This window comes from Mesorhizobium sangaii, assembly GCF_014207355.1.
In the GTDB taxonomy this organism is placed as follows: domain Bacteria; phylum Pseudomonadota; class Alphaproteobacteria; order Rhizobiales; family Rhizobiaceae; genus Mesorhizobium; species Mesorhizobium sangaii.
Genome location: NZ_JACHEF010000007.1, coordinates 229,627 through 283,852 on the forward strand (window position 1 = coordinate 229,627; position 54,226 = coordinate 283,852).

Below are 54,226 nucleotides of genomic sequence, written 5' to 3' on the forward strand. Positions count from 1 at the left end.
CGGCTCCCTATCCAGCCGCAAAACGGCTGCGGTTTGGCCGTTGATGTTCATTTCGGCTGTGGACAGCGCGGCCTGATTCTGCTATCAGCCGCCACAATTCGTGGTGTAGATCGCCGCGGAGGCTTGTGGCTATGGCTGCTTGCCTGTTGATAACAAACCCGAAAGACAGGATTGCCCGTGCAGGTACTCGTCCGCGACAATAACGTTGATCAGGCGCTTCGCGCGCTCAAGAAGAAGATGCAGCGCGAAGGCATTTTCCGCGAAATGAAGATGCGCGGCCATTACGAGAAGCCTTCCGAGAAGCGCGCCCGTGAAAAGGCCGAAGCCGTGCGCCGTGCCCGCAAGCTGGCCCGCAAGCGCGCACAGCGCGAAGGCCTGCTGCCGATGACGCCGCGTCCGGTTGCTGCTGGCGCCGCCGGCGGTGCAGGTGGTGCTCCGCGCCCGCCGCGGTTCTAACGCCAATTTTTCGTCCTTTTCGGAGGATACCAGAGGTGGCGCGATGCGGAATCGCCGCCACCTTTTTGTTTAGGGCGACAGGCGTCCACTTGGACGCGCAAAGGACGCTCTAACACTCTACGACAATTTTGACCCGGCCCGGAGGGGGGACCCGGACCCGAGTGACGCGACTGAAGTGAGGACAGGGCAGACATGAACGCAATCGGCGTGGAGCGCAGAACCTCATTGCGCGGCTTTGCCCTGACGGCAGCCCTGCTTTCCGGGCTGGCGCTGGCCGGCTGCCAGACGGCAGGCCCTACAGGCGAATTCAACAACATCGACAAGGCGCAAGGCTCGAGCGAGAACATCTCCTCGCTGTCGGCGGTGATCCAGCGCAATCCCCAGGATCCCGAAGGCTACAATGTGCGCGGCTCCGCTTATGGCCGTGGCGGCCAGTACCAGGCGGCGCTCCAGGATTTCAACACCGCCATCCAGCTCAACCCGAATTTCTTCCAGGCCTATTCGAACCGTGCGCTCATTCAGCGCTTCCTAGGCAATCAGAAGGCCGCGCTCGACGACTACAACCGTTCGATCCAGATCAATGGCAATTATGACGCCGCCTATATCGGCCGCGGCAATCTCTATCGCAAGGCGGGTCGCACCCAGGATGCCTTCAACGACTTCCAGAAGGCAATCCAGCTCGACACCACCGATGCGCGCGCTTACCACAATCGCGGCCTGATCTATCAGAGCCAGGGCCAGCACAAATTCGCCATCGAGGATTTCTCGACCGCCATCTCGCTGGCGCCGGACGCAGCCGAGCCCTACAACGGCCGTGGCCTTTCCTATCTGGCCACCAACGACGAAGACAACGCCTTTGCCGACTTCAACATGGCGATCAAGCTCGATGGCAAGAACGCCGAGGCCTGGGCCAATCAGGCGCTGATCTACGAGCGGCGCGGCGACAAGGTCAAAGCCGGGAAATCCTACCGCGAAGCCGTGCATCTTGATCCGACCTACCAGCCGGCCAAGGATGGCCTCGCCCGCGTCAGCGGTGCGACTTAGCGCCAATCAAAGCTCCCGTTGAGCACCCGAAAGAGCGCGCGGCTTTCGAAAACCTGTCAATCCGGCAACCGCGCATTAACCCCGGCGGCAAGGTGTTGGCGCGTGCCTTGTTCGCGCCAAGTTTTCAGGGGAACGGTCTGGCCACCCAAGCCGTTATTCCCAGCAATTTGCGAAAGGACACACCCATGATCAAGAAACTCGCCTGCGCCGCTGCCCTCGTCACGACGGTGTTCGCCGCCGCCCCTGCCAGCGCCGGCAAGCTGCAGCTCGGAACGCTCGACTGCACTATTGATGGCGGCACCTCTTACATCGTCGCTTCCAACAAGGGCGTGTCCTGTGTCTTCCGCCCCTACCATCACGGACCGTCGGAGATTTACACCGGCGTCATCTCCAAGATCGGCGTTGATGTCGGCCAGACGCATCAGGGCCAGCTCGTCTGGGCCGTGCTGGCGGCAACGCGCGAACGTGATGCTGGCGATCTCGCCGGCAGCTATTATGGTGTCAATGCCGAGGCCAGCGTGGTGACCGGCGGCGGCGCCAACCTGCTGGTCGGTGGCTTCAACAGCGCCTTCATGCTGGAGCCGCTCAGCGTGCAAGCACAGACCGGCGTCAACCTCGCCGTGGCCGTGACCTCGCTCGAGCTGATCCACTCGCTCAAATGATTGCATGGAGCCATGCGCTCCACGACCCCTCAATTTGCGGCGCGGAACCAGATAGGATGGTTCCGCGCCGTTTGATTCTGAGAGCAATAGCCGGAAAAGTGTGAAACGGCTTTCCCAGGAAAAGCGCGTAGCGCTTTCTCCAGAGAATTGCGTCAAGACAAAGAGATAGAGCGGTTCCGAACCGCTGGGGGACCGCATGCCAAAGACAACCATCGCTGCTGCCATATTCGCCACAGCGCTTGCCGGAGCGGCGCATGCACAGGACAAGGGCATCGAACTCGGCGTGCTGGATTGCGCCATCGGCGGCGGCACCGGGTTCATCTTCGGCTCGAGCAAGGATTTGAGCTGCACCTTCAACCCCGCCGACAAGACCTTTGCGCCGGAAGCCTATTTCGGCGCCGTCAACAAATACGGCCTCGACATCGGCACCACGAAGCAGACGGTGATGCAGTGGATCGTGCTGACACCGCTGAAGAACATCTACGCGCCGGGCGCGCTGGCCGGCGACTATATCGGCGCCAGCGCCGAGGTGACCGCCGCAGTCGGCGCCGGTGCCAATCTGCTGGTCGGCGGCTCCTCGCAGGCCTTCACCTTGCAGCCACTCAGCCTGCAGACGCAGACCGGCATCAACCTCGCCATCGGCGTCAGCCAGTTCCAGTTGCGCAGCACCGAGAATTGATCGCTCGGTCGCCTGCCGATAAACCCTCGAAAATATCACTTGAGCTCAACCCCGGTTGAGGTTTTACAAGCCTGCCCCGACTGGAGCGGCGCCCTCGACGCGGCGCGCGCTCCTGCCTGCGCATGGTCCTGCTGGAAACCCAGACTGGCTTCTGGCGCCATGCGTTGGCATCGAGATATGGAAGGCAGGGGTGGACATGACCGGAATCAGCACCAACAGGGTCGACTGGCGCGCTTTGTGGGCAAGCGGCGACCTGGCGCGTTTCTGCTTCATCAGCCTCGGCATCCTGCTGCACGCCACCAACGAGACGATGGTGGCGACGGTGATGCCGGCCATGGTCGGCGAACTGGCCGGCGTCCAGCTCGTTGGCTGGTCTTTGGCCATCTATGAACTCGGCGCCATCGTCGCTGGCGCGGCGGCCGGACGGATGGTGAGCTATGTGGCGCTGCGCACCAACATGGTGGTTGCCGCCCTCCTCTATGGCGCCGGGGCGCTGATCTGCGCCACCTCGCCTTCCATGCAATTGTTCCTTGCCGGCCGCCTGATCGAGGGGCTTGGCGGCGGCGCGTTGGTGTCGCTGGCCTTCGTCTCGGTCGAGCGGCTGTTCTCGCGCGCCATCTGGCCGCAGCTCTTCGGCATCATGTCGGCGATCTGGGGCGTTGCCGCCTTCAGCGGCCCGCTCCTCGGCGCGATCATGACCGAGCTTTTGTCCTGGCGCTGGGCCTTTGGTATCTTCACCTGCGGCGGCACTGCGATGGCGCTGGCGAGCCTGATCGTCCTCAACACGCCCGAGGCCACCAGGCCGCAGGCGACCGCGGGCAAGGCGCCGCCCTTCCCGTTCGCAGCACTTGGCTGCCTTGCCGTCGCCGTGGTGCTAATCGCCTCGGCAGGCGTCGACATCGCCTTGCTGCGCTCGTCGCTGCTGATGGCCCTCGGCCTGGTCGGCCTGATGCTGTTCTTCTATGTCGACGCGCTGAAGCCGCGCTCCCGGCTTTTTCCGGCGCGGCTGTTCTCGTGGCGCACGCCGGTCGGCGCTGGCATGACCATGGTTGCCGCCTTTTCGGTGGCGACCTGTTCCTTCGGCGTCTACGGGCCGCTGATCCTGACAAGCCTGCACAACATTCCGCTGCTCACCACCGGCTACATCATCGCCGCCGAATCGATCGCCTGGTCGATCCTGTCGATCCTCGTGGCCAATGCGCCACCGCACCGCGAGCGGCTGATCATCGTTGGCGGCGCGCTGATGATCGCGGCGGGCATCGCCGGCTTTGCCTATACGATACCGCTGGGCTCCATTCCGCTGATCCTGCTTTGCGCCCTGCTGCAGGGCGGCGGCTTCGGCATCGCCTGGCCGTTCCTGACGCGCGTTATCGTCGCCTCCGCCCCGGAGGACGAGCAGACCATCGCCTCGGCGGCCGTGCCGACCATGCAGCGCATCGGCTATGCCGTGGGAGCAGCACTTGCCGGCATCGTTGCCAATGCCAGTGGCTTTTCAGAAGGACTGAACCATGACGCGGCGGCGAACGTCGCCTCCTGGCTGTTTCTTGCCTTCGTGCCGCTCGGCATAGTCGGCTGCCTCGCCGCCTTGCGGACATCGTCGACGGCGAACCGCCTGCAGGAGGCTGTTGGTTAGGACAATTCCAGGAAAAGTGTGAAACGGTTTTCCCGGGAAAAGCGCGTTGGCGCTTTGCCTTATGGAATTGCGTTAAACAGCGAGATAGAGCGTCACGTCGAATGGCCTCTACTCGACCTCGCGCAGGCGATAGCCGACTCCGGTCTCGGTGGTGATGTAGCGCGGCTGGTCGGGGGTCTTCTCGATCTTCTGCCTGAGCTGCCGGACATAGACCCTGAGATACTGCACGTCAGTCGAATCGCCCCAGACCTGCTTCAAAAGGAAATGATGGGTCAGCACCTTGCCGGCGTGCTGCACCAGGATACGCAGGATATCATATTCCTTCGGCGAGAGCTTAACGTCCTTGCCTTCGACCTTGACGATGCGTTTGACCAGATCGACGGACAGGTCGCCGGTCTGGAACACCGGCTTTTCACCCTGCTGCTGAAACTTGTGGCGCAGTGCCACGCGGATACGCGCAACCAGCTCGTTCATCCCGAACGGCTTGGTGACGTAGTCGTCGGCACCAAGTTCCAGAGCCTGGACGATGCCGGCCTCGTCGGTGCGGCTGGACAGGATGACCACCGGAATGTCGAGGCCGTCGTCGCGCCATTTGCGCAACAGCTCGTGGCCGCCCATGCCGGGCAGGCCGAGATCGAGCAGGACGAGATCCGGCTTCTCCGCATCCATCAGTTCGATCGCTGCCTTGGCGTTCGGCGCCTCGCTGATTGCGTAGCCCTGGCTGCCGAGCCCGACACGAAGCAGCTTGCGGATCGGCGGCTCGTCATCGACAACCAATATCCTGACGTTCGAGTTTGTCATGCCAAGTCACCCACTTCGCTGTCGTCCGTATTGGCGGCATCGAGATCGGGCTGGTTCGCCGGCTTCGGCATCTTGATGGTGAAGACCGCGCCCGAACGGTCGGTTCGGTTTGCCGCCGTGATCGTGCCCCCCATCGCCTCGATGAAGCCGCGGCAGATCGACAGGCCGAGCCCGGTGCCGGCGCGGACCTGGTCGCGCTTGCGCACCCGGTAGAACGTATCGAAAATCCGTTCCAGGTCGCCGGGAGGAATGCCCGGCCCTTCATCCATGATCTGCAGGATGACGGAACCATTGTCGGACCAGCCCTGTATCCGGATCGTCGAGCCGGGCGGCGCGTATTTCGCCGCATTGTCGAGGAGATTGAACAGCGCCTGCTCGAACAGCACGGGGTCGACTTTCAACATCGGCAAATCGCTGGGGATGTCGATCTCGGTCTTGTGCTCAGAGATGATTTTCCTGGCCCTCTGCAGGGCGGAACCGACGATGTCGCCGACATAGTGGAAGGCGTAGTTCGGCTCCATCGCACCGGACTCGATCTTGGTCATGTCGAGCAGATTGGCGATAAAGCGGTTCAACCGCTCGGATTCGTCGAGCACGGTCGTCAGCAGCTCCGACCGGTCCTGTTCGGGAAGTGCCGGTGCGAATTCCCTCAGCGTGCCGGCCGCGCCCATGATGGCGGCGAGCGGCGTCTTCAAATCATGCGAGATGGAAGTGAGCAGCGCCGAGCGCAGCCTGTCCGCCTCGGCCGCGAGCTTGGCGCGGTCGACGTCGGCGACGAGTTGGATGCGCTCGATGGCGACCGCCGCCTGGTCGGCCAGCGCATCGAGCAGGCGCTGTTGCTCGGGCGTCAGCAACGGGCCCTGCTTGTCGTTGTCGAGGCCGATGACGCCGATTGCCGTGCGCCCAGTGCGCAAGGGAAGATAGAGGCGCTTGGCGCCCGGAAGCGTATCGGCGCCGCGTCCCGCGGCACGGTTGTGTTCCCAGGCCCAGCGGGCGGCTGCGATGTCGGCCTCGGCCAGCGTGTCATCGGGCGGATAGCCGGCTTTGACGGTGATCGTTCCGTCTTCCGGCAAAAGCAGCACCACCCGCAGCTTCAGCATCGAGGCGATCTGGAAGGCGGTGGCCCAGAGAACGTCGTCGAGCGTGCCGGCACCGGCGAGCTTCTTTGAAAAGAGGTAGATGTCCTCGGTGGCCCGCGCCCGCGAGCGGGCGGCGATCGCCTGGCGCTGCACGCGCACCGTCAGATTGCTGGCAATGACGGCGACAACCAGGAACACGCCGAGCGCAACAATGCTCTCCGGATCCCGGATCGTCAGCGTGTAGCGCGGCTCCAGGAAAAAATAATTGAACGCAAGCGCGCTGGCGAGACAGGCATACAGAGCCGGCCACAGTCCGCCGGTCACCGCCGATGCCAGCACCCCAACGAGAAAGATGATGGCGAGATTGCGAACGTCGAGAAACTGGTCGAGAAGGACGGCGAACGCGAGCGAGCCGGCGACATAGGCCGTGGCCTTGAGATAGGGCCATATCTGGAACTGCCACTGCTCGTCCGCCGCCCTGACGTTCCTAGACGTCGCCTCGGTGCTGCGTTCGTTTCCCGAAATGACATGGACGCTGATGTCACCGGCATTGCGGATGAGATCGTAGGTGAGCGAGCCTTCGATCAATTCGCGCCAGCGCGACCGGGTCGGCCTGCCGACCACGATATGGGTGAAATTGTTCGCCGTCGCATAACGCACGATGTCCTGCGCCAAATTCTGACCCGGAATGGTCGTCACCTCGGCACCAAGCTGTTGGGCGAGGCGCAGGTTCGTGGCGAGCCGGTCCTTATCCTCCTCGGGCATGCTGGCCGAGCGAGGGCTGTCAACATGCAGCGCCGTCCACGGCGCGCGGAGCCGGTCGGCCAGCCTGCGTGCATAGCGGACGCGTGCCGATCCTCCCTGGCGCGCGTCGAGACAGACGAGGACCCTTTCGCCGGCTGCCCACGGTCCGGGAATGGCGTGCGCCTGCATATGGATCAGCAGCTGGTCGTCGACGCGCTGGGCGGTGCGGCGTAGCGCCAGTTCCCTTAGCGCTGTCAGATTGCCGGGCGAGAAATAACTCTCGATGGCGCGCTGGGCAGTGTTGGGGAAATAGACCTTGCCTTCCTCAAGCCGCTTGATCAGGTCGTCGGGGGTGAGATCGATGATCTCGACATCATCGGCCTGGTCGATGATGGAATCGGGCACCGTCTCGCGGACCCTGACCTTGGTGATCTGGGCGACGACGTCGTTCAGACTTTCGACGTGCTGGATGTTGAGCGTCGTGTAGACGTCGATGCCTCGCGTCAGGATTTCCTGGACGTCGAGGTAGCGCTTGGGGTGGCGGCTGCCAGGCGCGTTGGTGTGGGCGAGTTCGTCGACGAGAACCAGCGCCGGACGCCGGGCGAGGATGGCGTCGATATCCATCTCGTCGAGGATGCGCCCCTTGTAGTCCACCTTGCGGCGGGGAATGACCTCATAGCCCTCGACCAGGGCCAGTGTTTCCTTGCGGCCATGCGTCTCGACGACGCCGATTACCACGTCGACGCCGTCGGCCAGCCTGGCGCGGCCCGACATCAGCATCTCGTAGGTCTTGCCGACGCCGGGTGCTGCACCAAGGAATATTCTCAGGCGGCCGCGTTCCTCCCGCTCGGCACGATCAAGCAGCGCGTCGGGAGAAGGTCTGGTTTCGTTGCGGCTGTCGTCCGGCATCAGCATCGATCATGGATGGCACCGGGGGTACTGTCGATCCCCGGCACCCACCATTCACTATTTCGCGGCGTCCAGCGCAAGGTTGAGACCGAGCACGTTGACCACCGGTTCTCCCATGAAGCCGAGTTCCCTGCCCTCGACCTGGCTGTCGACAAGCGCCTTGACCTTGGCTTCATCGACGCCCCTGGCCTTGGCCACCCGGGCGACCTGGAAGTAGGCAGCTTCCGGGCTGATATGCGGATCGAGGCCGCTGCCAGACGTCGTCACCAGATCCATCGGCACGGGCTGATTCGGATTCTCCGCTTTAAGCTTTTCCGCGTCGCCCTTGATGCGGTCGATCAGCTTGGGGTTGGTCGGGCCGAGGTTGCTGCCGCTGGAGGCGGCGGCGTTGTAGCCGTCGCCGGCTGCCGAGGGCCGGCCATGGAAGTACTTGTCGCTGGCAAAGGCCTGGCCGATCAGTTCGGAGCCGACAACCTTGCCGTCCCTTTCGATCAGGCTGCCATTGGCCTGGCGCGGGAACAGAGCCTGGGCGAGGCCGGTCATGCCGATCGGATAGATCAGGCCGGTCAGCACCGTAAAGAAGACGATCATGATGATCGCGGGTCTTATCTGGGTGAGCATGGACGTATTCCTCAGAGCAATTCCAGGAAAAGTGTGACACGGTTTTCCGTCTGGAATTGCGTTAAAACAAAGAGTTAAGCGAGGCCGAGGCCGGTGACGATCATGTCGATCGCCTTGATGCCGACGAAGGGGACGATGATGCCGCCGAGACCGTAGACGAGCAGGTTGCGGCTGAGCAGCGCGCCGGCGCCGATGGCACGATATTTGACGCCTTTCAGCGACAGCGGGATCAGCGCGATGATGATCAGCGCGTTGAAGATGATGGCCGACAGGATAGCGCTTTGCGGCGTCGCCAGATGCATGACGTTGAGCGCCTGCAGCGGGCCGGTCGTCTGTCCCGGCGCAACGTAGAAGGCTGCGAACATCGCCGGAATGATGGCGAAATACTTGGCGACGTCGTTGGCGATCGAGAAGGTCGTCAGCGAGCCGCGCGTCATCAGCAGCGCCTTGCCGATCTCGACGATCTCGATCAGCTTGGTCGGATCGCTGTCGAGGTCGACCATGTTGCCGGCCTCGCGCGCGGCGACCGTGCCGGTGTTCATGGCGACGCCCACATCGGCCTGGGCAAGGGCCGGCGCGTCGTTGGTGCCGTCGCCGCACATGGCGACAAGCTTGCCCTTGGCCTGCTCGTCGCGGATCAGCTTCAGCTTGTCCTCGGGCGTCGCCTGGGCGAGGAAGTCGTCGACGCCGGCTTCCGCGGCGATGGCCGCCGCCGTCATCGGGTTGTCGCCGGTGATCATCACCGTGCGGATGCCCATCTTGCGCAGTTCGGCGAAGCGCTCCCGGATGCCGCCCTTGACGATATCCTTGAGATGGACGACGCCCAGCAGGCGCCCGTCACGCTCGACCGCCAGCGGCGTGCCGCCCGACTTGGCGATCTCGTCCGCGATCGCCTGGAGGTCCCTGACTGTATCGCTGCCGGGCCGTGTGGCGTGGGCTGCGACCGTCGACTGGCTGACATGGGCGAGCACGGAATCGACCGCGCCCTTGCGCACCGAGGAGCCGTCGATATCGACGCCGCTCATCCGGGTCTGCGCGGTGAAGGGCACGAAGGTGGCGTGCAGCGTTGCCATGTCGCGGGCGCGGATGGCGTATTTCTCCTTGGCCAGCACGACGATTGAGCGGCCTTCCGGCGTTTCGTCGGCAAGCGACGCGAGCTGGGCGGCGTCGGCCAGTTCCTGCTCGGTGACGCCCTTGACCGGGCGAAACTCGGTCGCCTGGCGGTTGCCCAGCGTGATGGTGCCGGTCTTGTCGAGCAGAAGCGTGTCGACATCGCCCGCCGCCTCGACGGCGCGGCCGGACATCGCCAGCACGTTGAAACGCACCAGGCGGTCCATGCCGGCGATGCCGATGGCCGACAGCAGTGCGCCGATCGTCGTCGGGATCAGGGTCACGAACAGCGCGACTAGAACGGTCACCGAGATGTAGCCCCCGGAATAGGAGGCAAAACTCGGGATCGTCGCCGTCGCCAGCACGAAGATCAGCGTCATGCCGACGAGCAGGATGTTGAGCGCGATCTCGTTCGGCGTCTTCTGGCGCTCCGCGCCTTCGACCAGCGAGATCATGCGGTCGAGGAAGGTATGGCCCGATGCCGCGGTGATGCGCACGCGGATCCAGTCGGACAGCACCTGTGTGCCGCCGGTGACCGCCGAACGGTCGCCGCCGGATTCGCGGATGACTGGCGCGGATTCGCCTGTTATCGCCGCTTCGTTGACGGAAGCGACGCCTTCGATCACTTCGCCGTCCGACGGGATGATGTCACCGGCCTCGACCAGCACCGCATCGCCGACCTTGAGGCTGGTGCCGGGCACGAGTTTGTATTTCGTGCGGTCTTCGCCGGTCAAAAGCTTGGCCTGGGTTTCGGTGCGCGCCTTGCGCAGCGAATCCGCCTGGGCCTTGCCGCGGCCTTCGGCGACCGCTTCGGCGAAATTGGCGAACAGCACGGTGAACCACAGCCAGATGATGATCTGCAGCGTGAAGGCGAGATTGCCGCCGCCGGTGACCAGATCCTTGACGAACAGCACCGTGGTGAGCGCCGAGACGACGGCGACGACGAACATCACCGGGTTCCTGGCCAGCGTACGCGGGTCAAGCTTGCGGAAGGCACCGCCGATGGCGGGCAAGAGGATGCGGGCATCCATGATGCTCGCTGATTTTGAGTGGCTCATTTTGAAGCTCCGGCTTCGGTGTTGTTGGATGGCACCGGATGTTCGGATGCCGAAAAGAAGTGAGGCGGCCCGTAGGCCAGCAACCAGAGGACGAGCATGACTGCCGCAAGACCGAGAAACGTCGACATGGTCGGGAAAGGAGGAGGCCTCTCCTCCTTGCCGTGATCGCCACTGTGGCTGACCTTGCGACGCATGTTGCTCAACCAGGACATGACGGTTTCAGAATGTCTGCCCGTGGATCATCGCCAGGTGCTCGATGATCGGCCCGACGGCGAGCGCCGGGAAAAAGGTGAGACCACCAACGATGAGGATGACGCCGACCAGCAGCCCGACGAACAGCGGGCCATCGGTCGGGAAGGTGCCTGCGGAGGCCGGGACCGTCTTCTTCGCCACCAGTGAGCCGGCAATGGCCAGCGCCGGGACGATCACCAGGAAGCGGCCCATCAACATGCCGATGCCGATCGTGATGTTGTACCAGGGTGTGTTGCCGCTGAGGCCGCCAAAGGCCGAACCGTTGTTCGCCGCAGCGGAGGTATAGGCATAGAGAACCTCCGAGAAACCATGCGGACCGGCATTGCCCATCGACGCCACGCCGGTCGGCAGAACCACGGCAATGGCCGTGAAGACCAGCATCGCCAGCGGCAGGCACAGGATGGCCAGCATCGCCATCTTGACCTCCTTGGCCTCGATCTTCTTGCCGAGATATTCGGGCGTGCGGCCGACCATCAGGCCGGCGACGAAGACGGCGACGACGATGTACATCAGGATGCCGTAGAGGCCGGCGCCAACACCGCCGACGATGACCTCGCCAAGCTGCATGTTGATGATCGGGATCATGCCCCCGAGCGCGGTGAAGGAACCGTGCATGGCATTGACGGCGCCGCAGGAGGCGGCAGTTGTGATGACGGCGAACAAGGCCGACAAGGCAATGCCGAAGCGCGTCTCCTTGCCTTCCATGTTGCCGCCGTCGATGCCCAGCGCATGCACCAGCGGATTGCCGGCGGCTTCCGCCCAGTAGCAGACGATGACGCCGGCGATGAACATGACGCCCATGGCCGCCAGGATCGCCCAGCCCTGGCGCTGGTTGCCGATCATGCGGCCGAAGACGTTGGTCAAGGCAGCACCAATGGCGAAGATCGACAGCATCTGGATCAGGTTGGAGATAGCGTCGGGGTTCTCAAAGGGATGCGCGGCATTGGCGTTGAAGAAGCCGCCGCCATTGGTGCCGAGCATCTTGATGGCCACCTGCGAAGCGACCGGGCCGACGGCAATGGTCTGCTGCGCGCCTTCGAGCGTCGTGGCATTGACATAGGCGCCAAGCGTCTGCGGCATGCCGAGCCAGACATAAACCAGCGTCAGCACGATACAGAGCGGCAACAGCAGATAGAGCGTCGAGCGGGTCATATCGACCCAGAAATTGCCGATCGACTTGCCGGATGCCCGGGCAAAGCCGCGGATCAGCGCAATGGCTATGGCGATGCCGGTGGCCGCCGAAACGAAGTTCTGTACCGTCAGCCCGGCCATCTGCACGAGATAGGACATCGTGCTCTCGCCGCCGTAGTTCTGCCAGTTGGTGTTGCTCATGAAGCTGGCGGCGGTGTTGAAGGCGAGGCCTGGTTCAACCGCGGTCATGCCGGCCGGATTGTAGGGCAGGCTGCCTTGCAGGCGCTGCAGGACATAAAGCACCAGGAACCCGGCAAGATTGAAGAGCAGCAGCGCCACCGCATAGGTGGTCCAGTGCTGTTCCTCGCGCTCGCTGGTTCCGCAAATGCGGTAAAGCCCGCGCTCGAGCGGGCCGAAGACTGGCGAAAGCAGCGTGCGGTCGCCATTGAAGACGCGGTGCATGTAGCCGCCAAGCGGCTTCACCAGCAAAATGATGATCCCGCAATAGACCAGGATCTGTATCCAACCGTTCAGTGTCATGGCTGTGGCTTTCCGTGCCTTCAGAAGCGTTCTGGACGAACGAGCGCGTAGGTCAGGTAGGCGAGCAGGAACAAGGTCACGCCACCACCGAGGATGTAATCGACAAGCATGGTCCGATCCTTCAGCTCAAATTCTGTCGCAGGCTTTGACGTAGACGAAGAACAGGCCGAAAAACAAAATCCCGATCCCGAGAACGACGATGTCCATTGTGCTTGTTCCTTGCTTCGGACCTTCTACTTTCCACCGTAGCGCCTGCCACAGGCAGGTCGGCGATTGCGTAAACAGGTCGGCGATTGCGTAAAAAGCGGCCCGCCATACTTCAGGTGTGACGCGCCAACTTTTGCTCAAGGCGGAATATGGACCCGATCGCCATAAAGGTTCGAGACGGGGCGGGAATGAAAGAAATAGGAATTTTATAAAGATTTGCGCCGGCTCGCCGCCGGACGCCGGGCCAATCATTCTGACGAGAGTCTGCCTTGCCAGTCCGTGATCGCCTGGCGGCGCTCATTGCCGGAAAGAACGGAACAAATCCTTCGACACGAGATTGTCGACCTGAGGGCCCACCAAAGGAGATGACAAATGGCAAAGCCAAAAATGCTCGACGATCTGTTTCACGACACGCTGAAGGACATCTATTTCGCCGAAAAGAAGATCCTGGCGACGTTGCCGAAAATGGCCAAGGCCGCGCAAAGCGCCGACCTGAAAGCGGCCTTCGAAAAGCATCGCACCGAGACCGAGGGCCATGTCGCAAGGCTGGAGAAGGTCTTCGGCGTCATCGACAAGAAGCCGGTCGGCAAGACGTGTGCGGCCATCATGGGCATCACCGAGGAAGGCGCCGAGATCATGGAGGAATACAAGGGATCTCCCGCGCTCGACGCCGGCTTGCTGGCCGCCGCGCAGGCGGTCGAACACTACGAGATTTCGCGCTATGGCACGCTGAGGACCTGGGCCGGCGAACTCGGCCTGAACGAAGCCGTGACACTTCTCGAAGCGACGCTGAAGGAAGAGAAGGCTACGGACGAAGCGCTGACGCAGATCGCGGAGTCGGCCGTCAACCTGGCGGCAGAAGCAGCATAGCAACCGAAAGCAATGATCGGCGACCGCGTCAGGAACAACCTAACGCGGTTCCCGCATCATGCTGAGACTAACGCGGTTCCCGCATCATGCTGAGATAGGTCGGGTCGAACTCGGCAATTTCCTGCAGCCGGTGCCAGTCGAGAATGGTCACCGTGTGGTTTGCCCAGTTGACGACGCCGACCTTGCGCAGGGCGCCGATGACGCGGTTCATATGCACAACCGAGAGGCCGAGCACGTCGGCCAGTTCGGCCTGCGAGAGCGGCAGATGGAAGCTCATGCCGTTGGTGCGTTGAACCACCTGCAAGCGTACGAAGAGTTCACAGACGAGATGGGCCAGATGCGAAGTCTTGGAACGGCGCCCCATCGCCACGATCCATTCGCGGTGGATGGCGCCGTCGACCAGCGTGTCCAGCCACAACAGCCGGGTCAGGTGCGACGCCTCCTCGGTGATGGCACGCAACCGGCTGTGATCAGCAAAGATGACGTGACAAGGCGACAGGGCGACGATGCCGTGATCCATGGTCTTCAGCAGGAAAGCGTGGAGATCGACGAAGTCGCCAGCCACCTGCAATGAGGTGAACTGTCGGCCGCCATTCTCCAGCACCTTGTAGCGTGCCGCCAAGCCGTCGAGGATCAGCGTCGAGTAAGTCGGCCGCGATCCGGAGGCGACAATGTCCTGCCCAGTGGCAAAATGCCTCTCGAAGGTCATGGCACCGGCCAGCAACGCTTTCTCGGCGTCGGAGAGCGCGTCGTGCTGGCCAAGGTTCAGATAAAGGGATTCAAGCACCGCTATCTCCAGCGAAGGGGCTCAGAGCCGATCGCCAATCCGTTTTGGCGCAAGCATGGGGGCGGCTGCGGAAGCACTAGGTCTTTGGACGGGGCCAGGCATTAACATTTGTTAGAGTGCACTTATTCTCCGGCAATCGCCACCTCAGGTGGAACAACAGTTCGGTCCGCGAATTGTCGGTTGAATCTCTCGCGAACATCGTCACCTGGAGGTCCAACCCATCATGCCCAGATATTACCTTGACCTCTACAATGGTGATGGTCTGACGGTCGACGATGATGGTCAGGTGTTCGAAACGCGCGAACGCCTGCGGCGAGAGGCGATTCGCATATTGCCCGACATTGTTCGCGACGAGATGATCGAGAACGACCGCACGGTCATCACCGTCAAAGTGCGGGACGAGAGCGGGCGCCATGTCTTCGAAGCGTCGCTGGTCGTCTCTTCGGGGTGGTGTGACTGAGCGCCTCGGCCCAAGGCTCGGGCGAAAGATTCCTCTGGCCATCATTTGTAATCGTCACCGTCGCCGCACCACTCCACCATGCGGAGATTGATCGAGGTGACGACGGTTTCCGAACCGACGTCCCGGCAGCAGGGAGTCCCGGCAGATGAATCGCGCGAAAGTCGATACGGAGCGCGACGAACGCGCCAAGCGTGAATCGCAGATCGTGATCGCCGCCGAGCGGGCGGCGCGGGAGGAAAAGACGGCCAGGCTTAGAACTCTGCGCCTTGCCGCGCAGTCGGCGGATGAGCCGGCATCGGCCGGCCCCAAGCCGCCACGGAGACGCGCACGTTTGACGCGATGATTGTCGCGCAAGGCACACAGCCCGCATCTGTGATTTCCTGCGGCTACTGAAAAAGCGAAAGCCCGGCTGGGTCGAGCCGGGCTTGGTGCGATGGCTGGTGTAGATTAGCCACCACATGGGAGGTGGCGTCAGGCGTCAAGCGGCGTAGCCGCCATAACCACGCGCAACCGCGTGTACGCCGACGGCTGGCTCGAGGTCAGGCCACAGGATGCCGGAAGCCTGGGCAAATTCGACCAGCGCACGGCGCGCCTGCTCGATGGTCACATAACCGGGAACCGCGAGATCACATGCCTTTATCGCGTTGCGATAAAGCGGGCCACGGCGGGAAGTCGTCCAATTGGTCAGGAAATCGTGCATTTCGGCCAGCGAGGCAATCTCGCGCTTGAAGCCAAGGCCGACGGTCAGTGCGACCGGTGAATGAAACAGCTTGTCGTGCATGAAACGGGCTCCTGATTTTCGCAGCGCCGGGAGAGATATCCGGGCTGGTCCACGGACGGGACGCCGTGAAACGCGCCGCGAGGCACGAGGTTCCAAGCCGAGCGCTTTTATATGAATGCGGCGGTCATTCCTTTGATCGCGATGCCCGCACCAGCGCTATCAGCGGTCGGCAGATTGTCGTGTGAGGCTGGTCGGCATCCGCCAGGACCTTGCGTCACTCGCGATTGGAACCTCGCGTGTCTCACGCTGGTTCGACAGGCGAAGAATTGCCGCAAGCCTGTTTCCCAGCGAGACGCCGGGCTTTTCAACAACAAGGTGCGCGACCAGCGCCATGAGGAGCAGCAGTACCATCGCCATCACGATCACAAGCCAATATTGGGTGGCGTTGTCCATGGCAAAGGTCCGCACGGGCGGGATGGAAAATATCGAGACGAAGGCAAGCCCCTGCAAGAGATAGATGCCATAGCTGATCTCGCCCAGTCGCACCGAACGGGTGGCGGTCAGAAGGCCAAAGAAATCGGCGCCTGAGACAATCAGGACGAAGGCACCGATGCATAGCAGCATCGGCCCCGGCGCGTAGGCAACCCTGTAGGTGGCAAAAACATACACCAGCAGCGCCAGGGCGATGGCGGACAGGGCGTGCCGGTGCACCCTCACCAGCAGGGCGTTTGCTTCAAGCGTCGCGCACAGCATGCCGCCAGCGAAAAGTCCCAGGTAGCTGTAGGCGCCGCTGCCTCCACTCATTGACATGAGGATGGAAAAGGCCAGCAGAACGGCCGGCAATCCTATGCGGGTAACCGGGTGTCGGCTGAATATGGCTGCGATAGGCAGGCTGAAATAGAACAGCCATTCATAGGGCAAGGTCCAGGTTACGCAGGCCAATACGCAGACGCGGGCATTCGAAAGCGGGACATAGCCAAAGACGCCGAACAGCAGATTGAAAAATGCCCGCTCGTAGGTGGCGAAGGTCGAATAATCGATCCGCCCGTCGACGATCTCCAACGCCATCGCCACGCCGACGGCCAAAATGTAGAGCGGCCCGATCCTGAAAGCCCGCTTGAGCAACAGGGTCGGAAAATCCAGGGAAGCCCTTGCCGACAGCAGTTTCCCCCAGAACAGATAGGCGGAGATGATGAAGAAAAAGGACACCCCCACCTGTCCCAGCAGGCCATAGAAAGCGGACGGCGGATACTTCCATGCGCCGGTCGTCAGGAATTCATGGTAGATGACGGCGTGGTGAAGCGCGACGGCAAGCGCCAGATAGCCTCGCATTCCGTCTATCGCCCGGACCCTGGCGGCGGTCGCTTCGAAACCGACCCGCTGAAACAGCGGCAAGCCCGCAAGCGGCCAAAGCAGAGCGACGACCACGAAGGCGGGCCAGAGATCATAAAGTCCAATCACGATTGCTCCGAGCCGACGCGCACAGCCTGCTGAGTCCCTGTTGGACTATGCAACCTTGCCCAGCGCCGGCACAAGCGCTCGCCACGATCCGCCTGATGCTTTCCGCGGGCGGCTAGCCGAACAGTCGCTGGCCCGCCTGGCCAAAGCCATCAAGCATTTGCACGAAACGGGAACTGGAGGGTTGGCCGATCGCGCTGTCGCCGACGTTCGGCCCTACTGCCGCACGAGCGCGTTTGCTTCAGCCAATGTGGCCAGCATTTGCTCGACGTTCTGCGCCGAGGCGTCCGTACGCTCGATGTGCCGCATCACCTGCTGCGTCAGCATCGCAAGCCTTGCGGCGCGATATACGTCGCCGTTTCTCGCGGCATCAAGGTTGAAGGTCGCGATCGTCATGGCAACAATCCCAAAGAGTATGGAGCACTACAATTAGAGTGCCGAGGGATCGATCTTCGTCAGGCGCTCTCTGGCCTCGATCACACGCCGCTGAGCGGCCCGTATTCTGCCGCAGAGCGCGAGATTGATCCCGACTCCGCAGTCTTCGTCCAGCATTTCCTTGGCGCGTCTGAGGGCGGACTCCGCCCGCTTGACGCGCTGTCTGGCCTTGGCCAGTTCCAAGATCACGAGATCGGCCATCGCGCCACGTTCGTTTTGCTCTGGGGTGTACATCATGAAGTGCCAACTCATGACGGAGCGGTTCGTTCCCATTGAGGCTTGGCACCGAGATCACGAATAGAGTCTTCGTTGCGACGAACCCCTGCAACGGAGATCTCTTCCCAATGACAGTGAGACCCCGATGGCGGGCTCTTCTATTGCCCTGCGGTCAGGACGAACGTGCGCACTCTTGCGTCAGTTCGCTTCAGGCAATGCTCTGGAATATCTGGCCACGTCGCCTCAGCGCATTCTTTCCCTGTGCCTGCAACAGTTTCGCGAGGCTGCACGTTCGCGGCTTGGGTAGCGGTGGTTGAGGTGAAGAGCACAGTCTGCGTGATGAGCGCAGCGACGGCGGCGACCTGGATCAGGACGGTAGCTAGGGCGATCTTTTTGAGCACGCGAGGAAACGCTCCACCCCGCTCCTGGTTCCTCCGGTTTCTGATTTTGGTTCAGATTGGCCCACTCCCTTACGGTGCGGACTTTTCTGCTTGAGCAGGCCAGCCAAGCGGAGAAAGAAGCAGGGAGACCTAGGCTCTTCAGAAATCACCAGCGATTTCAAAGCGTTGTCGAATTATGGTGGCGGAGAGAGCGGGATTCGAACCCGCGTTACGGTCTCCCGTAAACACACTTTCCAGGCGTGCGCCTTCAACCACTCGGCCACCTCTCCGTCCATGCATGTCGCGCCGGCCGGTTTCGCCGCGCGGGTTGGGGAGATGCACCTCCCTTGGGGCGGTGGCGTGGAATTCCGCGCCGGCGTCGCCAACCAGCGAACGCCCTTCCCCTGCACCTGAGCCGTCGAAGCAACAGGCGCGGGGCTCATCTAGTCGATCCGGCGCCGAATGCCAAGCCATAACGGCAGTCTATTCGCTTTGCCGGCCACACAGCGTTTCGCGAGACTGCCGGCGCCTCCATTTTGAGGCGCCGCCACCCGAATGATGTGCACAGGCAAGGCCGCAAAGCCGGCGGCGCTTGACTTCGCCCGGGGTCGCCTGTCTCGTGGTGGAAAGACTTTGCGGGGGCATCGTCCGGACATGACATCGAGCAATGGACAGACGCCAGCGAGGCGACCGGACAGCGGCCTGTCCTTCGTGCCTCCGGGATGGCTCATCTTCGTCATGGCATGGTCGGTCTACGGCCTGATCTCCGCCTGGCGACTGGTCGGCGACTACGGCCTGCCGGACAGGGTCTTCTATCTCGTCTATAGCGGCCTCGCCGTCGACATCATCACCATCCTGTGGGGGCTTTATCTGCTCGGCCTCGCCTTCGGCCGCTCGGCCCGCTTCCCGCGCCATTTCACCATCTGGCAGATCGCAACGATCATCTGGCTGCTGGCGAGGCAGGCCTATGTGCTGACGATTTCCGATTTCGTCTTCTCGGGCCAGGCGCTTGTCGTCACCGCTGCCGAGATCGCCATCGGGGTTCTCTGCATCTATCTGCTGCGCCGCGGTTCAGAAGCCGGGACCGTCTATGCCAATCCTGCAACCGAAAGCCCGCCTGTCTTCGTCTCGGTCGCCGCCGCCCTGCTCGGCATCATCCTCGGCGCGGTCATCGGCGCCGTCGGTGGATTCCTCGTCGGTGAGGGGATTACGGATGCCACCGATATGAGCTGCTTCGAGGGCGCCTGCGGCTATTTTGCCGTGTTCATCGGTCTGGCCGGGTTGGTCGTCGGCGCCATCGCTGGTGGCCTTTTCGCCGTCTGGCGCGTCCACCGGCGCAAACGCAAGCCTGCGGCATAGGCCGGGCTTCAAATTCGCGTATGGCGATTGCGAACCAGGCATGCGCATTCTATCTCTCATTTGAAACCGGAAGGCCTCGGAAGTGCTTGAGGACCGGGCCGGGAGGAAAAGGTCCCTGAATGTTTCGCTTGCTCTTTCGTCTTGCCGCGATGGTCGCGCTGTCGATTTCCGTCATCATGGCGGTGCTCGACGCGACGCGCACCGTGGCGGCCTCGGCGCTGGTACTGACCCCGCTCAACGCCAGTTGGCTGGCGGTCTCGCCGGACACGCGGGCTGCCTTCGAAACCTTGGTGCGAACCAAGGCCGGTCCTCTGCTGTGGGACGTTGCCATCGCCTGGGTGCTCAACCAGCCCGGCTTCGCCGTGTTCGCGGTGCTGGCCCTCCTGCTCTATGCGATCGGCTACAGGCGGCAACGACGCCCAGGACAGTTCGCCGCCACCTGATCCAGTCCCTGCATCCCACCCAGAGAGGGAAGACCGCGCATGTTCTTTCTCAGCGACATGCTGAACAAGAAGCTCAATCTGCCGAAGCCGTCCGAGGCGTTGCCGGGCCGCGCCCGGGCGATCCCGACGACATCCAGGCATCATGTCCTGAAAAAGCCGCTCAAGGGCCCCTATCCCGAAGGCTTTGAAACGGCGCTGTTCGGGCTCGGCTGTTTCTGGGGCGCGGAGCGCATGTTCTGGCAGCTCGAAGGCGTCTGGGTCACCGCGGTCGGCTATGCCGGCGGCATCACGCCCAATCCGACCCATCAGGAAACCTGCACCGGGCTTACCGGCCATGCCGAAGCGGTGCTGGTCGTCTACGACCCCAAAATCGTCTCCTATGCCACGCTTCTTAAGCTGTTCTGGGAAAGCCACGACCCGACGCAAGGCATGCGCCAGGGCAATGATGTCGGCACCACCTACCGCTCCGCGATCTACACATTCGGGGATGCGCAATTGCGGGCTGCGAGCGCCTCGCGCGATGCCTACGAAACCGCCTTGCGCCGCGCCGGCCATGGCAGGATCACAACTGAGATCGCTGCGGCGCCTGAATTCTACTTCGCGGAAGGCGACCACCAGCAATATCTCGCGAAGAACCCTTACGGCACTTGCAACCTCAAGGGCACCGGCATCCCTTGCACTCCGGCTGCCATCTCCGCCTGAAGCCTTCGGCGCAAGGATCGAGCCGCGGTGCGGCTGCCCGCGCCATGCTTTTCCAAAAGGTCAAAATTCCGCGTGAATTTTGTTTCGGGCCGTGCCAGATTGCCGCCGAGCGGGAGGGGAATACACTCCTGGCTGATGTCGTATGCCTGCCGGAGAACCGGGCCGGCATGCGGCGCGTAACGGAAAAAATAACCGACAGGGTGTGGATCACATGAAACGTATCGTTCTCGGCCTCCTGGCCGCAACCGCAATGGTTCTTCCGGCTTTCGCCGCGGATGTCCAGCCGGCCATCCTCTATGATCTCGGCGGCAAGTTCGACAAATCCTTCAACGAGGCTGCCTTTCATGGCGCCGAGAAATTCAAGACCGAAACCGGCGTCGCCTATGTTGAGTTCGAGGTGTCCAACGCCTCGCAGCGCGAGCAGGCGCTGCGCCGCTTCGCCGAGGACGGCCGCAACCCCATCGTCATGGCCGGCTTTGCCTGGGAGGATGCGCTGAAGAAGGTCGCGACCGAATATCCTGACCTCAACTTTGCCATCATCGACGATGCCGTCGATCTGCCCAATGTCCGCTCGCTGGTATTCAAGGAGAATGAAGGCTCCTATCTCGTAGGCATCATGGCGGCGATGGCTTCGAAGTCGAAGAAGGTCTCCTTCGTCGGCGGCATGGACATTCCGCTGATCCGCAAGTTCGAATGCGGTTATGTCGGCGGCGCCAAGTCGGCGGGCGCGACGGACGTCATCCAGAACATGACCGGCGACACGCCGGCTGCCTGGAACGACCCGGCCAAGGGCGGCGAGATCGCCAAGACGCAGATCGACCAGGGCTCCGACGTGGTCTATGCCGCGGCCGGCGGCACCGGCGTCGGCGTGCTGCAGGCGGCGGCGGATGCCGGCAAACTCGGCATCGGCGTCGATTCCAACCAGAACGGCCTGCAGCCCGGCAAGGTGCTGACCTCGATGCTGAAGCGCGTCGACGTGGCCGTCTACACCGCTTTCACGGACGGCAAGAACGGCACCTTCAAGGGCGGCCTGCAAAATCTCGGCCTCAAGGAAGGCGGCGTCGACTACGCCATGGACGACAACAACAAGGCGCTGGTGACCGACGAGATGAAGGCGGCAGTCGAAAAGGCCAAGGCCGACATCATCGCCGGCAAGCTCGAAGTGCACGACTACACCGCAGACAACGCCTGCCCGTATTGATCGGCACGGACGTACAGCCATGATCTGCAAACCGCCGGGCGCAAGCCCGGCGGTTTTGCGTTGGCTATAGCTTGCCCGCCAGGTAACCCAGCGCGAAGGCCACGATCAGCCCGACCGCAACGGCGAATCCGCGCCGGCCTCCGAGCGCGTGCAGGCCGATGCCGTGCGGCCGCTGCGACAGGCTTCGGATCACCGTCGGTGATTTGGCACGGTTGCCGCCCAGACCAAAGGTGCGCATCTGCGGCAGGTCGGCAATGCGCTGCGTGATCTCCGTCCAACGCTCCTCGCCATCAGCCGGTTTGGCCCCGTCGAAGAGGTGCATGCGTTCGGCAAGTTGCACGACCGCGTCGCGGAAGGCAGCGTCGACCTCCAGGTCGCGCTCGGCCCGTTCGCGCTCCGCATCGTTCATCAGGCCAAGTACATAGTCGCCGGCCCGGGCGACGCGATCGCTTTCACTGGCCATGACTTTCCCCTCCCCTTCTTCCTCACCAGTGCGGCGGCTTGGTTATGGGCACGTCCGGCGCCGCCTGCTCCTCCAGCGCCAGGAATCGGTCGGTCAGCGCATCGAGCTTGCGCTGCATGCGCTCGATCACCTTCCACTGCTCGGCGATCTGGCCGGACAGTTCCTCGATGGTCTTCTCCTGTTCGGCGGCGCGGATCTCCAGCGTCGTCAGCCGGTCGGCGGGCATGATCATTCAAAGTCCCCAGTCTGGCAGCATAATGCCTCGCAACGCAGTGCCTTGCATCACGATGCGTTGTGCCGCGATGCGAATTTCACCTTTGCCATAGTAGCGAATGTGAAGGCCCGGGCCACGTTGGAAATTGACAAGCACACCGGGATTTGTCGAGAGTGACCAATGCTCCGCCAATTGGCACGGGCGGAGTGTCATGCTAGGCGTTTTGACCAAGCGATAAAAAATAAGAGTGGGACAGGCTGCATGGCGCAAGCCGCAATCGAGTTGATTGGCATCAACAAGAGTTTTGGCGCCGTGCGCGCCAACCGCGACATCAATCTGGAGATCGCGCGCGGCACCATCCATGGCATTGTCGGCGAGAACGGCGCCGGCAAGTCGACGCTGATGTCGATCCTCTATGGATTCTACCAGGCCGACAGCGGCGAGATCCGCGTCGGCGGCCAGCCAGCTTCGATCAAGACACCCAATGACGCCATCGCGCTCGGCATCGGCATGGTGCATCAGCATTTCATGCTGGTCGACAATTTCTCCGTGCTGGAAAACATCATTCTGGGCGCCGAGAGCGACGCGCTGCTGAAGCGGAGCATCGCCAAGGCGCGCTCCGAACTCGAGCGTCTCGAACGCGAATACGGGCTGGAAGTCGATCCCGATGCGATCATCGAGGAACTGCCTGTCGGCCTGCAGCAGCGTGTGGAGATCCTGAAAGCGCTCTATCGCGGCGCCGAGATCCTGATCCTCGACGAGCCGACGGGCGTGCTGACACCGGCCGAGGCTGACCACCTGTTCCGCATCCTCAGGCAGCTGAAGGAACAGGGCAAGACGGTGGTGCTGATCACCCACAAATTGCGCGAGATCATGGCCATCACCGACACGGTGTCGGTGATGCGCCAGGGCACGATGGTGGCGACGCGCGAGACCAAGAAGACCACCGTCGAGGAACTGGCCGAGCTGATGGTCGGGCGGCGCGTGCTGCTCAGGGTCGAAAAGGGCGAGGCGGATGCCGGCGCCGTCAAGCTCGCGGTCAAGAACCTGACGGTGAAGGATACGCGCGGCGTCACCATGGTCGACGACATCTCCTTCGAAATTCGCGCCGGCGAGATCGTCGGCATCGCCGGCGTCGCCGGCAACGGGCAATCCGAACTGCTCGAGGCGATTTCCGGCATCCGGCACGCCGTTTCCGGCTCGGTCATGCTCGACGGCAAGCCGATCGACCTGACGGGTGCCGCCGATCCGGGCGAACTGCGCGACCGCGGCCTCGCCCATGTGCCGGAGGACCGCCATCACGTCGGGCTGGTGCTGGCCTTCGAGGAGAACGAGAATTCCATCCTCGGCTATCACGACGACCCCCGCTATTTGAAAGGGCCGTTCCTCAACATCGATGCCATCCGCAACGATGCCAAGGACAAGATCGCCAAATACGATGTCCGCCCGGCCGACTGCCGGCTGAAGACCGCCAACTTTTCCGGCGGCAACCAGCAGAAGATCGTGCTGGCGCGGGAAATGGAACAGGACCCGGGTGTTCTCATCGTCGGCCAGCCGACGCGCGGCGTCGATGTCGGCGCCATCGAATTCATCCACAAGCGCCTGATCGCCATGCGCGACCAGGGCAAGGCGGTGCTGGTGGTCTCGGTAGAGCTGGACGAGATCCGTTCGCTCTCCGACCGCATCCTGGTGATGTTTGCCGGCCGCATCGTCGGCGAGCGCGGCCCGGAAGCGACGGAAGGCGAGCTCGGCCTGCTGATGGCCGGTGTCGAGCATCAGGAGGCCGCCCAATGAGCACGCCTTACGCCAAACTGCCGGCCTGGGCCGACTACGGTCTGATCCCGCTCATCAACCTGTTCGTTGCCTTCGTCGTCGCCGGCTTCGTCGTGCTTCTGGTCGGCGAGAACCCGTTGCGTGCCGCCGTCATCCTGGTCGAGGGCGCCTTCGGCAAGGGCACAGGCATTGCCTTCACCCTGTTCTATGCCACCACCTTCATATTTACCGGGCTTTCGGTGGCCGTGGCAGCGCATTGCGGCCTGTTCAACATCGGCACCGAGGGGCAGGCCTACATCGCCGGCCTCGGTATCGCCGTCGTCTGTCTTTCCTTCGACAGCGTGCTGCCATGGTGGCTGACATTTCCGCTGGCCATCGTTGCTTCAGCGGTCGTGGGTGCGTTGTGGGCGCTTATCCCCGCCTACCTGCAGGCCAAGCGCGGCTCGCACATCGTCATCACCACCATCATGTTCAACTTCATCGCCGCTTCGATCATGGTTTACCTGCTGGTCGGCCCCTTGAAGCCGGCAGGGTCGCAAGCGCCGCAGACGCGCAACTTCCTCGCCGGCGCGGAATTGCCGAAGCTCAACTGGATCATCGAGCTGTTCGGCGCCAAGATCCGCTCGGCGCCGCTCAATGTTTGCTTCCTGCTGGCGCTGATCATGGCATTCCTGGTCTGGCTGCTGATCTGGCGCACCAAGCTCGGCTACGAGATGCGCACCTACGGTCACAGCCCGAAGGCGGCACGCTATGCCGGTATTTCGGAAACCCGCATCATCATCACCGCCATGATGATCTCCGGCGCACTGGCCGGCTTGATGGCGCTCAACCCTGTGATGGGCGACCAGCACAATGTCGCGATCGACTTTGTCAGTGGCGCTGGTTTCGTCGGCATCGCCGTGGCGCTGATGGGCCGCCTGCACCCGGTCGGCATCGTGCTGGCGGCGATCCTGTTCGGCATGCTCTACCAGGGCGGCGCCGAGCTTGCCTTCGAAATGCCGGCGATCAGCCGCGACATGATCGTCATCATCCAGGGTCTGGTCATCCTGTTCGCCGGTGCCCTCGAGCACATGTTCAGGCCTTACATCCAGGCGCTGTTCGCCTCGTTCAGCCCGCGATCGGTCGGCATGGAAGCGGTCAAAGGGAAGGGTGCCTGAGATGGATGTGTTCAACGCAATCGTCCAGACATTGGACTCGACCATCCGCCTCTCGGTGCCGCTGCTGCTCGCTTGCCTTGCCGGCCTTTATTCGGAACGCGCCGGCATCTTCGACATCGGCCTCGAAGGCAAGATGCTGGTCGGCGCCTTCGCCGGTGCCGCGGCCGCTTCCGTGTTCCATTCGGCCTTTCTCGGCCTCGGCATGGCCATCCTGATCTCCGTCGCCTTTGCCATGGTCCACGGTTTTGCCTCGATCACCCACCGCGGCAACCAGATCGTCTCCGGCGTGGCGATCAATTTCGTCGCCGCCGGGTCGACCATCATCCTTGGCCAGGCGTGGTTCCAGCAAGGCGGGCGCACGCCGGCGCTGCAGCCGGGCGAGCGCTTCGAGGCCATCACCTTGCCGGGCGCCGACGCGATCCACGACGTGCCGATCATCGGACCGATCTATGCCGAGCTTCTGTCGGGCCACTCGATCCTGGTCTATCTCGCTTTCCTGATGGTGCCGTTTACCTGGTGGGTGCTGTTTCGCACCCGCTTCGGCCTCAGGCTGCGTGCCGTCGGCGAGAACCCGGCCGCCGTCGACACCGCCGGCATCTCGGTCGCCTGGCTACGCTACCGGGCGCTGATCTGCACCGGCGTGCTGACCGGCATCGCCGGCGCCTATCTGTCGATGGTGCAGAATGGCGGCTTCGTGAAGGACATGACCGCCGGCAAGGGCTACATCGCGCTTGCCGCGCTCATCTTCGCCAAGTGGAAGCCGGTCAACGCCATGTTCGCCTGCCTGTTGTTCGGCTTCCTCGATGCGGCGGCGATCCGCCTGCAAGGCTCGCCGCTGCCCATCATCGGCAAGGTGCCGGTGCAGTTCATGCAGGCGCTGCCCTATATCCTCACCGTCATCCTGCTCGCCGGCTTCATCGGCAAGGCGATTCCGCCGCGCGCCGGCGGCGTGCCCTACGTCAAGGAACGCTGAGGTCGTAGCGCTGCCCGGCGTAGGCGCCGGGTTTTGGACACGATCGTCGGAGAGAACGAACCAAATGTCGCATGATCTGTTCGAAGCGGCCAAAGCTGCCATGGCCAAGGCCTATGCGCCCTATTCGAAGTTTCCGGTGGGCGCCGCCTTGCGCACCGAGGACGGGCGCGTCTTTGCCGGCGCCAACATCGAAATTGCCTCCTATCCGGAAGGCTGGTGCGCCGAGACCACCGCGCTTGGCCACTACATTATGGGTGGCGGCGGCAAGATCGTCGAAATCGCCGTCCTTGCCGAGCGCATGGCCAAATGCTCGCCTTGCGGCGGCTGCCGCCAGCGGCTGGCCGAATTCTGCCGGCCGGAAACAAAACTCTATCTCTGCGACAATGCTGGCGTGGCCGAGACCGTGACCATGGGCGACATGCTCCCCTACGGTTTCCGCGGCGACATTTTGAAATGAAGACCCTGGTTGAAATGAAGACCCTGGTTGAAATGAAGACCTGGTTGAAATGAAAGTCTGGCTGAAATGAAGAGTTGGCTGCGATGAAGGAAAAAGCGCTCGACCATCTCGTCGAAAGGCTGGACGGCCTGGCGCCGTCGACCGCACTGGTGCTGGGTTCGGGCCTGGGCGGGCTGGTCGACCAGATCGAAGATCCGATCCGCATTTCCTACGCCGACCTGCCGGGCTTTCCCAGAAGTGGCGTCACCGGCCATGCTGGCCAAGTGGTGGCGGGGCTGTTTGCCGGCGTGCCGGTGCTGATGCTGTCCGGCCGCGCACACTACTATGAGCACGGCAACGCGGCGGCGATGCGGCCGGCGCTGGAAGTGCTTGCCGGTATCGGTATCACCAAGCTGATCCTCACCAATGCCGCCGGTTCGGTCGATCCGGACATGCCGCCGGGCTCGGTGATGCTGATATCGGACCACATCAATTTCTCGGGCACCAACCCGCTGATCGGCGAGCCCAGCGACAGCCGCTTTGTCGGGCTAACCGAAGCCTATGATGCCGGCATCCGCAAGGCGATCGAACGGGCGGCGAAGGCGACCGGCACAGCACTTCACAAGGGCGTCTACATGTGGTTCTCGGGCCCATGCTTCGAAACGCCCGCCGAAATCCGCATGGCGCGCATCATGGGCGCCAATGCGGTCGGCATGTCGACCGTGCCGGAGGTCATTCTTGCCCGCTTCCTCGGACTTCGGGTCGCCGCCTGCTCGGTCATCACCAATTTGGCGGCCGGCATGACCGGGGCCGAGCTTTCGCACCAGGAGACCAAGGACATGGCGCCGGTCGGCGGCGCGCGCCTGGCAACGATCCTGCAGCGCGTGTTCCGCGACGGACTGCTGGAGAGCTGATGCTTCCCCAGGAAATCATCCGACGCAAGCGCGATGGCCTGAAACTGTCGGCGCAGGAGATCGCCGGCTTCGTCGAGGGCATCACCGAAGGCGCCGTTTCGGACGGCCAGGTCGGCGCCTTCGCCATGGCGGTGTTCTTCCACGGCATGAGCCGCGACGAGGCGGTGGCGCTGACGCTGGCGATGCGCGATTCCGGTGACGTGCTCGACTGGTCGGACCTGCCCGGCCCGGTCACCGACAAGCATTCGACAGGTGGCGTCGGCGACAATGTCTCGCTGATGCTGGCGCCGATCGTCGCCGCCTGCGGCGCTTATGTGCCGATGATTTCCGGCCGTGGCCTTGGCCATACCGGCGGCACGCTGGACAAGATGGATTCGATCCCCGGCTATGCCAGCCAGCCCGATATAGCGCTGTTTCGCAAGGCGGTGCTTGAAACCGGCTGCGCCATCATCGGCCAGACCGGGGACCTCGCGCCGGCCGATCGACGGCTCTACGCCATCCGCGATGTCACCGGCACGGTCGAATCGGTGCCGCTGATCACCGCTTCGATCCTGTCGAAGAAGCTGGCGGCCGGGCTGCAGTCGCTGGTGCTCGACGTCAAGGTCGGCAACGGCGCCTTCATGGAAAAGTCGCGGGACGCTACGGCACTCGCCAACAGCCTTGTCGAGATCGCCAATGGCGCCGGCCTGAAGGCCTCGGCGTTGATCACCGGCATGAATGAACCGCTGGCGTCGGCCGCCGGCAACGCCGTCGAGGTGCGCAACGCCGTCGACTTCCTCACCGGCCGTCTTCGTGATCGTCGGCTTGAGGACGTGACGTTGGCGCTCGCCGCCGAGATGCTGCAATCGTCGGGACTGGTGTCGTCGAACCAGGATGGCATGCGGCGCGCCACCGAGACTCTTGCCAGCGGCCGCGCCGCCGCGACTTTCGCACGCATGGTCGCCGCGCTCGGCGGTCCCGCCGACTTCATCGAGAAACCGGAAAAATACTTGTCCGTGGCGGCGACCGAGTTTGCCGTCAAGGCGACCGAAGACGGCTTCATCACCGGCATAGCGACCCGCGACATCGGGCTCGCCGTCGTTGGCCTGGGAGGCGGACGCACGCGGCCGGACGACAAGGTCGACCCCGCGGTCGGCATTACCAGGCTGCTGCCGGTCGGCGCGGAAGTTCGGGCTGGCGAGCCGCTGGCGCTGGTCCACGCCCGCTCTTTGGCCGATGCCGAGGCGGCCGCCACCGCCGTGATTTCGGCCTATACGATTGGCGCCTCAAAGCCGGCCGCCGACAAGTCGGTCATCCGGCGGATTCTTCCGCGCGGCTGATTATTGAACGAGCAGCAGCGTGCCATTCTCGGCCTGGAATTTGCCAAGCCGATTGAGGAAGCTCATGCCGATCAGATTGGTCTGCAGTGCCTTGTCGTCGAGCACGATGGTCTGGACGTCATTGACCGTGATGCTGCCGATCTGTAGCCGGTCGATCATTGCCACGGCAGCCTTGATCGAGCCATTGGCGGTGCTGACCTCGTGACTGAAGTCGGAAGGGTTCAGCGACAGGCCGATCCTGCGTGCCGTCGAGGTGTTGATGGCAACCAGCGTGGCGCCGGTGTCGATCATGCCGTCGACCTGACGTCCGTTGAGCTTGAAGGCCGACGAGAAATGCCCACGCTCGTCTGCCGCAACAACGACCTTGCGGCCAAGCAGCAGCGGCGCGGTCGACTTGCTGGGCACCGCAGCCAGTTTGACGTCCTGCTGGGCTTCGACCGCGGCCTTGCCCGTCATCGGCGATCTCAGCAGGTTTTCGATGATTTGCGGATTCGACTGATACACGATCGGTATCGATGCCGATGTGCCGGCGAAAACGCCAAGGATGAGAAGTTTGCGCAGCATTGATCGGCCTTCGTGACGGCCGATCCTTAAGCCCGGATGGTGTTTTCCGCTTTAACGCACGCCAAAACCACGCCTTTGCGTAAACATTTGGTAAATTATTTGGTCCCGTACATGCGGTCGCCGGCATCGCCGAGGCCGGGCATGATGTAGCCCTTCTCGTTGAGCTGGCGGTCGATCGAAGCGGTGAAGACGGGAACGTCCGGATGCGCCTTGGTGAAGCGCTCGATGCCTTCGGGCGCCGCCAGCAGGCAGAGGAAGCGGATGTTGGTGGCGCCGCGCCCTTTCAGCTTGTCGATCGCCGCGATCGCGGAATTGGCGGTGGCCAGCATCGGATCGACGACGATCACCAGCCGGTCGGCGAGGTCGCTCGGCGCCTTGAAGAAATACTCGACCGCTTCCAGCGTCTCATGGTCGCGGTAAAGGCCGATATGGGCGACGCGGGCCGCCGGCACCAGGTCGAGCAGGCCTTCGAGCAAGCCGTTGCCGGCGCGCAGCACCGAAGCGAAGACCAGCTTCTTGCCCTCCAGCGTCGGCGCCTCCATGGTCTCGATCGGCGTTTCGATCGTCGTCGTCGTCAGTTCGAGGTTGCGGGTGACCTCATAGCCGAGCAGCAGCGATATCTCGCGCAACAGCCGCCGGAAGCCGGCCGTCGAGGTCTCCTTCTTGCGCATGATGGTCAACTTGTGCTGGACAAGCGGATGGTCGACGACGGTGACGCCCTGCATGGTGTTCTCCTGATGCCTGCGCCCGAAAGTGCACGCATGGTCCCTTTCGGACGGCGCCGCGCTTCAAGCTGCTTGAGTAAACCCTAGCGGCAATGCGCCGGCCAAGGAACCGCTTGGCCTGCACCGACCACAGCTTTGTCTGAAGAAATCAGCGGGCGGCGCCGTTGAGACGGGCAAGAAGCGCGGTCTTGGTCTTTCTGTCGACGAAAGCGGCCTCGATGGCCGTTCTTGTGACGGCGGTCAGCGCCTTTTCGCTCATCGAGAAATGCTCGGCGGCGATATCGTATTCGCGCTTCAGCGAGGTCCAGAAATAGGGTGGATCGTCGGAATTGAGTGTCACCTTGCAGCCGGCCGCTTGCAGGGCCGGAAAGGGATGGTCGGCAAAACTGTCGAACACTTTGAGCGCGATGTTGGAGCCGGGGCAGCACTCCAGCACGATGCCCTCATCGGCAATGCGCCGGACAAGGTCCGGGTTTTCGATGGCCCGCACGCCATGGCCGATGCGGGAGGGACGGATGTGATCAAGCGCCGCCTTGACGCTCTCCCAGCCGGTCAGTTCGCCGGCATGGATGGTGATGCCGAGCCCGGCCTCGCGCGCGATCTCGAAGGCCCTGACATAGTCCTCCATGTCGCCGATGCGCTCGTCGCCGGCGACGCCGAAGCCGGTGACCAGCGGATGCCCGCAGCGCGCTGCGAAGCGTGCCGCCTGCTCGATCGACTCGACGCCGACATGGCGTACGCCGGTGACGATCATGCGGCCCTCGATGCCGGTCTTGGCCTTGGCCCGGGCCATGCCTTCGCCAAGCGCGTCGGCATAGGCCTTGGGCGACAGCCCGGCCCTCTTGGCATGGTCGGGCGAAGTGAACACCTCGGAATAGATGGCGCCGTCGCGAGCGAGGCTGGTCAGATAATGGTCGGCCAGCCGCGCATAATCCTCCTCCGTCCGGAACAGATCGGAGGAAAAATCATAGGCCGCCAGGAAGGATGTGAAATCATGCCAGACGAATGAGCCATTCTGGATATAGGGTGAGGTATCCCTGCCGTATTTCTGCGCCTGGCGGATGACGAGTTCGGGCGCCGCTGCCCCTTCAATGTGGCAGTGCAATTCGGCTTTCAAAGGCATTCAATCATCCCGTCGGTCAGTCCAGCTGTCGAAAAACCAACACCTGGAAGCGCGGCTGAACACCGCGCCTTAAACAATAGCGCCCGCACCATCGATCGGCTATGGTCCCGCCGGTTTTATGACGGATCAAAAAAATGTCAGTTGAGAGAACCACGGCCGCAGGCGGCATGGAAACCTCCTATGGTTTCAAGCGTGTAGGGGCTGGCGACAAGCAGTCCCTGGTCAACGATGTTTTCCACAAGGTCGCCAACCGCTACGACCTGATGAACGATCTGATGTCGGCCGGCCTGCACCGGCTGTGGAAGGATGCCATGGTCACCTGGCTCAATCCTCCCAAAAGAATGGGCTGGCGCGTGCTCGACGTTGCCGGTGGCACCGGCGACATCGCCTTCCGCATCGTCGATGCCAGTCACGGCAACGCCCATGCCACCGTGCTCGACATCAATGGCTCGATGCTTGCCGTCGGCCGCGACAGAGCCGAGAAGAAAGGCCTGTCCGGCAACACCGACTTCGTCGAGGCCAATGCCGAGGAACTGCCCTTCCCCGACGCGACATTCGACGCCTACACCATCGCTTTCGGCATTCGAAACGTGCCGCGCATCGATGTCGCGCTCAGTGAAGCGTTCCGCGTGCTGAAGCCGGGCGGCCGGTTCCTCTGCCTCGAATTTTCCGAAGTCGAGATGCCGCTGCTCGACAAGGCCTACGAAGCCTGGTCGTTCAACGCCATTCCGAAGATCGGCAAGATGGTCACCGGCGACGGCGAGCCCTATTCCTATCTGGTCGAATCGATCGCCAGGTTTCCCAACCAGCAGAATTTCGCGACGATGATTTCCCGCGCCGGCTTCGATCGCGTCTCCTTCCGCAACTATTCCGGTGGCATCGCGGCACTTCATTCGGGCTGGAAGCTTTGAGGCTGGACCGCATTTCTCCCAGTCGATGTGCGCCATGCCGGTTCGAAGAACCGGTAGGACGGGCACGCCCATGAGCACCGTCAGCGCGGGATTTCGGCTCGTACGGGCCGGCTGGGTGCTGGTGCGCGAAGGCGTCGTTGCCGCCTTGCCGGGCGAGGAACTGTCCGGCCTGCCGAAGTTCGGCTGGCGGCTGGCGCGGCTGTTCACCCGCCGCCGCGCGCTGACCTATGAGCGCAGCGACCGGCTGGCCAAGGCGGTCGTCCGGCTCGGACCGTCCTATGTCAAGCTCGGCCAGTTCCTGGCGACACGCCCCGACGTCGTCGGCAACGACATGGCGCTCGATCTTGCCATGTTGCAGGACAAGATGCACACCTTTCCGAGAGCCGAGGCGATCATGGCTATCGAGGCTTCGCTCGGGCGCAAGGTCGGCGATCTCTACGCGCAATTCGGTGACCCTGTCGCCGCCGCTTCCATCGCCCAGGTCCACGCTGCCGAAACCATCCATGACGGCGCTGCAACCAAGGTCGCTGTAAAGGTCATCCGGCCGGGCGTGCGCCGCCGCTTCTTTCAGGACCTCGAAAGCTATTTCCTCGCCGCCCACCTGCAGGAGAAATACATCCCGTCGTCGCGCCGGCTGCGGCCGGTCGAGGTCACCCAGACGCTGGCGCAGACCACCAAGATCGAGATGGATCTCCGCCTCGAGGCGGCCGCGCTTTCGGAACTCGGCGAAAACACCAAGGACGATCCCGGCTTTCGCGTGCCATCCGTCGACTGGGAGCGTACCGGCCGCGACGTGCTGACCATGGAGTGGGTCGACGGCGTCAAGATGAACGACATTGCTGGCCTTGCCGCTGCCGGTCATGACCTGAAAACCATCTCCGCCAATCTCATCCAGTCGTTCCTGCGCCACACGCTGCGCGACGGCTTCTTCCACGCCGACATGCATCCGGGCAACCTGTTCGTCGAAGCAAACGGCACCATCGTCGCCGTCGATCTCGGCATTGCCGGCAGGCTCGGCAAGAAGGAACGCCGCTTCCTTGCCGAAATCCTCTACGGCTTCATCACCCGCGACTATCTGCGTGTCGCCGAAGTGCATTTCGAAGCCGGCTACGTGCCGCGCCAGCACAATGTCGCGGCCTTTGCGCAAGCGATCCGGGCGATCGGCGAGCCGATCCACGGCCAGCCGGCCGAGACCATTTCGATGGCGAAGCTTTTGACGCTGCTGTTCGAAGTGACAGAACTCTTCGACATGGCGACGCGGCCGGAACTGATCCTGCTGCAGAAGACCATGGTGGTGGTCGAGGGCGTGGCGCGTACGCTCGACCCGGCCTTCAACATGTGGAAGACGGCCGAGCCGGTGGTCAGTGGCTGGATTGCCGGCAATCTTGGCCCGCGTGGCATGATGGTCGATGCGCGCGACGGCGCCAAGGCGCTGCTGACGCTGGCCCGCCAGGCGCCCGAGCTTGCGGCGCGCACCGATCGGCTGTCGCGCGAGATCGACCTGATGGCCGAGCACGGCCTGCGCTTCGACGAGACCACCGCCCGCGCCATCGGCAAGGCCGAGGCGCGCTACAGCCGCTCCGGCCGCCTGGCGCTGTGGGTGATCGCGCTGACGCTGGTCTATATCGCCTGGAAGATCATATAGCGCCCAGCTACATTCGGGTTTAGCTCCGCAACTTGTAGCGATCTGATTGCATTGCTATCATTGCATTCAGAACTGCGGCGGAGTGCAATCATATGGCCAGCATTACGATCCGAAACCTGGACGATGAGGTCAAGGAACTGCTGCGCCGATTGGCGGCGGAGAACGACCGCTCCATGGAGGAGCAGGCGCGGGTCATGATCCGGGCCGCCGTTGACGGGCAGATCGGACCCGTGGGCCGTATCGACCAGATCGAGAAAACCCTCCGCGAACTGACCAGTGCGCACGGCGTAGCGACTCCCGCTGCCGCGCCGGCAGGCAAAGCCTTGCCGCGCGGCCTCTCCGGCAAGCGGATCCTGGTCATCATCGGCGGCGGCATCGCCGCCTACAAGGCGCTGGATCTCATCCGCCGGCTGCGCGAGCGAGGTGCCGCGGTGCGGGTGGTCATGACGTCGGCCGCTCAGGAATTCGTCACCACGCTGTCGGTGGGGGCGCTCTCCGCCGACCATGTCTTCACCGAACTGTTTGACCGCAATGACGAGCATGATGTCGGCCATATCAGGCTGTCACGTGAGGCCGACCTGTTGGTGGTGGCGCCCGCCACCGCGGACCTGATGGCCAAGCTTGCCAATGGCCATGCCAACGATCTTGCCTCGACCGTGCTAATCGCTACCGACAAGCCGGTTCTGATGGCGCCAGCCATGAACCCAAAAATGTGGGCGCATCCGGCGACCCGCCGCAACCGTGCGACGTTGCAGAAGGATGGCGTCGCTTTTGTCGGTCCGGCCAAGGGCGAGATGGCCGAAAGCAACGAGGCGGGCGAAGGCCGCATGGCCGAACCGCTGGAGATCGTCGCCGCCATCGAGGCGCGGCTCGATGTCAGCCCCAAGCCGCTGTCGGGACGCAGGATCATCGTCACCTCCGGCCCGACGCATGAGCCGATCGACCCGGTGCGCTATATCGCCAACCGTTCGTCCGGCAAGCAGGGCCACGCCATTGCGGCGGCCCTGGCCAAGCTCGGCGCCGATGTCCGCCTCGTCTCGGGTCCGGTCACCATCGCCGATCCCGCCGGGGTGAAGACCATCCATGTCGAACGGGCGCAAGAAATGCGCGATGCTGTGGAGCAGCTTCTGCCTGCGGACGCGGCGGTGTTCGTCGCCGCCGTTGCCGACTGGCGCAGCGAGAACTCGGCCGGTGAGAAGATCAAGAAGGTCGCCGGCGAAGGGCCGCCGGTTCTGCGCATGGTCGAGAATCCCGACATTCTCGCCGGGGTTGGCCATCACAGCCAGCGACCCGGCCTTGTGGTCGGCTTCGCCGCCGAGACACAGGATCTCTTGCGCAACGCCGAGGCCAAGCTTCGCAAGAAGGGCGCCGATTTCATCGTGGCCAACGACGTGTCGCACGAAAGCGGCATCGGTCCTTCGGGTGTCATGGGCGGTGATCGCAATCGGGTGCGGATCGTGTCCAGGGCCGGCGTCGAGGAATGGCCCGAGATGAGCAAGGACGAGGTGGCGGCGCGGCTCGCCGCCCTGATCGCCGAACGGTTGAAGACGACCGTCGTTTGATCTGCGGCGCTGGAACGACGGCGCGCTTCAGGTCATTTGGCTCTGCATGACCCTGCGGTCAATTGGACAAAAGCTCGGCGGTTCGGGCAAGGGCACCGGCAAAACCGTTGAGCGGAATGGAAAAGGTCACCGCTTGTCCGGTGTCGGCCGCGAAGGCATCGATCTTGAGGGTGGTGCCTGACTTCAGCAGCGGCGTAAGGGTCCCATCGAACGCCACCGGCACCAGGCAGCCGACAACCTGGCAGGTGTTGAATGGCAGGCTGCCATCCAGTTTCTGGTCGTCGATGCTCAGGCTGACGCCCTTGGCCAGCGCCAGGCCGAACGGCAGGGCGAGCGTACCGGCGGCATCCTCGCCGGTCTTGCTCGACAGCTCGATCGCCAGCAGACGCTGGTTGTTTTGCTTGTTGAATTGCTGATGCGACAGGCTGCAGGTCTTGGTCGCGCCTGATATCTGGCAATTGACCGTCCAGTCGCCATGGGTCTCGGACAGCGCCGACGCGCCACCGGGCAGTTGCGGCGCATCGACGGTCGGCGCCGCCGCGGTCTTGGTTTGCGCGGCCATGGCCGGCACACCGACGACGCAGGCTACACCCAGCATTGCCACGAAATACGCGTACTTTCTCATCAACACTCCTCCCGCCCGGCTCCGCCTGGGCCAGTTGGATGCTGACCTCGAGACGCGCCGATCGCGTTCTGTTCAAACCGTTTCGCCGGAGGCGCCGTCATAGCTGACGGCCGGCGCCATTGACGCCACTCAGCTCACGACGGGCGCCGACCGATAGAGCGGCGAATCGGCGACTTCCGTCAAGTGCAATGCGGGGTTGTCAGGCAGATTCTCCGCCGCCGCGAGGCGGCCCTCGCCGGTCGACAACAAGACACTGCTTGGACCAGCGCCAAGATATGGCACAGCCACACGGACGCCCTATATTAAGGCCATGACTTCTATTGAGGCATGACTTCTTCACGCGGGAATGAGCGGATGTCGGCGTTTCGACCATCGATGGGTTTCACATCGGCAATCCTGGCGACGGCAGTGCTGGTCGGCGGTTGCCTGCCGGCTTCCGCGCAATCCCTCAATTCCCTCACCGGCAACAACGCGCTGATCCGGCAGAATGACCTGCAGATCCTGCAGAACCGGGTGCAGCGGCAGCAATACCAGCAGCAACAGCAGCAATATCGTGCCCAGGACCGCCAGATCGTCCAGCAGCCGCAGCCGGTGGTGCCACAATACAGGCCAAGCTGTACCACGCAGATAATCGGCGTCACCGCCTTGAGCAATTGCCGCTGACAAGCCGGCGTTTTTCATTTATTAGCCGACTTATGTATTCGGAGTGTCTTTCGGCACGCGCGAAAGTTTTGGTTTTGCAACGATGCCTTGTCGCGCTATGCGGCATTTACATCGACTGGATCCACGAATGGCAGCCACCAAGAAAAAGGCCGTACGCAAGGCAAAGAACGGCCAGAGGATCCGCCAGGTGGCGGCGATTCCGTTTCGGCTGAACGCGCGTGGCGATGTCGAGGTGATGCTGGTCACATCGCGAACGACAAGACGCTTCATCGTCCCCAAGGGCTGGCCGATGAAGGGCAAGAGCGGACGCAAGGCGGCTACCATCGAAGCGCGAGAGGAAGCCGGCGTGCTCGGCAAGACGCTGAAAGAGCCGGCGGGCACCTACTCCTACTGGAAACGGCTGGCCAACCGCTTCGTCCGCGTCGACGTCATCGTCTATCTGCTGGAGGTCACCGAGGAACTGGCCGACTGGCAGGAAGCCAAACGGCGGCAGCGGGCCTGGCTGCCGGCCGCAGATGCGGCCACGCTCATCGATGAGCCGGACCTTTCGACCCTGGTGGCGAACTTGATGATTGCCAAGCCCGAGCCACTCGACCTCGCCTGAGGCTTGACTTCACTCGGTCTTGTCGCCCGCTTCGGGAAAGGGGCGCACCGGCGCGCCAGTATAGGCCCACAACCATTCGCGCGGCAGCGGCCCTTTGTTTCGCTCGGCTTGCTGCGACTGTTCCCAGGCATGCGCCAGGATGCCGACCGAGCGCGACAGCACGAAAAGCCCGCGCGTCAGCGGCGGCGGAAAGCCAAGTTCCCCATAGATGACGGCGGTCGCGCCATCGATGTTGAGCGGTATCTTTTTCCCCTTGCGACGCGCGACTTCCGCCTCGATCGCCTCGGCGATGTCGGCGAAGCGTCCATTGACGACACCACGCGCGGCAAACGCGCGGGTCAGCTCCAGCAGGCGCGGCGCGCGCGGGTCGACCGGATGGAAGCGATGGCCGAGCCCCGGCACATAGCCATTCACCTCAGCGAAGAACCGGTCGAGCCGCGTCGAGACGGCTTCATTCAGCGTCATGCCGCCGTCGAGCGCGACAGCGATGTCGCCGTAGAAGGACAGCGCCTGTTCGCCGGCGCCGCCATGGACGTCGCCGAGAACGTTGATGGCCGAGGCCATGGCGCTGTTGATGCCGACGCCGCAGGTTGCCGCCATGCGCGCAATCGCGACCGACGGCGCTTGCGGCCCATGGTCGACGGCGGCGCCCAGCGCAATGCCGAGCAGCGCCGCCTGGTCCTCGCTGGCCAACTCGCCACGCAGCATCAGCCAGATCATCGCCGGGAAGCTGACGCGGCCGATCAGGTCCTGGATCTCATAGCCGCGAAGCCGGATGACACCGGGCCGCATCTCGATGATATCGGTCTGCCACCATTCCTCGCCGCGCTCACGGCCGGTCTTCTTCTCGGTGCTCATGCCCGTGCCTTTGCCTTGGCGCGCGGCGGCAGATCGGCGAAAACCTCGTCCATATGCTCGCCCAGCGAGGGGGGCGGCTTCGTCGGCAGGGGTGCCGCGCCATCGACCATGAAGCCACCGCGCAGAACCGTCAGCGGCCCGTCCATACCCGGCACGCCCTCGAAATTCGCGGTCACCTGGCGTTCGAGCACTTGCGGCTCGGCCAGCACTTGCGGGATCGTCAACACCCTGCCCGCGGGCACGCCGGCGCGATTGAACGTCTCTTCCCACACCGCCGCCGAAGCGCTCGCCAGGGCGTCCTCGATCTCGACTTTGAGCGCCGCACGGTTGCGCTTGCGCGTCTCGCGCTCGGCAAAGCGCGGATCCACCGCAAGCTCCGGCCGCCCGATCAGCCGGCACAGCGCCACGAACTGCTCCTGCTTGTTGGCGGCGATGTTGAGCAGCCCGTCGCCGGTGCGGAAGGCGCCGGACGGCGCCGCTGTCATGTTCTCATTGCCCATAGGCTGCGGATCGACCGCTGCCGTCAGGTAGTTGGAGACCGGCCAGCCGAGCGCCGAGAGCGTGCATTCGAGCATCGAGACGTCGAGAAAGGCGCCCTCGCCGCTTGTCTTCTGCCGCACCAGCGCCGAGGCGATTGCGAACGCCCCGACCAGCCCCCCAAGCGTGTCGGCGACGGGATAGCCGACCCGCAGCGGCGCCGTCTCTGGCGTGCCGGTGATGCTCATGATCCCCGACAGGCCCTGGATGATCTGGTCATAGGCGGGATTGTCACGCATCGGCCCGGTCTGGCCGAAACCTGATATCGCGCAATAGACAAGGCCGGGACGGACCGCCTTCAACGCCTCGTAGCCAAGGCCGAGCCGATCCATCACGCCGGGGCGGAAGTTCTCCACCAGCGCATCGGCGCTGGCGACCAGATCGAGGAAGCGCTCGCGATCCGCCGGCTTCTTGAGGTCGAGCACCACCGATCGTTTGCCGGCGTTCTGCGCCAGGAACGACGCGCCCATGCCTGCGCTGTTGAGCTTTGGCGAACCGCCGAGCTGGCGTGCCAGGTCGCCGCCTTGCGGGACCTCGACCTTGATCACATCGGCCCCGAGCAGCGCCAGCTGATAGGCACAATAGGGGCCGGCCAGCACGTTGGTCAGGTCGAGGACGCGGATACCGGAAAGCAATTCGGTCATGACAGCTCAAATCGATCAGGCATCGCCCGGCACGTGCTCCGGTCCGCGCCGCCGACGGTGCTCGACATAGGCCCAGATATGCGGCCCGACCAGGCCGATGAAGGCGAGCGTCAGCAGCGTCAGCGATAGCGGATGCTTGTAGAACACCGACCAGTCGCCATTCGAGATGGTCATCGCCCGGCGGAACTGGGTTTCGGCGAGTGGCCCCAGGATCATGCCGATGATGACCGGCGCGGTCGGGAAATCGAAGCGCCGCATCAGGAACCCGGCCGCCCCCAGGAGATAGAGGATGACCAGGTCGATAGGCGATTGCGAGATGCCATAGGTCCCGACGGTGGCGAACACCAGGATGCCGGCATAGAGCTGCGGCGCCGGGATCTTCAACAGACGCACCCAAAGCCCGATCAGCGGCAGGTTGAGGATGACCAGGATGACATTGGCGATGAACAGGCTGGCGATCAGTCCCCAGACGAGGTCGCCCTGCGTCGTCAAAAGCAGCGGCCCCGGATTGATGCCATAGCTCTGGAACGCCGACAGCATGATCGCCGCCGTCGCCGAGGTCGGCAGGCCGAGCGTCAGCATCGGCACCAGCACGCCGGCGGCGGACGCATTGTTGGCGGCTTCCGGGCCGGCAACGCCTTCGATGGCGCCGACCGTGCCGAATTCTTCCTTGTGGTTCGACAGCTTCTTTTCGATGGCGTAGGACAGGAAGGTCGGGATTTCGGCGCCGCCGGCCGGCATGGCGCCGATCGGAAAGCCGATCGCCGCACCACGCAGCCAGGGTTTCCACGAACGCCCCCATTCGGCTGATGTCATGTAGAGCGAGCCCCTCAGCGGCACGATCTCGTCCTTGCCGGCATAGCGGCGCGAGGCCATGTAGAGCGTCTCGCCGACGGCGAACAGGCCAACGGCGGCGATGATGACGTCGACGCCGTCAAGCAGTTCGGTCATGCCGAAGGTGAAGCGCGGCTGGCCGGTCTGCAGGTCGACGCCGATCATGCCGATGACGAAGCCTGCGAACAGGCTGGTGAGGCCGCGCACGGACGAGGAGCCGAGCACCGCCGAAACCGTGATGAAGGCCAATACCATCAGCGAGAAATATTCGGCCGGGCCGAAGGCCAGCGCGAATTTGACCACCACCGGCGCAAGGAAGGCGACGCCCATGGTGCCGATGGTGCCGGCGACGAAGGAGCCGATCGCCGAGGTGGCAAGTGCCGCACCGCCGCGGCCGGACCGCGCCATCTTGTTGCCTTCCAGCGCGGTGACGATGGTGGCGCTTTCGCCAGGCGTGTTGAGCAGGATCGACGTCGTCGAGCCGCCATACATGGCGCCGTAATAGATGCCCGCAAACAGGATGAAGGAGGCCTCCGGCGCCACCTGGTAGGTGATCGGCAAAAGCAGGGCGATGGTCAGCGCCGGCCCGAGACCGGGCAGCACGCCGATAGCGGTGCCGAGCGTGGTGCCGAGCAGGCACCACAGGAGATTGACAGGGGTGAAGGCGACCGAGAAGCCGTGTGCGAGATGGCCGAGCGTTTCCATGGCGTCAGGCTCCAAACGTGCCGATGATCGCATCGATCACCGTGTTCAGCTGGTTCTCGATGAAGCCGGCGCCGATGTTGACGCCGAGCGCCCTGGCGAAGCCGAAATAGGCGGCCAGCGCCAGGATCAGGCCGAGCCCTACGTCGCGCAGCGTCCGCTTGCTGCCGAAGCCGTAGCAGACGAGAACGAACATGATGACGGATGCCGCCGTGAAGCCCAGCGGCTGGATCAGCAGCAGATTGGCGACCAGGCCGATGACGACGAAACCCATCGCCCGCCAGTCGGTCGGCGTTTCCTTTTCCTCCTCCGGTTGCCAGCCGCCGCGAAGCGCGGCGAGGATGAGCAACAGGGAAAGCACCACTAGGCCGACCATGGTGAGGTAGGGAAAGACGGTCGGGCCGACCTTGGAGTAGAGTGGCGACACCGGGATCGCCAGCGTCTGCCAGGCTACAGCGCCGGCGCAGGCCAGAAGCCCGACGCCGATCAACAATTCCGGCACGGCAAGGCGCGACGGCGCCGCCTGCTGGTCACTGCTGCTCATGAGTGTCCTCCCCAGAAAACGGGCCCAGGATAGCTGGCCAAGATGCCCGGCACCGCACGGCCGGTCCTCGCCGAAGTTTCATGCCGGCTTTGCATTCCATGCGACAAGGGGCGGCGAGCGCCGCCCCTTAGGGAAAGATCAGGCGAGCCCGAGGTCTTTCAGGATGGCCTCGATGCGGGCCGTATCCTCGGCCACGAATTTCGCATAATCGTCCCCGGTGAGCAGGATCTGCGTCCAGTTGCGGTTCTTGCACTCGGTCGCCCAGCCATCGCTCTTGGCCATGCTCTCGACCAGCGCGATCATCGCCGCCTTGTCGGCATCGGAAACGCCGGGGGGTGCGAAGACCCCGCGCCAGTTGAACAGCTCGACATCGATGCCTGCTTCCTTCAGCGTCGGCGCGTCGATGCCGTCCTGGCGCTTGTCGGCCGAGATGGCAAGCAGCCGCAGCGCGCCCGCCTTGATCTGCTCGGAGAACTCGCCGAAGCCGGAGATGCCGGCCGCCACCTGATTGCCGAGCAGCGCCGACAAGGCCTCGCCGCCGCCGGCGAACGGCACGTAGGACAGGTTTGTCGCCGGCACGCCGACGGTCTTGGCGATCAGCCCAAACAGGATGTGATCCGAACCGCCGGCCGAGCCGCCAGCGACAGGAACCTTTGTCGGATCGGCCTTGAGTGCGGCGACGAAATCCGCTGCCGTCTTGAACGGCGACTCCGCCGGCACCACCAAGGCCTCGAACTCACCGGTAAGGCGCGCGATCGGCGTGACTTGCGTCAGATTGTTGGCGGCCTTGTTGGCGATGATGGCGCCGACCATGACCATGCCGGCAACCATCAGCGAGTTGCCCTTGCCGTTCCATTGGTTGATGAACTGCGGCAGCCCGACCGTGCCGCCGGCGCCGCCGACATTGGTGATCTGCGAGCCGGAGATCAGCTTTTCACTGCGCAGCACCTGATCCATCGTGCGCCCTGTCTGGTCCCAGCCGCCGCCCGGGGCTGCCGGCACGAAAATCTGGATCTGCGGTGCGCCTTCGGCGAAAGCGGGAGAGAGATGAAGTCCTGCAAAGCCGGCAGCGCTTGCCGCCGCCGTACTCATCAAAAATCTGCGTCTGTTCAGCATGGGATTCCTCCAGATCACGACACCTCCTCCGGTGCCTGCCAAAACGCGCCTGAATCCAGACCCGTAATCGAGTTCAAGCAGATGTTACCGAGTTCTGTCAACGGGAACGATATTCTTCTAGACAGAACGCATCGACGGCGCGACACAGTGGCTCCGCTAAGCAGGTTCCGCAAAAGTGTCCCGCGGTTTTGCAGCAAGAACCTGCGGCAAACAAAGAAGCCTAAGCAGACGACGAGTTGGCGAAGCCAGCGGTGTCTGCTTAGGATCTTCTCCAAATTGGGAACCGCAATGGACACATCAAGCAGATCGGCTGATCCAGACATCCGGCGCGCAGCTACCGAAGGGGTTGCAGCGCTTGATCGGGCGATCACCATCCTCGACGCCTTCACCACGGCCGACCGGTCGCTCAGCCTGGCCGAAATCGCGGTGCGTACCGGCCTCTACAAGAGCACCATCCTGCGGCTTGCGCATTCCTTGTTGCGCGGACAGTTGCTCGAGCGCCTGGACGATGGCCGCTACCGCGTTGGACCAGCTACCTTCCGGCTCGGCGCGCTCTATCAGCGTTCGGTGGTGCCGGTCGATATCCTGTTGCCGATCATGCGCGACCTTTCCGAGCGCAGCTGGGAGAGCGTTGCCTTCTATGTTCGTTCAGGCGACGTCCGCACCTGTCTCTACCGCGTCGAATCCAAGCACCCGATCCGCTATACGATACGCGAAGGCGACGTGCTGCCTCTACTGGTTGGGTCGGGCGGCCGCGTGCTTGCGGCGTTCTCCGGTGAGCAGGGCGAACCCTACGAGACCATCCGCAAGACCTGCAACTGTCTCGCCGTCGGCGACCGCGACCCCGAGACGGCGGGCGTGTCGGCGCCGGTGTTCGGGCCGGGCCGGGTCCTGCTCGGCGCCCTGACGCTGGCCGGCCCCAGTACGCGTGTGGACGAGGCTTTCCTTCAGCGCATGAAACGCCCGCTACTCGAGGCGGCGGCGCGCGCCACCCGCGCCTTCGGTGAGGACGCCTCCATACTCGAGCAGGCGAGCCTAGCCGCGGACGCTGTGTCGTAATGGGGTGACCGGCCTGTCGGATAAGCAAGGCGCGTTGCCCCGCGGTTGCAATCGCGGCAAGAGGCTTCAGGAGCGTTGAATACAATCAGATTCAACTTTAAGCAGTTGCGTGACGTTGCGTAATATTCGGCCGCCCACAGCAAGAATCGGCTGTATAAATAGTTGAAGTATTTATTCGCCGTTAAGCCCCTCATGATAACCAGACCGTTGTCGCCAGATGGGCGTCATTAGGGAAGAACATCGTCTCAACCGACGGATGAAACAGTCGGACAGACGGCCTGACAAGGATCGTGGCAAGTCCATGGGAATTCGATGAAGCTGTCATCGATGGACGCGAGTCCCCGCCTTCTCGGGCTCGTCTGGCCTTTCATCGCCGTCGTTCTTGTTCAGGCACTGGTTGCCAGCCTCAGCCTCTACACGCTGTCGGCGGTTCGTGCCTATGTCGGCGGCGAGAGCCAGTGGTCCAAGGGACAGAAACACGCCATCTATTTTCTCAGCCTCTATGCCGGCACCGGCAACGAGGAGTTCTACGGCGAATACAGCGCGGCGATCGCCGTTCCGCTGGCTGATCGTTCGGCCCGCCTCGCACTCGAGCAGGCCGAGCCCGACACCAATGCCGCGCGCGCCGGCTTCCTGCAGGGCAAGAATCACGCCGACGACGTAACGGGGATGATCTGGCTGTTCCGGAATTTCCGCGGCTTCAGCTATCTCGACGCCGCCATCCGGCACTGGACGGCCGCCGACGCGATGATCCTCGCCATCCAGCGACTCGGTGACGCCATGCACGAGAGGCTGGGCAAGGGGCCGGCATCGGCAGCTGAGGTCAGCGCCTGGAAAGCTGACATCCATCGGCTCGACCATCAGATCACCCCGCTTTCCAAGGCCTTCTCGGACAGCCTCGGCGAGGGATCGCGCTTCATCAAGATGTTACTCACCTTTGCCAATCTGGTAACCGCCGCCTTGCTGATCCTGCTTGCCGTGTGGCGCACGCGCAAACTCCTGGCGCAGCGTCAGGCATTCCAGATGGCGCTCAATACCGAGCGTGAGCGTGCCCAGATCACATTGGCCTCGATCGGACAGGCTGTGATCAGCACCGGCGCCGACGGGCGGCTGGATTACATGAACGCCGTTGCTGAAGGATTGCTGGCCTGCCCACTCAGTACCGCCAGGGGCAGGCCGGTCACTTCGCTGTTTCGCCTTGTTGACAAAAACACCCGCGCCGAAGACACCAAGCTGATCGAACGCCTGCTGGCCGGCGAACCGCGCCCTTCCAGCGCGCGTCCGCAATTGCTGCAGCGGCCGGATGGCTCCATTGTGCCCGTCGCGCTGACCGGCGCCCCGCTGCTCGTCTCCGGTCGCGTCGTCGGTGCGGTGCTGGCGTTCCACGACATGACGCGCGAAGAGGACTATATCGAGCGGCTCTCGTGGCAGGCATCGCATGATGCATTGACCGGACTGGCCAACCGACGCGACTTCGAATGCCGGCTGGAAAGAACGATCGCGGAACTGCAGGACCGGCCTCGCCATCACGCCCTGATGTATCTCGACCTCGACCAGTTCAAGCTGGTCAACGATACATGCGGCCATGCCGCCGGCGACCAGTTGCTGCGCCGGATTTCTGCGCTCTTGACCCATGAATTGCGACGAGGCGATGTGCTGGCCCGGCTGGGCGGCGACGAGTTCGGCGTGCTGCTCGTCGATTGCGATGGCGACAGTGCCGCCGACATCGCCGAACGGCTGCGAGCAGCCGTGCAGGATCTGCATTTCGCCTGGGATGGCAGGCCCTTCAACACCAGCGTCAGCATCGGCATGGTGCAGATCGCCAATGTCGACGTGACGATCGAGGAAACGCTCAGGGCCGCCGACGTCGCCTGCTACATGGCCAAGGAAAAGGGCCGCAACCGTGTCCAGATCCACAGCGATGGCGACATGGATTTGCAGGAGCGCTTCGGTGAGATGGCCTGGGTGCAGCGCCTGCACGCTGCCCTCGAAGAAAATCGCTTCAGGCTTCATGCCCAGGAAATCTGGCCGCTCAACGACGACGCCGCGGAGGCAGGCGCGCATATCGAGATCCTGTTGCGGCTGACCGATGAAGACGGCAGCTTCATCACCCCGCAAAACTTCATTCCCGCGGCCGAGCGCTACGGCCTGATGCCGTCGATCGATCGCTGGGTTGTCCGCAACACCTTCGCTATTCTGGCGGCGCGACAGGCCGATCGGCGCACGGCGCCGATTGCTACCTGCGCCATTAATCTTTCCGGAGCCAGTTTCGGCGACGAGACCTTCCTCGACTTCCTGCGCGAGCAATTCCTTGTCCATGGCATTTCGCCCGCCATGGTTTGCCTGGAGATCACCGAAACCAGCGCCATCGCCAACCTCACCAATGCGATGCGCTTCATTGCCGATCTGCGTGGGCTGGGCTGCCGTTTCGCGCTAGACGATTTCGGCTCGGGCATGTCGTCCTTCGGTTATCTGAAGCACCTGCCGGTCGACTATCTCAAGATCGACGGCAGCTTCGTCAAGGACATGCTGGAAGATCGCATCGACCACGCCATGGTCGAGATGATCCATCACATCGGCAAGGTGATGGGCAAGCGCACCATCGCCGAGTTCGTCGAAAGCGAAGGCATCATTGCCGCGCTGAAAAAGATCGGCGTCGACTACGCCCAGGGTTATGCGATCGCCAGGCCACAGCCTTTTGACGCTTCAACAGCGCTGCTCCACCGAAGCGTCGCGTCGGTCGAGGGTCCCGAACCATGGGCCAATCTGGCGCGCAAGCTGCGCCGCAACGCCGGCTAAAACCGTCTCAGGGCAGCCGCTCCAGCAGAATGGTCGGAGCGTCGTGATATGTGGTCCGCACCACTTCCCGGTAGCCGCACTTTGTCGCAACGTTCAGCGACGCGGCGTTTTCCGGATCGATGATGCAAACGGTCTTCGCGGAACCGAAAATCTCTTCGCCCCATGCCAGGACGCGGCCAACCACCTCGGTGGCGAAGCCTGCGCCATGAACGGCCGGAACAAGCGCCCAGCCGGCCTCGGGAATGCCTTCGATCGACGGCTCCATGTCGCGCTTCAGGTCGTGAAACCCGGCCTCGCCGATGAAACGGCCCGTCGCCTTCTCCTCGATCGCCCAAAAACCGTAGCCGAGCAGCGACCACAGGCCGGCATGACGCAGGAAGCGCATCCAGCTTTCTTCGCGCGTACGCGGTTTGCCGCCAATGAAACGGGTGACCACGGGATCGGTCCACATCACGGCATAGGCGTCGAAATCTCCCAGCCGGTGTGGCCTCAGGATGGTTCGTTGCGTCTCGATGACAGGGGCGCTGGTCGCTTGCGGATTGTGCATGGAATTTGCCTCGCTTATCTACTCGGCGCGTAGCAAATTGCTCGGGCCAGGCAAGGGCCAAGGCAAGGCATGTCATCTTCCAGGCGAGAAAATCGCGCTCAGCCGCGCCACAAATACGACGGGTACCCATGCGGGAAACAAGCCTTCAAGGTCCGCTATGGGAATTCTAGGCGACGATGCTATTTTCGCGACAGGCTGATTCAGCAGTTGCAAGCGCAATCCTTTCAGGCACGGGCTCGTGCCGTCAAACCCAGGGAAAAAGCATGGACACCACCGATCTCGTGCTTGCCATCGTCCACCATCTGCTGGTGTTTTCGCTGGCAGGGATCATCGGCGCCGAATTCGTGCTGATCCGCGGCGACCTGGCCGCCGCCACGCTCAAGCGGCTCGCCTCCATCGACCGTCATTATGGGATCATCGCCGCACTGATCATCATCGTCGGCATCGGCCGCGTCTTCTATGGCCTCAAGGGTTGGGAATTCTACGTCTACAACTGGGTGTTCTGGGCCAAGATGGCGGCCTTTGGCATCGTCGGCCTGCTGTCGATCATCCCGACCGTCCGCTTCATCTCCTGGAACAGGCAGGCAGGCGCCAACCCCTCGTTCCTGGTGCCGACAGCCGAGCTTGCATCGGTCAAGACCTATGTCCGCGCCGAAGCGTTCATCTTCCTGCTGATCCCGGTCTTCGCCGCGGCGATGGCACGCGGCTACGGCTATTGATCGCCGGCGGCAACCGTTTCAAGCGGAGCTATCGGCACCAGCGGCGCCGGAATGCTGGTCGTCTTCTCCTGCGCCTTGCAGATGTCGGCGATGACGCAGGCCGGGCAATCCGGCTTGCGGGCCTTGCAGACATAGCGGCCATGCAGGATCAGCCAGTGATGCGCGTGGCGCATGTATTCGTCCGGGATGATCTTCAGCAATCCCTGCTCGACCTGTTCCGGCGTCTTGCCGGGCGCCAGCCCGAGCCGGTTGCCGATGCGGAAGATGTGGGTGTCGACTGCCATCGTGTGCTGGCCGAAGGACATGTTGAGCACGACATTGGCGGTCTTGCGCCCGACCCCCGGCAACTTGACCAGTTGATCCCGGTCATCCGGCACATCGCCGCCATGGTCGCGGATCAGCGCCTGCGACAGCGCCATCACGTTCTTGGCCTTGTTGCGCCACAGCCCGATGGTCCTGATATAGTCGCCAACCTTGGCTTCACCCAGCGCCAGCATCTTTTGCGGTGTATCGGCGGCCTTGAACAGCGCCCGCGTCGCTTTGTTGACGCCGGCATCGGTCGCCTGCGCCGAGAGCACAACCGCCACCAGCAATGTGAAGGCGTTGACATGTTCGAGCTCGCCCTTCGGCTCCGGCCGCTGGACGGCAAAGCGCCGGAAGATCTCGTGCACTTCGGCCGGGCTGTAGCGCGACGAACGCCGCACCGGCCGCGGACGCGGCTTGGCGTTTGACCCGTCGCGGCGGCCGGGCAGCAGCTCTTTTTTGGGCATGGATGATTCTTTGGACTTGGGGCTCGCCATTTCCTTCCTATAATATCCCGCCATGAGCGACACAAACGCCTCATTTCGGGCCGACGAGCCATTCTTTCAGGCACTGCTGACCCCGCACCGGTCTCTGGGCAAAACAGGCTTTGCCGTGCTGATGGGCGCGCTGCTGTTCGGCTGGCTGGTGACAGGCGCGTTTTTCCTGTCGCGTGGCGCCTGGCCGGTGTTCGGCTTCTTCGGCCTCGACGTTGTCGCCGTCTACATCGCCTTCCGTGCCAACTATCGTGCCGCGCGTGCCCGCGAGGAGGTGTCGGTCTCGCGCACCAGCCTCGACATCCGCAAGACCGCGCCATCCGGAAAATCGGAAGCGCATCGCTTCAACCCGTTCTGGGCGCGGTTTTCGGTCGCCCGTCACGCCGAAATCGGCATCACCAGGATGACGGTGGAAGCGCAGGGCCAGAACGTGCCGATCGGCGGTTTCCTCAATCCCGACGATCGCGAGACCTTCGCCACCGCCTTTTCGCGGGCGCTGGCGACCGCCAAGGCACGCTGATTCTAGAACCGGTAGCGCAACAGCCTGCCGACCTTGCGCAGGGCTGGGATGTGTCTCCAAAGGCGAACGAACAGCTTCGCGACCCAGCTCATGCGGGCGGCGTGTTCAGGCTTGTAGGCCGAGATGTCATCGACGAACCGCAGCTTCGGGACGGCCAGTTCCAGGTCGTGCGGATCGTCGATCGCCCAATACACCTGGGCACCCGTCGCCTTGACGGCCGGATTGAGGCGAAGCAGCTTCAGGCCGAAACGGCTGTAGGCGTCGAACATCAGTTCGCCACTGGCAAGATGCGAGACGAGCCGCGCAAACAGGCGTGGCCCCTCGTTGGCAGGGAGATAGGGCGTCAGTCCTTCCGCCACCACGATGGCCGGGCGATTGCGCGGCACTGAGGCCAGCCAATCCGGTTCGGTCACCGACGAGGCGACCAGATGGCAATGGTCCCGGGACGGATACAGCTTGCGTCTGAGCTCGATGACTTCCGGGTAGTCGACATCGAACCATTCAACGCCCTGTGGCGGATCGACGTGAAATATGCGCGTATCGAGCCCGCATCCCAGATGCAATACAATGGAGTCGGGATTTCTCGCCAGAAAGTCCTGGACGTGGACATCCAGCGTTTTTGCCCTGATCGCCAGGCCGACGCCGAGATTGGTGTCGACCCTGAGCCTGGAGAAATCATAGTCGATCTTGCGCACTGCCTCGTCGGCGAAATGATCCCCGAGCAGCGTTTCCGGCAACCTGCTCTCCAGCGCCTTGCCGTAGAGCGTCATCAGCAACGTCTCCTTTTCCCCGGTCAGATGTATCTTCTCGCCAGCCATGCGCGATTCCCGTTCAGAGCATGATCCCGAAAAGTGGAATCCGGTTTCGGGAAAGATCATGCTTATACAAACAGACAGAGCCCCATCCCGACCTCATCGGGATGGAACGGGCTCTCGAAAACCGGAGTCTATCTGGGTACGCGCCGCAAGAAGGCAAGTTTCGGGTGGCGATCGACGCCCCAAGGGGCGATATTCCTGTCCAAGGAGACAGTTCCATGAGCACACAGACAGCCGTTCTCAAAAAGGACATCACGCCCGAAGGCAGCGACTACGAAATCGTGCGCCGCGCCATCGAGAAGATCAGCCTCGACTATCGCGATCAGCCGTCGCTAGAAGAACTGGCTGAGGAGGTCGGCGAGACGCCGACCGGCCTGCAGAAACTCTTCACCCGCTGGGCCGGCCTGTCGCCAAAAGCCTTCCTGCAGGCAGTGACACTGGACCATGCCCGCAAACTGCTGGATTCGGGCATGCCGCTGCTTGAAACATCGTTCGAGCTCGGCATGTCCGGCCCCGGCCGGCTGCACGACCTCTTCGTCACCCATGAAGCGATGTCGCCGGGCGACTACAAGACGCGCGGCGCAGGCCTCACCATCCGCTACGGTTACCACCTCTCGCCGTTCGGAACTGCCCTGATCATGGCTACCGACCGCGGGCTTGCCGGCCTCGCCTTCAGCGATCCGGGCGAGGAACGCGCCGCCTTCGCCGACATGTCCAGCCGCTGGCCGAACGCCATCTATGTCGAGGACATGGCCGCGACGGGGCCCTATGCCGCGCGCATCTTCGACCCGACGCTGTGGCGCCCCGATCAGCCGCTGCATGTCGTCATGATCGGCACCGACTTCCAGGTTCGCGTCTGGGAGGCGCTGCTCAACATCCCTATGGGCAAGGCCCGCACCTATTCCTCGATCGCCGCCAGCATCGGCTCGCCGAGCGCCAGCCGTGCCGTTGGTGCCGCCAACGGCGCCAACCCGCTCTCTTTCGTGGTTCCCTGCCACCGCGCCATCGGCAAGTCCGGCGACCTCACCGGCTATCACTGGGGTCTGACCCGCAAGCGAGCCATTCTGGGCTGGGAAGCAGGGCAAGTGTCGTCGTGAATGTCGATTTTCCAAGCGCCTCTCGTAGAATCTATAAATACTGGACTTGTAAAGTATAAGTGCGATTATTGCGTCGGATTTTCTTGATTGCAACCAAAGGCAACCTCTGGTTTAGCAATTGTTATTTTCAGCAATTGTTTAAGTTAACTCTAAATTAACTACGATAAAGTGATGATGCCCCATATTAACTCGGGCTATCCGGCTTAATGGGAGGTCTCGATGACATCGTTTCGCGCCGTCTTCGGCGCAGCTCTGCTAGTCGCTTGTATTGACCAGTCCGCATTGGCCACAACGCAAAATGTCATTTTCAATGGCACGATCACCGCAACCTGCACGCTTGTGGTCGCCACCAACGGAACGATGACGGTGAGCCCCGATCTTCAGTCGCTAAGCTCGCACAACAGTGGCGGCTCGGCCGGAACGGTCACGCTAACCACCACCGGAGGCGTGTCGCTCAGCGTAGACCCGGTCACCATCACCACGGTGCCCGCTGCCGACACAACGTCGACGACCTGGACACCGACCTATTCCGCCGCCGGTACGCACTCTATCGCCGAAACCGGCTCGGCCACCAGCCTCGGCACCCCCGGCGCCGACCTGGTCTCGGTCAACCTCGCCGGCACCAAGGGCGGCAGCAACCGCTTCGCCTCCGGAAACTATCAGGCAACGGTGACTGTGCGCTGCGAATAAGCTCTCGGAAGGAGGGGCCTTTGACACATGCTCGAACCTTGGCGACGGCGCTGGCCGTCGGCCTGATGCCCATTGCCGCCGCAGCCCAGTCGATGTCGCCGATGCGAGGCGAGGTCAACAGCTTTACCGACGTCTTCGCGGTCCGCGTATTCCCGGCCAATCCCTACGACCAGAAGATCAGGGTCGAAATCCACGTCTACGATCAGGATTTTCAGCCGGTGGCCGCCAGGATCTCTCCGAGTGCCTTCCAACTGGCTTCCCAGGCTTCCCGTCCTGTCCTTGTGGTCGTGCCCTTCGGCGGCGCTGCCGAGCGCAAAGTGCGTATCTGTACCGAAAGTATCCCCTTTCCCAATCAACAGACGCAGATAAAGGCACAGATATGCGGCAAGTTTTTTGGGCACCGCAAATCCTGACAGTCGCACTTGCAGCGATGTCGGCCGGGATTTCGCCGGTTCTGGCCGAGGATGTCTACAATCTCAACCAGAATGAGAGCGGCTTCAACCTGCCAGGCGTAACCTTGCCTCAGGGGCAGGACGAGGTCCACGCTTCCGACGGCACCACCTGCCGTTCCGCGGTTTCGGGTACTGGCGCCTATGTCGACCTCGGCGTCATCAGAGGCAACAACCAGTCAAACAATGACGTCGCCACCTATGGCCGCGTCGTGATCCCGATCGGGCGGAACCCGAAGCGCATCGATTGCAGCCGCCTCTACGAGCTTGAGGTCGAGCGCCTGCAACTTGAGCTGAAACTCCTCAAAATGGGCATCGGCGCCGACGGCCAGACGGCGAGCGTGCCCGCCAGCGCTCCCGCTCCCATGGTCGCATCACCGGGATGGGCCAACGAAGGCTGGAGCATCAGGACTGGAAATGGCGATGGCAAGAAAAAGAAGAAGAAATAACCGCGCGCTGCTTGCAACAGCGGCACTTGCCGGCCTCTGCCTTCCGGTGCAAGCGGCGATCATCGGCACCTGCACTATCATGGTCGGGGCATCGGGAACGATGACCGCAAATCCTGCCATCAGCATACTCGGCTCCAAACAGGCAGGCGGATCGAGTGCGACCGCCACCATCACCGCCAGTTCGCTGCTTTGCACCTTGCTCAACCTGCTCGACTGTTATTCCGTTTCCGCACCGGCGCCCGCATCGTTCTCCTCTGCGCCAAGCGGCGGCGGTACCAACGTCACCTTCAGCACCGTCTACCGCCTCGACGGCACCGGCGTCGACACCTCCGGAAACGTGCCACAGCGCGTCCTCAACGGCACCCACCCCATGCAGGTCGACCTCACCGCCACCAAGTCGAGCGGCATCTTCCCCGCCGGCAACTACCAGGGCACGGTCACCGTGCGCTGTGAATAGGCACAAATCGAGCTGGACCATTCGTGTGGTCTGGCAAGCCGCTGCCTTGCAGGTTAGCTTCCCGATCGATAGGAGCGACCTGCGTTCGCCCGGACGCACAAAAGACGCTCCAACATTTGAATTTGTGCTGCCAGGAGGCCTTGCTTGATTATCGTTATCGGCTCGATCAACCTCGACCTGATCGCCAATGTCGAACGCTTGCCGAGCCCTGGCGAAACAGTGGCCGGCTCAAGCTTTGTCACCGCGCCCGGCGGCAAAGGCGCCAACCAGGCGCTGGCTGCGGCACGCGCCGGCGCCCCGGTGCGCATGGTCGGCGCAGTCGGCAAGGACAGCTTCGCCGCCGAGGCGCTGGCATTGCTGCGCGACGGCAAGGTCGATCTGTCCGGCGTCGCCGAGACTTTTGCGTCGACGGGCACAGCTCTGATCATGGTCGGCGACGACGGCGAGAACGTCATCGCCGTGGTGCCGGGCGCCAACGCGTCCGTATTGCCCGGCGACCTCTCCAAAGCCTTCTTCAAAAAGGGCGATGTCGTACTCCTGCAGCATGAGATCCCGCTGGCGACCGTCGAGGCCGCGCTCGACCAGGCAAGGGCGGCCAGCGCCATCACCGTGCTCAACACCGCGCCTTTCCAGGGCGAAGCAGCGGCCTTTCTTGCCAAGGCCGACTATGCCATTGCCAACGAAACCGAATTCGACCTCTATGGCGAGGCGCTGTCGCTCAACGGCCGCGATCGGGCGGCGCGCATGCGCGACTATGCCGGGAAGACCGGCCGCACCATCGTCGTCACGCTCGGCGGTGACGGCGTGATGGCCGCGACGCCAAGCGATTTCCTGACCGTTCCGGCAATGAAGATCACCCCTGTCGACACGGTCGGCGCCGGCGACACGTTCTGCGGTTATTTTGCCGCCGGCCTGGCGTCCGGCCTGGCGCTCGAACAGGCGCTGGCGCGCGCCGGCGCGGCCG

At 63.2% G+C, this 54,226-nt stretch carries 60 protein-coding genes and 1 tRNA gene (1 of these 61 cut by a window edge); 33 read left to right on the forward strand and 28 right to left on the reverse strand.

The annotated features are described in order from the left end of the window. Positions 1 to 177: 177 nt before the first annotated feature. The 5 genes from rpsU to HNQ71_RS28730 all read left to right on the forward strand — a co-directional run bounded on the left by rpsU (position 178) and on the right by HNQ71_RS28730 (position 4,474). The gene (rpsU, locus tag HNQ71_RS28710; RefSeq protein WP_023810129.1) at positions 178 to 456 is read left to right on the forward strand and encodes a 30S ribosomal protein S21; all 279 of its coding nucleotides are present in this window, start codon (positions 178 to 180) and stop codon (positions 454 to 456) included. Between the two features lie 192 nt (positions 457 to 648). Further along, complete coding sequence (locus HNQ71_RS28715) at positions 649 to 1,500, forward strand: tetratricopeptide repeat protein (RefSeq protein ID WP_184876788.1); 852 nt, start codon at positions 649 to 651, stop codon at positions 1,498 to 1,500. A gap of 185 nt (positions 1,501 to 1,685) precedes the next feature. Further along, on the forward strand, positions 1,686 to 2,162 hold the full coding sequence (locus HNQ71_RS28720; RefSeq protein WP_184876790.1) for a DUF992 domain-containing protein: 477 nt from the start codon (positions 1,686 to 1,688) through the stop codon (positions 2,160 to 2,162). Between the two features lie 196 nt (positions 2,163 to 2,358). Further along, positions 2,359 to 2,841, forward strand: coding sequence for a DUF992 domain-containing protein (locus tag HNQ71_RS28725; RefSeq protein ID WP_184876792.1), 483 nt, complete (start codon positions 2,359 to 2,361; stop codon positions 2,839 to 2,841). Between the two features lie 196 nt (positions 2,842 to 3,037). Further along, positions 3,038 to 4,474 carry an MFS transporter gene (locus HNQ71_RS28730; RefSeq protein WP_184876794.1) on the forward strand — a complete coding sequence of 479 codons (1,437 nt, stop codon included), beginning with the start codon at positions 3,038 to 3,040 and terminating at the stop codon, positions 4,472 to 4,474. Positions 4,475 to 4,582: 108 nt separating this feature from the next. On the opposite strand, the gene HNQ71_RS28735 is transcribed toward HNQ71_RS28730, so the two are convergent. From HNQ71_RS28735 to HNQ71_RS28770, 8 genes are all read right to left on the reverse strand, one after another. Beyond that, positions 4,583 to 5,275 (reverse strand): response regulator transcription factor, encoded by a 693-nt coding sequence (locus HNQ71_RS28735; RefSeq protein WP_184876796.1) that lies wholly within the window; start codon positions 5,273 to 5,275, stop codon positions 4,583 to 4,585. Then, positions 5,272 to 8,007: a sensor histidine kinase gene (locus HNQ71_RS28740; RefSeq protein WP_184876798.1), complete on the reverse strand. Its 2,736-nt coding sequence runs from the start codon at positions 8,005 to 8,007 to the stop codon at positions 5,272 to 5,274. Before HNQ71_RS28740 ends, HNQ71_RS28735 begins: the two co-directional genes overlap by 4 nt. A gap of 57 nt (positions 8,008 to 8,064) precedes the next feature. Beyond that, positions 8,065 to 8,628 carry a potassium-transporting ATPase subunit KdpC gene (gene kdpC / locus HNQ71_RS28745; RefSeq protein ID WP_184876800.1) on the reverse strand — a complete coding sequence of 188 codons (564 nt, stop codon included), beginning with the start codon at positions 8,626 to 8,628 and terminating at the stop codon, positions 8,065 to 8,067. Between the two features lie 74 nt (positions 8,629 to 8,702). Then, a complete protein-coding gene (kdpB, locus tag HNQ71_RS28750; RefSeq protein ID WP_184876802.1) occupies positions 8,703 to 10,796 on the reverse strand; it encodes a potassium-transporting ATPase subunit KdpB in 2,094 nt (697 codons plus the stop codon). Next, a complete protein-coding gene (locus tag HNQ71_RS28755) occupies positions 10,793 to 11,008 on the reverse strand; it encodes a hypothetical protein (RefSeq protein ID WP_184876805.1) in 216 nt (71 codons plus the stop codon). Before HNQ71_RS28755 ends, kdpB begins: the two co-directional genes overlap by 4 nt. A gap of 7 nt (positions 11,009 to 11,015) precedes the next feature. Then, entirely contained in the window at positions 11,016 to 12,719 is a 1,704-nt protein-coding gene (gene kdpA / locus HNQ71_RS28760) for a potassium-transporting ATPase subunit KdpA (RefSeq protein ID WP_184876807.1), read from the reverse strand. A 20-nt stretch (positions 12,720 to 12,739) separates the two neighbouring features. Next, positions 12,740 to 12,829: a K(+)-transporting ATPase subunit F gene (kdpF, locus tag HNQ71_RS28765; protein ID WP_081609884.1), complete on the reverse strand. Its 90-nt coding sequence runs from the start codon at positions 12,827 to 12,829 to the stop codon at positions 12,740 to 12,742. 16 nt (positions 12,830 to 12,845) lie between these two features. Further along, a complete protein-coding gene (locus HNQ71_RS28770; protein WP_184877167.1) occupies positions 12,846 to 13,178 on the reverse strand; it encodes a hypothetical protein in 333 nt (110 codons plus the stop codon). A gap of 120 nt (positions 13,179 to 13,298) precedes the next feature. On the opposite strand from HNQ71_RS28770, the gene HNQ71_RS28775 reads away from it, so the two are divergent. Further along, complete coding sequence (locus tag HNQ71_RS28775) at positions 13,299 to 13,796, forward strand: YciE/YciF ferroxidase family protein (protein ID WP_184876809.1); 498 nt, start codon at positions 13,299 to 13,301, stop codon at positions 13,794 to 13,796. Between the two features lie 67 nt (positions 13,797 to 13,863). Here HNQ71_RS28775 and HNQ71_RS28780 read toward each other — a convergent pair whose 3' ends face one another. Further along, positions 13,864 to 14,583 carry a helix-turn-helix domain-containing protein gene (locus tag HNQ71_RS28780; RefSeq protein ID WP_184876811.1) on the reverse strand — a complete coding sequence of 240 codons (720 nt, stop codon included), beginning with the start codon at positions 14,581 to 14,583 and terminating at the stop codon, positions 13,864 to 13,866. A gap of 223 nt (positions 14,584 to 14,806) precedes the next feature. Here HNQ71_RS28780 and HNQ71_RS28785 point away from each other — a divergent pair, with 223 nt between their 5' ends. Further along, positions 14,807 to 15,043 carry a DUF6894 family protein gene (locus HNQ71_RS28785; protein ID WP_095084645.1) on the forward strand — a complete coding sequence of 79 codons (237 nt, stop codon included), beginning with the start codon at positions 14,807 to 14,809 and terminating at the stop codon, positions 15,041 to 15,043. 145 nt (positions 15,044 to 15,188) lie between these two features. Continuing rightward, complete coding sequence (locus tag HNQ71_RS28790; protein ID WP_184876813.1) at positions 15,189 to 15,386, forward strand: hypothetical protein; 198 nt, start codon at positions 15,189 to 15,191, stop codon at positions 15,384 to 15,386. Between the two features lie 135 nt (positions 15,387 to 15,521). Here the strand turns inward: HNQ71_RS28790 and HNQ71_RS28795 are convergent, their stop codons facing one another. The 5 genes from HNQ71_RS28795 to HNQ71_RS28815 all read right to left on the reverse strand — a co-directional run bounded on the left by HNQ71_RS28795 (position 15,522) and on the right by HNQ71_RS28815 (position 18,543). Beyond that, a complete protein-coding gene (locus tag HNQ71_RS28795) occupies positions 15,522 to 15,824 on the reverse strand; it encodes a DUF982 domain-containing protein (protein ID WP_184876815.1) in 303 nt (100 codons plus the stop codon). A 159-nt stretch (positions 15,825 to 15,983) separates the two neighbouring features. Continuing rightward, a complete protein-coding gene (locus tag HNQ71_RS28800) occupies positions 15,984 to 17,225 on the reverse strand; it encodes an acyltransferase family protein (RefSeq protein ID WP_343068268.1) in 1,242 nt (413 codons plus the stop codon). 213 nt (positions 17,226 to 17,438) lie between these two features. Then, entirely contained in the window at positions 17,439 to 17,618 is a 180-nt protein-coding gene (locus tag HNQ71_RS28805) for a hypothetical protein (RefSeq protein ID WP_184876817.1), read from the reverse strand. A gap of 33 nt (positions 17,619 to 17,651) precedes the next feature. Continuing rightward, positions 17,652 to 17,894, reverse strand: coding sequence for a hypothetical protein (locus tag HNQ71_RS28810; protein WP_184876819.1), 243 nt, complete (start codon positions 17,892 to 17,894; stop codon positions 17,652 to 17,654). Positions 17,895 to 18,453: 559 nt separating this feature from the next. Beyond that, positions 18,454 to 18,543, reverse strand: a tRNA-Ser gene (locus HNQ71_RS28815). Positions 18,544 to 18,907: 364 nt separating this feature from the next. Here HNQ71_RS28815 and HNQ71_RS28820 point away from each other — a divergent pair. The 4 genes from HNQ71_RS28820 (at position 18,908) to HNQ71_RS28835 (ending at position 21,958) form a co-directional block, all read left to right on the forward strand. Continuing rightward, positions 18,908 to 19,612 carry a hypothetical protein gene (locus tag HNQ71_RS28820; RefSeq protein ID WP_246462187.1) on the forward strand — a complete coding sequence of 235 codons (705 nt, stop codon included), beginning with the start codon at positions 18,908 to 18,910 and terminating at the stop codon, positions 19,610 to 19,612. 119 nt (positions 19,613 to 19,731) lie between these two features. Then, entirely contained in the window at positions 19,732 to 20,055 is a 324-nt protein-coding gene (locus tag HNQ71_RS28825) for a hypothetical protein (protein WP_184876821.1), read from the forward strand. Between the two features lie 39 nt (positions 20,056 to 20,094). Then, a complete protein-coding gene (gene msrA, locus HNQ71_RS28830) occupies positions 20,095 to 20,757 on the forward strand; it encodes a peptide-methionine (S)-S-oxide reductase MsrA (RefSeq protein WP_184876823.1) in 663 nt (220 codons plus the stop codon). 211 nt (positions 20,758 to 20,968) lie between these two features. After that, complete coding sequence (locus HNQ71_RS28835) at positions 20,969 to 21,958, forward strand: BMP family lipoprotein (RefSeq protein ID WP_184876826.1); 990 nt, start codon at positions 20,969 to 20,971, stop codon at positions 21,956 to 21,958. A gap of 64 nt (positions 21,959 to 22,022) precedes the next feature. On the opposite strand, the gene HNQ71_RS28840 is transcribed toward HNQ71_RS28835, so the two are convergent. Together HNQ71_RS28840 and HNQ71_RS28845 are read right to left on the reverse strand one after the other, a co-directional pair. Then, the gene (locus HNQ71_RS28840) at positions 22,023 to 22,421 is read right to left on the reverse strand and encodes a hypothetical protein (protein ID WP_184876828.1); all 399 of its coding nucleotides are present in this window, start codon (positions 22,419 to 22,421) and stop codon (positions 22,023 to 22,025) included. A 22-nt stretch (positions 22,422 to 22,443) separates the two neighbouring features. Then, positions 22,444 to 22,650 carry a SlyX family protein gene (locus tag HNQ71_RS28845; RefSeq protein WP_184877134.1) on the reverse strand — a complete coding sequence of 69 codons (207 nt, stop codon included), beginning with the start codon at positions 22,648 to 22,650 and terminating at the stop codon, positions 22,444 to 22,446. A gap of 246 nt (positions 22,651 to 22,896) precedes the next feature. On the opposite strand from HNQ71_RS28845, the gene HNQ71_RS28850 reads away from it, so the two are divergent. The 6 genes from HNQ71_RS28850 to deoA all read left to right on the forward strand — a co-directional run bounded on the left by HNQ71_RS28850 (position 22,897) and on the right by deoA (position 29,207). Beyond that, the gene (locus HNQ71_RS28850) at positions 22,897 to 24,429 is read left to right on the forward strand and encodes an ABC transporter ATP-binding protein (RefSeq protein ID WP_184876830.1); all 1,533 of its coding nucleotides are present in this window, start codon (positions 22,897 to 22,899) and stop codon (positions 24,427 to 24,429) included. Continuing rightward, on the forward strand, positions 24,426 to 25,565 hold the full coding sequence (locus HNQ71_RS28855; RefSeq protein WP_184876832.1) for an ABC transporter permease: 1,140 nt from the start codon (positions 24,426 to 24,428) through the stop codon (positions 25,563 to 25,565). Before HNQ71_RS28850 ends, HNQ71_RS28855 begins: the two co-directional genes overlap by 4 nt. 1 nt (position 25,566) lies before the next feature. Next, positions 25,567 to 26,538 carry an ABC transporter permease gene (locus HNQ71_RS28860; RefSeq protein ID WP_184876834.1) on the forward strand — a complete coding sequence of 324 codons (972 nt, stop codon included), beginning with the start codon at positions 25,567 to 25,569 and terminating at the stop codon, positions 26,536 to 26,538. Positions 26,539 to 26,602: 64 nt separating this feature from the next. Beyond that, positions 26,603 to 26,995, forward strand: coding sequence for a cytidine deaminase (gene cdd / locus HNQ71_RS28865; RefSeq protein WP_184876837.1), 393 nt, complete (start codon positions 26,603 to 26,605; stop codon positions 26,993 to 26,995). 83 nt (positions 26,996 to 27,078) lie between these two features. Then, positions 27,079 to 27,888 carry a purine-nucleoside phosphorylase gene (locus HNQ71_RS28870; RefSeq protein WP_184876839.1) on the forward strand — a complete coding sequence of 270 codons (810 nt, stop codon included), beginning with the start codon at positions 27,079 to 27,081 and terminating at the stop codon, positions 27,886 to 27,888. Further along, positions 27,888 to 29,207 carry a thymidine phosphorylase gene (gene deoA, locus HNQ71_RS28875; RefSeq protein ID WP_184876841.1) on the forward strand — a complete coding sequence of 440 codons (1,320 nt, stop codon included), beginning with the start codon at positions 27,888 to 27,890 and terminating at the stop codon, positions 29,205 to 29,207. Before HNQ71_RS28870 ends, deoA begins: the two co-directional genes overlap by 1 nt. On the opposite strand, the gene HNQ71_RS28880 is transcribed toward deoA, so the two are convergent. The 3 genes from HNQ71_RS28880 to HNQ71_RS28890 form a co-directional block, all read right to left on the reverse strand. Next, a complete protein-coding gene (locus HNQ71_RS28880; RefSeq protein ID WP_184876843.1) occupies positions 29,208 to 29,771 on the reverse strand; it encodes a TIGR02281 family clan AA aspartic protease in 564 nt (187 codons plus the stop codon). 95 nt (positions 29,772 to 29,866) lie between these two features. After that, positions 29,867 to 30,496, reverse strand: a complete 630-nt coding sequence (gene upp, locus HNQ71_RS28885) for a uracil phosphoribosyltransferase (protein ID WP_095084682.1) — start codon at positions 30,494 to 30,496, stop codon at positions 29,867 to 29,869. Between the two features lie 148 nt (positions 30,497 to 30,644). Next, a complete protein-coding gene (locus HNQ71_RS28890) occupies positions 30,645 to 31,619 on the reverse strand; it encodes an adenosine deaminase (protein WP_184876845.1) in 975 nt (324 codons plus the stop codon). A gap of 134 nt (positions 31,620 to 31,753) precedes the next feature. Here HNQ71_RS28890 and ubiE point away from each other — a divergent pair, with 134 nt between their 5' ends. From ubiE to coaBC, 3 genes are all read left to right on the forward strand, one after another. Then, positions 31,754 to 32,530 carry a bifunctional demethylmenaquinone methyltransferase/2-methoxy-6-polyprenyl-1,4-benzoquinol methylase UbiE gene (ubiE, locus tag HNQ71_RS28895; protein WP_184876848.1) on the forward strand — a complete coding sequence of 259 codons (777 nt, stop codon included), beginning with the start codon at positions 31,754 to 31,756 and terminating at the stop codon, positions 32,528 to 32,530. A gap of 70 nt (positions 32,531 to 32,600) precedes the next feature. Beyond that, positions 32,601 to 34,175 (forward strand): 2-polyprenylphenol 6-hydroxylase, encoded by a 1,575-nt coding sequence (gene ubiB / locus HNQ71_RS28900; RefSeq protein ID WP_184876850.1) that lies wholly within the window; start codon positions 32,601 to 32,603, stop codon positions 34,173 to 34,175. A gap of 92 nt (positions 34,176 to 34,267) precedes the next feature. After that, complete coding sequence (gene coaBC, locus HNQ71_RS28905) at positions 34,268 to 35,737, forward strand: bifunctional phosphopantothenoylcysteine decarboxylase/phosphopantothenate--cysteine ligase CoaBC (protein ID WP_210334077.1); 1,470 nt, start codon at positions 34,268 to 34,270, stop codon at positions 35,735 to 35,737. 58 nt (positions 35,738 to 35,795) lie between these two features. Here coaBC and HNQ71_RS28910 read toward each other — a convergent pair whose 3' ends face one another. Continuing rightward, positions 35,796 to 36,362, reverse strand: coding sequence for an invasion associated locus B family protein (locus tag HNQ71_RS28910; RefSeq protein WP_184876852.1), 567 nt, complete (start codon positions 36,360 to 36,362; stop codon positions 35,796 to 35,798). Between the two features lie 354 nt (positions 36,363 to 36,716). Here HNQ71_RS28910 and HNQ71_RS28915 point away from each other — a divergent pair, with 354 nt between their 5' ends. Beyond that, positions 36,717 to 37,025, forward strand: coding sequence for a hypothetical protein (locus HNQ71_RS28915; RefSeq protein ID WP_184876854.1), 309 nt, complete (start codon positions 36,717 to 36,719; stop codon positions 37,023 to 37,025). Positions 37,026 to 37,152: 127 nt separating this feature from the next. Then, positions 37,153 to 37,629, forward strand: coding sequence for an NUDIX hydrolase (locus HNQ71_RS28920; protein WP_095084688.1), 477 nt, complete (start codon positions 37,153 to 37,155; stop codon positions 37,627 to 37,629). 9 nt (positions 37,630 to 37,638) lie between these two features. Here HNQ71_RS28920 and HNQ71_RS28925 read toward each other — a convergent pair whose 3' ends face one another. The 5 genes from HNQ71_RS28925 to HNQ71_RS28945 form a co-directional block, all read right to left on the reverse strand. Next, positions 37,639 to 38,487 (reverse strand): citryl-CoA lyase, encoded by an 849-nt coding sequence (locus HNQ71_RS28925; protein ID WP_184876856.1) that lies wholly within the window; start codon positions 38,485 to 38,487, stop codon positions 37,639 to 37,641. After that, on the reverse strand, positions 38,484 to 39,668 hold the full coding sequence (locus HNQ71_RS28930) for a CaiB/BaiF CoA transferase family protein (protein WP_184876858.1): 1,185 nt from the start codon (positions 39,666 to 39,668) through the stop codon (positions 38,484 to 38,486). Before HNQ71_RS28930 ends, HNQ71_RS28925 begins: the two co-directional genes overlap by 4 nt. Before the next feature lie 15 nt (positions 39,669 to 39,683). Further along, positions 39,684 to 41,207, reverse strand: a complete 1,524-nt coding sequence (locus tag HNQ71_RS28935; RefSeq protein WP_184876860.1) for a tripartite tricarboxylate transporter permease — start codon at positions 41,205 to 41,207, stop codon at positions 39,684 to 39,686. A 4-nt stretch (positions 41,208 to 41,211) separates the two neighbouring features. After that, positions 41,212 to 41,748: a tripartite tricarboxylate transporter TctB family protein gene (locus tag HNQ71_RS28940; RefSeq protein ID WP_184876862.1), complete on the reverse strand. Its 537-nt coding sequence runs from the start codon at positions 41,746 to 41,748 to the stop codon at positions 41,212 to 41,214. 138 nt (positions 41,749 to 41,886) lie between these two features. After that, the gene (locus HNQ71_RS28945; protein ID WP_184876864.1) at positions 41,887 to 42,864 is read right to left on the reverse strand and encodes a Bug family tripartite tricarboxylate transporter substrate binding protein; all 978 of its coding nucleotides are present in this window, start codon (positions 42,862 to 42,864) and stop codon (positions 41,887 to 41,889) included. 288 nt (positions 42,865 to 43,152) lie between these two features. Between HNQ71_RS28945 and HNQ71_RS28950 the strand changes: the two genes are divergently transcribed. Further along, positions 43,153 to 43,923, forward strand: a complete 771-nt coding sequence (locus tag HNQ71_RS28950; RefSeq protein ID WP_184876866.1) for an IclR family transcriptional regulator — start codon at positions 43,153 to 43,155, stop codon at positions 43,921 to 43,923. A gap of 312 nt (positions 43,924 to 44,235) precedes the next feature. Next, a complete protein-coding gene (locus tag HNQ71_RS28955) occupies positions 44,236 to 46,722 on the forward strand; it encodes an EAL domain-containing protein (protein WP_184876869.1) in 2,487 nt (828 codons plus the stop codon). A 7-nt stretch (positions 46,723 to 46,729) separates the two neighbouring features. Here the strand turns inward: HNQ71_RS28955 and HNQ71_RS28960 are convergent, their stop codons facing one another. Next, positions 46,730 to 47,269, reverse strand: coding sequence for a GNAT family N-acetyltransferase (locus HNQ71_RS28960; protein ID WP_184876871.1), 540 nt, complete (start codon positions 47,267 to 47,269; stop codon positions 46,730 to 46,732). 263 nt (positions 47,270 to 47,532) lie between these two features. Between HNQ71_RS28960 and HNQ71_RS28965 the strand changes: the two genes are divergently transcribed. Continuing rightward, a complete protein-coding gene (locus tag HNQ71_RS28965; RefSeq protein WP_184876873.1) occupies positions 47,533 to 47,988 on the forward strand; it encodes a DUF2214 family protein in 456 nt (151 codons plus the stop codon). Here the strand turns inward: HNQ71_RS28965 and nth are convergent. After that, positions 47,982 to 48,788, reverse strand: coding sequence for an endonuclease III (nth, locus tag HNQ71_RS28970; protein WP_184876875.1), 807 nt, complete (start codon positions 48,786 to 48,788; stop codon positions 47,982 to 47,984). The genes HNQ71_RS28965 and nth overlap by 7 nt on opposite strands. Positions 48,789 to 48,810: 22 nt before the next feature. On the opposite strand from nth, the gene HNQ71_RS28975 reads away from it, so the two are divergent. Then, entirely contained in the window at positions 48,811 to 49,305 is a 495-nt protein-coding gene (locus tag HNQ71_RS28975) for a DUF2244 domain-containing protein (protein ID WP_184876877.1), read from the forward strand. Between the two features lie 2 nt (positions 49,306 to 49,307). Here the strand turns inward: HNQ71_RS28975 and HNQ71_RS28980 are convergent, their stop codons facing one another. After that, positions 49,308 to 50,123, reverse strand: a complete 816-nt coding sequence (locus tag HNQ71_RS28980) for a class I SAM-dependent methyltransferase (protein WP_184876879.1) — start codon at positions 50,121 to 50,123, stop codon at positions 49,308 to 49,310. Between the two features lie 215 nt (positions 50,124 to 50,338). On the opposite strand from HNQ71_RS28980, the gene HNQ71_RS28985 reads away from it, so the two are divergent. The 6 genes from HNQ71_RS28985 to HNQ71_RS29010 all read left to right on the forward strand — a co-directional run. Further along, the gene (locus HNQ71_RS28985) at positions 50,339 to 51,217 is read left to right on the forward strand and encodes a methylated-DNA--[protein]-cysteine S-methyltransferase (RefSeq protein WP_184876881.1); all 879 of its coding nucleotides are present in this window, start codon (positions 50,339 to 50,341) and stop codon (positions 51,215 to 51,217) included. 219 nt (positions 51,218 to 51,436) lie between these two features. After that, entirely contained in the window at positions 51,437 to 51,907 is a 471-nt protein-coding gene (locus HNQ71_RS28990) for a hypothetical protein (RefSeq protein WP_184876883.1), read from the forward strand. A 20-nt stretch (positions 51,908 to 51,927) separates the two neighbouring features. Next, entirely contained in the window at positions 51,928 to 52,320 is a 393-nt protein-coding gene (locus tag HNQ71_RS28995; RefSeq protein ID WP_184876885.1) for a hypothetical protein, read from the forward strand. Continuing rightward, positions 52,287 to 52,805, forward strand: a complete 519-nt coding sequence (locus tag HNQ71_RS29000; protein ID WP_184876887.1) for a hypothetical protein — start codon at positions 52,287 to 52,289, stop codon at positions 52,803 to 52,805. Before HNQ71_RS28995 ends, HNQ71_RS29000 begins: the two co-directional genes overlap by 34 nt. Continuing rightward, a complete protein-coding gene (locus tag HNQ71_RS29005; RefSeq protein ID WP_184876889.1) occupies positions 52,780 to 53,262 on the forward strand; it encodes a hypothetical protein in 483 nt (160 codons plus the stop codon). The genes HNQ71_RS29000 and HNQ71_RS29005 overlap by 26 nt, the downstream gene beginning before the upstream one ends. Before the next feature lie 144 nt (positions 53,263 to 53,406). Beyond that, a protein-coding gene (locus HNQ71_RS29010) for a ribokinase (protein WP_184876891.1) crosses the window boundary here: on the forward strand, positions 53,407 to 54,226 show its 5' portion. It continues 86 nt past the right edge of the window; only the first 820 of its 906 coding nucleotides appear in the window; it begins with the start codon at positions 53,407 to 53,409; the stop codon falls past the right edge of the window.

Excerpts from the sequence above, each read along its gene's own strand:
- HNQ71_RS28955 (WP_184876869.1), top strand. The coding sequence starts at position 44,236 with ATGAAGCTGTCATCGATGGACGCGAGTCCCCGCCTTCTCGGGCTCGTC.
- HNQ71_RS28720 (WP_184876790.1), top strand. The coding sequence starts at position 1,686 with ATGATCAAGAAACTCGCCTGCGCCGCTGCCCTCGTCACGACGGTGTTC.
- HNQ71_RS28735 (WP_184876796.1), bottom strand. The coding sequence starts at position 5,275 with ATGACAAACTCGAACGTCAGGATATTGGTTGTCGATGACGAGCCGCCG.
- HNQ71_RS28810 (WP_184876819.1), bottom strand. The coding sequence starts at position 17,894 with ATGATGTACACCCCAGAGCAAAACGAACGTGGCGCGATGGCCGATCTC.
- HNQ71_RS28790 (WP_184876813.1), top strand. The coding sequence starts at position 15,189 with ATGAATCGCGCGAAAGTCGATACGGAGCGCGACGAACGCGCCAAGCGT.
- HNQ71_RS28740 (WP_184876798.1), bottom strand. The coding sequence starts at position 8,007 with ATGCCGGACGACAGCCGCAACGAAACCAGACCTTCTCCCGACGCGCTG.
- HNQ71_RS28840 (WP_184876828.1), bottom strand. The coding sequence starts at position 22,421 with ATGGCCAGTGAAAGCGATCGCGTCGCCCGGGCCGGCGACTATGTACTT.
- HNQ71_RS28960 (WP_184876871.1), bottom strand. The coding sequence starts at position 47,269 with ATGCACAATCCGCAAGCGACCAGCGCCCCTGTCATCGAGACGCAACGA.
- HNQ71_RS28930 (WP_184876858.1), bottom strand. The coding sequence starts at position 39,668 with ATGACCGAATTGCTTTCCGGTATCCGCGTCCTCGACCTGACCAACGTG.
- kdpB (WP_184876802.1), bottom strand. The coding sequence starts at position 10,796 with ATGAGCCACTCAAAATCAGCGAGCATCATGGATGCCCGCATCCTCTTG.
- HNQ71_RS28725 (WP_184876792.1), top strand. The coding sequence starts at position 2,359 with ATGCCAAAGACAACCATCGCTGCTGCCATATTCGCCACAGCGCTTGCC.
- HNQ71_RS28795 (WP_184876815.1), bottom strand. The coding sequence starts at position 15,824 with ATGCACGACAAGCTGTTTCATTCACCGGTCGCACTGACCGTCGGCCTT.
- deoA (WP_184876841.1), top strand. The coding sequence starts at position 27,888 with ATGCTTCCCCAGGAAATCATCCGACGCAAGCGCGATGGCCTGAAACTG.
- HNQ71_RS29000 (WP_184876887.1), top strand. The coding sequence starts at position 52,287 with ATGCGGCAAGTTTTTTGGGCACCGCAAATCCTGACAGTCGCACTTGCA.
- HNQ71_RS28820 (WP_246462187.1), top strand. The coding sequence starts at position 18,908 with ATGACATCGAGCAATGGACAGACGCCAGCGAGGCGACCGGACAGCGGC.
- HNQ71_RS28770 (WP_184877167.1), bottom strand. The coding sequence starts at position 13,178 with ATGATTGGCCCGGCGTCCGGCGGCGAGCCGGCGCAAATCTTTATAAAA.
- ubiE (WP_184876848.1), top strand. The coding sequence starts at position 31,754 with ATGTCAGTTGAGAGAACCACGGCCGCAGGCGGCATGGAAACCTCCTAT.
- HNQ71_RS28850 (WP_184876830.1), top strand. The coding sequence starts at position 22,897 with ATGGCGCAAGCCGCAATCGAGTTGATTGGCATCAACAAGAGTTTTGGC.
- HNQ71_RS28975 (WP_184876877.1), top strand. The coding sequence starts at position 48,811 with ATGAGCGACACAAACGCCTCATTTCGGGCCGACGAGCCATTCTTTCAG.
- HNQ71_RS28920 (WP_095084688.1), top strand. The coding sequence starts at position 37,153 with ATGGCAGCCACCAAGAAAAAGGCCGTACGCAAGGCAAAGAACGGCCAG.
- nth (WP_184876875.1), bottom strand. The coding sequence starts at position 48,788 with ATGGCGAGCCCCAAGTCCAAAGAATCATCCATGCCCAAAAAAGAGCTG.
- HNQ71_RS28935 (WP_184876860.1), bottom strand. The coding sequence starts at position 41,207 with ATGGAAACGCTCGGCCATCTCGCACACGGCTTCTCGGTCGCCTTCACC.
- HNQ71_RS28835 (WP_184876826.1), top strand. The coding sequence starts at position 20,969 with ATGAAACGTATCGTTCTCGGCCTCCTGGCCGCAACCGCAATGGTTCTT.
- ubiB (WP_184876850.1), top strand. The coding sequence starts at position 32,601 with ATGAGCACCGTCAGCGCGGGATTTCGGCTCGTACGGGCCGGCTGGGTG.
- HNQ71_RS28825 (WP_184876821.1), top strand. The coding sequence starts at position 19,732 with ATGTTTCGCTTGCTCTTTCGTCTTGCCGCGATGGTCGCGCTGTCGATT.
- HNQ71_RS28910 (WP_184876852.1), bottom strand. The coding sequence starts at position 36,362 with ATGAGAAAGTACGCGTATTTCGTGGCAATGCTGGGTGTAGCCTGCGTC.
- cdd (WP_184876837.1), top strand. The coding sequence starts at position 26,603 with ATGTCGCATGATCTGTTCGAAGCGGCCAAAGCTGCCATGGCCAAGGCC.
- HNQ71_RS28870 (WP_184876839.1), top strand. The coding sequence starts at position 27,079 with ATGAAGGAAAAAGCGCTCGACCATCTCGTCGAAAGGCTGGACGGCCTG.
- upp (WP_095084682.1), bottom strand. The coding sequence starts at position 30,496 with ATGCAGGGCGTCACCGTCGTCGACCATCCGCTTGTCCAGCACAAGTTG.
- HNQ71_RS28965 (WP_184876873.1), top strand. The coding sequence starts at position 47,533 with ATGGACACCACCGATCTCGTGCTTGCCATCGTCCACCATCTGCTGGTG.
- msrA (WP_184876823.1), top strand. The coding sequence starts at position 20,095 with ATGTTCTTTCTCAGCGACATGCTGAACAAGAAGCTCAATCTGCCGAAG.
- kdpC (WP_184876800.1), bottom strand. The coding sequence starts at position 8,628 with ATGCTCACCCAGATAAGACCCGCGATCATCATGATCGTCTTCTTTACG.
- HNQ71_RS28805 (WP_184876817.1), bottom strand. The coding sequence starts at position 17,618 with ATGACGATCGCGACCTTCAACCTTGATGCCGCGAGAAACGGCGACGTA.
- HNQ71_RS29005 (WP_184876889.1), top strand. The coding sequence starts at position 52,780 with ATGGCAAGAAAAAGAAGAAGAAATAACCGCGCGCTGCTTGCAACAGCG.
- HNQ71_RS28940 (WP_184876862.1), bottom strand. The coding sequence starts at position 41,748 with ATGAGCAGCAGTGACCAGCAGGCGGCGCCGTCGCGCCTTGCCGTGCCG.
- HNQ71_RS28775 (WP_184876809.1), top strand. The coding sequence starts at position 13,299 with ATGGCAAAGCCAAAAATGCTCGACGATCTGTTTCACGACACGCTGAAG.
- HNQ71_RS28890 (WP_184876845.1), bottom strand. The coding sequence starts at position 31,619 with ATGCCTTTGAAAGCCGAATTGCACTGCCACATTGAAGGGGCAGCGGCG.
- HNQ71_RS28860 (WP_184876834.1), top strand. The coding sequence starts at position 25,567 with ATGGATGTGTTCAACGCAATCGTCCAGACATTGGACTCGACCATCCGC.
- coaBC (WP_210334077.1), top strand. The coding sequence starts at position 34,268 with ATGGCCAGCATTACGATCCGAAACCTGGACGATGAGGTCAAGGAACTG.
- HNQ71_RS28945 (WP_184876864.1), bottom strand. The coding sequence starts at position 42,864 with ATGCTGAACAGACGCAGATTTTTGATGAGTACGGCGGCGGCAAGCGCT.
- HNQ71_RS28785 (WP_095084645.1), top strand. The coding sequence starts at position 14,807 with ATGCCCAGATATTACCTTGACCTCTACAATGGTGATGGTCTGACGGTC.
- HNQ71_RS28925 (WP_184876856.1), bottom strand. The coding sequence starts at position 38,487 with ATGAGCACCGAGAAGAAGACCGGCCGTGAGCGCGGCGAGGAATGGTGG.
- HNQ71_RS28985 (WP_184876881.1), top strand. The coding sequence starts at position 50,339 with ATGAGCACACAGACAGCCGTTCTCAAAAAGGACATCACGCCCGAAGGC.
- HNQ71_RS28755 (WP_184876805.1), bottom strand. The coding sequence starts at position 11,008 with ATGTCCTGGTTGAGCAACATGCGTCGCAAGGTCAGCCACAGTGGCGAT.
- kdpA (WP_184876807.1), bottom strand. The coding sequence starts at position 12,719 with ATGACACTGAACGGTTGGATACAGATCCTGGTCTATTGCGGGATCATC.
- HNQ71_RS28915 (WP_184876854.1), top strand. The coding sequence starts at position 36,717 with ATGTCGGCGTTTCGACCATCGATGGGTTTCACATCGGCAATCCTGGCG.
- HNQ71_RS28730 (WP_184876794.1), top strand. The coding sequence starts at position 3,038 with ATGACCGGAATCAGCACCAACAGGGTCGACTGGCGCGCTTTGTGGGCA.
- kdpF (WP_081609884.1), bottom strand. The coding sequence starts at position 12,829 with ATGCTTGTCGATTACATCCTCGGTGGTGGCGTGACCTTGTTCCTGCTC.
- HNQ71_RS28880 (WP_184876843.1), bottom strand. The coding sequence starts at position 29,771 with ATGCTGCGCAAACTTCTCATCCTTGGCGTTTTCGCCGGCACATCGGCA.
- HNQ71_RS28980 (WP_184876879.1), bottom strand. The coding sequence starts at position 50,123 with ATGGCTGGCGAGAAGATACATCTGACCGGGGAAAAGGAGACGTTGCTG.
- HNQ71_RS28855 (WP_184876832.1), top strand. The coding sequence starts at position 24,426 with ATGAGCACGCCTTACGCCAAACTGCCGGCCTGGGCCGACTACGGTCTG.
- HNQ71_RS28715 (WP_184876788.1), top strand. The coding sequence starts at position 649 with ATGAACGCAATCGGCGTGGAGCGCAGAACCTCATTGCGCGGCTTTGCC.
- HNQ71_RS28950 (WP_184876866.1), top strand. The coding sequence starts at position 43,153 with ATGGACACATCAAGCAGATCGGCTGATCCAGACATCCGGCGCGCAGCT.
- HNQ71_RS28990 (WP_184876883.1), top strand. The coding sequence starts at position 51,437 with ATGACATCGTTTCGCGCCGTCTTCGGCGCAGCTCTGCTAGTCGCTTGT.